Source organism: Actinoplanes sp. NPDC089786 (assembly GCF_040684855.1).
Classification (GTDB): Bacteria; Actinomycetota; Actinomycetes; order Mycobacteriales; family Micromonosporaceae; genus Actinoplanes.
In genome coordinates this window covers 509961-565483 of record NZ_JBFBGU010000002.1, presented here as the reverse complement: position 1 = coordinate 565483, position 55523 = coordinate 509961, and the positions used below count along the sequence as shown (strand labels likewise).

56 protein-coding genes (2 of these 56 cut by a window edge) are annotated in these 55523 nt (G+C 71.6%); 30 read left to right on the top strand and 26 right to left on the bottom strand.

Features of this window, described 5'->3' with window-relative positions:
* The 3 genes from AB0O15_RS13410 to AB0O15_RS13400 form a co-directional block, all read left to right on the top strand.
* A protein-coding gene (locus tag AB0O15_RS13410; protein WP_364317987.1) for an ROK family protein crosses the window boundary here: on the top strand, positions 1 to 451 show its 3' portion. The gene continues 695 nt to the left of window position 1, outside the view; only the last 451 of its 1146 coding nucleotides appear in the window; its start codon lies beyond the left edge, outside the window; the stop codon is at positions 449 to 451.
* Between the two features lie 11 nt (positions 452 to 462).
* Positions 463 to 1878 carry a M81 family metallopeptidase gene (locus AB0O15_RS13405; RefSeq protein ID WP_364317986.1) on the top strand — a complete coding sequence of 472 codons (1416 nt, stop codon included), beginning with the start codon at positions 463 to 465 and terminating at the stop codon, positions 1876 to 1878.
* Positions 1879 to 1966: 88 nt separating this feature from the next.
* Entirely contained in the window at positions 1967 to 2173 is a 207-nt protein-coding gene (locus AB0O15_RS13400) for a hypothetical protein (RefSeq protein ID WP_364317985.1), read from the top strand.
* A 28-nt stretch (positions 2174 to 2201) separates the two neighbouring features.
* Here the strand turns inward: AB0O15_RS13400 and AB0O15_RS13395 are convergent, their stop codons facing one another.
* A complete protein-coding gene (locus AB0O15_RS13395; RefSeq protein ID WP_364317984.1) occupies positions 2202 to 2729 on the bottom strand; it encodes a hypothetical protein in 528 nt (175 codons plus the stop codon).
* 94 nt (positions 2730 to 2823) lie between these two features.
* Positions 2824 to 3681, bottom strand: a complete 858-nt coding sequence (locus AB0O15_RS13390) for an aldo/keto reductase (protein WP_364317983.1) — start codon at positions 3679 to 3681, stop codon at positions 2824 to 2826.
* Positions 3682 to 3752: 71 nt separating this feature from the next.
* Here AB0O15_RS13390 and AB0O15_RS13385 point away from each other — a divergent pair, with 71 nt between their 5' ends.
* Positions 3753 to 5270 (top strand): alpha/beta hydrolase, encoded by a 1518-nt coding sequence (locus AB0O15_RS13385; protein WP_364317982.1) that lies wholly within the window; start codon positions 3753 to 3755, stop codon positions 5268 to 5270.
* Positions 5271 to 5337: 67 nt separating this feature from the next.
* The gene (locus AB0O15_RS13380; protein ID WP_364318145.1) at positions 5338 to 6273 is read left to right on the top strand and encodes a cyclase family protein; all 936 of its coding nucleotides are present in this window, start codon (positions 5338 to 5340) and stop codon (positions 6271 to 6273) included.
* Between the two features lie 6 nt (positions 6274 to 6279).
* Here AB0O15_RS13380 and AB0O15_RS13375 read toward each other — a convergent pair whose 3' ends face one another.
* The 4 genes from AB0O15_RS13375 to AB0O15_RS13360 all read right to left on the bottom strand — a co-directional run bounded on the left by AB0O15_RS13375 (position 6280) and on the right by AB0O15_RS13360 (position 9688).
* Positions 6280 to 6732: a hypothetical protein gene (locus AB0O15_RS13375; protein WP_364317981.1), complete on the bottom strand. Its 453-nt coding sequence runs from the start codon at positions 6730 to 6732 to the stop codon at positions 6280 to 6282.
* Positions 6732 to 7265 (bottom strand): hypothetical protein, encoded by a 534-nt coding sequence (locus AB0O15_RS13370; RefSeq protein WP_364317980.1) that lies wholly within the window; start codon positions 7263 to 7265, stop codon positions 6732 to 6734. The genes AB0O15_RS13375 and AB0O15_RS13370 overlap by 1 nt, the downstream gene beginning before the upstream one ends.
* Before the next feature lie 132 nt (positions 7266 to 7397).
* The gene (locus AB0O15_RS13365) at positions 7398 to 8276 is read right to left on the bottom strand and encodes a hypothetical protein (RefSeq protein WP_364317979.1); all 879 of its coding nucleotides are present in this window, start codon (positions 8274 to 8276) and stop codon (positions 7398 to 7400) included.
* A gap of 32 nt (positions 8277 to 8308) precedes the next feature.
* Positions 8309 to 9688 carry a phthalyl amidase gene (locus tag AB0O15_RS13360; RefSeq protein ID WP_364317978.1) on the bottom strand — a complete coding sequence of 460 codons (1380 nt, stop codon included), beginning with the start codon at positions 9686 to 9688 and terminating at the stop codon, positions 8309 to 8311.
* A 76-nt stretch (positions 9689 to 9764) separates the two neighbouring features.
* Between AB0O15_RS13360 and AB0O15_RS13355 the strand changes: the two genes are divergently transcribed.
* The 8 genes from AB0O15_RS13355 to AB0O15_RS13320 all read left to right on the top strand — a co-directional run bounded on the left by AB0O15_RS13355 (position 9765) and on the right by AB0O15_RS13320 (position 15014).
* A complete protein-coding gene (locus AB0O15_RS13355) occupies positions 9765 to 10568 on the top strand; it encodes a caspase family protein (protein ID WP_364317977.1) in 804 nt (267 codons plus the stop codon).
* 85 nt (positions 10569 to 10653) lie between these two features.
* Complete coding sequence (locus tag AB0O15_RS13350) at positions 10654 to 10818, top strand: hypothetical protein (RefSeq protein WP_364317976.1); 165 nt, start codon at positions 10654 to 10656, stop codon at positions 10816 to 10818.
* A gap of 71 nt (positions 10819 to 10889) precedes the next feature.
* Entirely contained in the window at positions 10890 to 11231 is a 342-nt protein-coding gene (locus AB0O15_RS13345) for a YbaB/EbfC family nucleoid-associated protein (protein ID WP_364317975.1), read from the top strand.
* A complete protein-coding gene (locus AB0O15_RS13340; protein WP_364317974.1) occupies positions 11228 to 11554 on the top strand; it encodes a hypothetical protein in 327 nt (108 codons plus the stop codon). Before AB0O15_RS13345 ends, AB0O15_RS13340 begins: the two co-directional genes overlap by 4 nt.
* Before the next feature lie 23 nt (positions 11555 to 11577).
* Entirely contained in the window at positions 11578 to 12141 is a 564-nt protein-coding gene (locus tag AB0O15_RS13335; RefSeq protein ID WP_364317973.1) for a type VII secretion system-associated protein, read from the top strand.
* A gap of 52 nt (positions 12142 to 12193) precedes the next feature.
* Entirely contained in the window at positions 12194 to 13450 is a 1257-nt protein-coding gene (locus AB0O15_RS13330) for a hypothetical protein (RefSeq protein ID WP_364317972.1), read from the top strand.
* Positions 13451 to 13534: 84 nt separating this feature from the next.
* Positions 13535 to 14761 (top strand): prolyl oligopeptidase family serine peptidase, encoded by a 1227-nt coding sequence (locus tag AB0O15_RS13325; protein ID WP_364317970.1) that lies wholly within the window; start codon positions 13535 to 13537, stop codon positions 14759 to 14761.
* A 13-nt stretch (positions 14762 to 14774) separates the two neighbouring features.
* The gene (locus AB0O15_RS13320) at positions 14775 to 15014 is read left to right on the top strand and encodes a GNAT family N-acetyltransferase (RefSeq protein ID WP_364317969.1); all 240 of its coding nucleotides are present in this window, start codon (positions 14775 to 14777) and stop codon (positions 15012 to 15014) included.
* A 2-nt stretch (positions 15015 to 15016) separates the two neighbouring features.
* On the opposite strand, the gene AB0O15_RS13315 is transcribed toward AB0O15_RS13320, so the two are convergent.
* The 3 genes from AB0O15_RS13315 to AB0O15_RS13305 all read right to left on the bottom strand — a co-directional run bounded on the left by AB0O15_RS13315 (position 15017) and on the right by AB0O15_RS13305 (position 17423).
* On the bottom strand, positions 15017 to 15316 hold the full coding sequence (locus AB0O15_RS13315; protein WP_364317967.1) for a hypothetical protein: 300 nt from the start codon (positions 15314 to 15316) through the stop codon (positions 15017 to 15019).
* 110 nt (positions 15317 to 15426) lie between these two features.
* A complete protein-coding gene (locus AB0O15_RS13310; RefSeq protein ID WP_364317965.1) occupies positions 15427 to 16365 on the bottom strand; it encodes a TIGR03557 family F420-dependent LLM class oxidoreductase in 939 nt (312 codons plus the stop codon).
* 44 nt (positions 16366 to 16409) lie between these two features.
* Positions 16410 to 17423 (bottom strand): LacI family DNA-binding transcriptional regulator, encoded by a 1014-nt coding sequence (locus AB0O15_RS13305; RefSeq protein WP_364317963.1) that lies wholly within the window; start codon positions 17421 to 17423, stop codon positions 16410 to 16412.
* A gap of 142 nt (positions 17424 to 17565) precedes the next feature.
* Here AB0O15_RS13305 and AB0O15_RS13300 point away from each other — a divergent pair, with 142 nt between their 5' ends.
* Genes AB0O15_RS13300 through AB0O15_RS13290 form a run of 3 tightly spaced genes read left to right on the top strand, consistent with a single transcriptional unit; the run spans position 17566 to position 20680 of the window.
* The gene (locus AB0O15_RS13300) at positions 17566 to 18930 is read left to right on the top strand and encodes an extracellular solute-binding protein (RefSeq protein ID WP_364317962.1); all 1365 of its coding nucleotides are present in this window, start codon (positions 17566 to 17568) and stop codon (positions 18928 to 18930) included.
* Positions 18927 to 19796, top strand: a complete 870-nt coding sequence (locus AB0O15_RS13295) for a sugar ABC transporter permease (protein WP_364317960.1) — start codon at positions 18927 to 18929, stop codon at positions 19794 to 19796. The genes AB0O15_RS13300 and AB0O15_RS13295 overlap by 4 nt, the downstream gene beginning before the upstream one ends.
* Positions 19793 to 20680, top strand: coding sequence for a carbohydrate ABC transporter permease (locus tag AB0O15_RS13290; RefSeq protein WP_364317958.1), 888 nt, complete (start codon positions 19793 to 19795; stop codon positions 20678 to 20680). The genes AB0O15_RS13295 and AB0O15_RS13290 overlap by 4 nt, the downstream gene beginning before the upstream one ends.
* A gap of 224 nt (positions 20681 to 20904) precedes the next feature.
* On the opposite strand, the gene AB0O15_RS13285 is transcribed toward AB0O15_RS13290, so the two are convergent.
* On the bottom strand, positions 20905 to 21897 hold the full coding sequence (locus tag AB0O15_RS13285; protein ID WP_364317957.1) for a helix-turn-helix domain-containing protein: 993 nt from the start codon (positions 21895 to 21897) through the stop codon (positions 20905 to 20907).
* A gap of 71 nt (positions 21898 to 21968) precedes the next feature.
* Here AB0O15_RS13285 and AB0O15_RS13280 point away from each other — a divergent pair, with 71 nt between their 5' ends.
* Complete coding sequence (locus tag AB0O15_RS13280; protein WP_364317956.1) at positions 21969 to 23024, top strand: saccharopine dehydrogenase NADP-binding domain-containing protein; 1056 nt, start codon at positions 21969 to 21971, stop codon at positions 23022 to 23024.
* Here AB0O15_RS13280 and AB0O15_RS13275 read toward each other — a convergent pair.
* Genes AB0O15_RS13275 through AB0O15_RS13265 form a run of 3 tightly spaced genes read right to left on the bottom strand, consistent with a single transcriptional unit; the run spans position 22942 to position 24697 of the window.
* Positions 22942 to 23322 carry a PPOX class F420-dependent oxidoreductase gene (locus tag AB0O15_RS13275; RefSeq protein WP_364317954.1) on the bottom strand — a complete coding sequence of 127 codons (381 nt, stop codon included), beginning with the start codon at positions 23320 to 23322 and terminating at the stop codon, positions 22942 to 22944. The two genes, AB0O15_RS13280 and AB0O15_RS13275, sit on opposite strands and share 83 nt — an antisense overlap.
* Before the next feature lie 33 nt (positions 23323 to 23355).
* Entirely contained in the window at positions 23356 to 24207 is an 852-nt protein-coding gene (locus AB0O15_RS13270; protein ID WP_364317952.1) for a hypothetical protein, read from the bottom strand.
* Positions 24200 to 24697 carry a SigE family RNA polymerase sigma factor gene (locus AB0O15_RS13265; RefSeq protein ID WP_364317951.1) on the bottom strand — a complete coding sequence of 166 codons (498 nt, stop codon included), beginning with the start codon at positions 24695 to 24697 and terminating at the stop codon, positions 24200 to 24202. The genes AB0O15_RS13270 and AB0O15_RS13265 overlap by 8 nt, the downstream gene beginning before the upstream one ends.
* Positions 24698 to 24800: 103 nt before the next feature.
* On the opposite strand from AB0O15_RS13265, the gene AB0O15_RS13260 reads away from it, so the two are divergent.
* Positions 24801 to 26843 carry a maltotransferase domain-containing protein gene (locus tag AB0O15_RS13260; protein ID WP_364317949.1) on the top strand — a complete coding sequence of 681 codons (2043 nt, stop codon included), beginning with the start codon at positions 24801 to 24803 and terminating at the stop codon, positions 26841 to 26843.
* 95 nt (positions 26844 to 26938) lie between these two features.
* On the top strand, positions 26939 to 27754 hold the full coding sequence (locus tag AB0O15_RS13255) for a CAP domain-containing protein (RefSeq protein ID WP_364317947.1): 816 nt from the start codon (positions 26939 to 26941) through the stop codon (positions 27752 to 27754).
* Positions 27755 to 27841: 87 nt separating this feature from the next.
* Here AB0O15_RS13255 and AB0O15_RS13250 read toward each other — a convergent pair whose 3' ends face one another.
* Complete coding sequence (locus AB0O15_RS13250; RefSeq protein WP_364317945.1) at positions 27842 to 28762, bottom strand: CPBP family intramembrane glutamic endopeptidase; 921 nt, start codon at positions 28760 to 28762, stop codon at positions 27842 to 27844.
* Between the two features lie 102 nt (positions 28763 to 28864).
* Here AB0O15_RS13250 and AB0O15_RS13245 point away from each other — a divergent pair, with 102 nt between their 5' ends.
* Complete coding sequence (locus AB0O15_RS13245; RefSeq protein ID WP_364317943.1) at positions 28865 to 29455, top strand: DinB family protein; 591 nt, start codon at positions 28865 to 28867, stop codon at positions 29453 to 29455.
* Positions 29456 to 29532: 77 nt separating this feature from the next.
* Here AB0O15_RS13245 and AB0O15_RS13240 read toward each other — a convergent pair whose 3' ends face one another.
* On the bottom strand, positions 29533 to 32310 hold the full coding sequence (locus tag AB0O15_RS13240; RefSeq protein WP_364317941.1) for a M36 family metallopeptidase: 2778 nt from the start codon (positions 32308 to 32310) through the stop codon (positions 29533 to 29535).
* Positions 32311 to 32525: 215 nt separating this feature from the next.
* Here AB0O15_RS13240 and AB0O15_RS13235 point away from each other — a divergent pair, with 215 nt between their 5' ends.
* From AB0O15_RS13235 to AB0O15_RS13215, 5 genes are read left to right on the top strand one after another with little or no spacing between them, the layout of a single operon-like run.
* Positions 32526 to 33251 carry a hypothetical protein gene (locus AB0O15_RS13235; protein WP_364317939.1) on the top strand — a complete coding sequence of 242 codons (726 nt, stop codon included), beginning with the start codon at positions 32526 to 32528 and terminating at the stop codon, positions 33249 to 33251.
* Positions 33252 to 33280: 29 nt separating this feature from the next.
* Positions 33281 to 34552 (top strand): primary-amine oxidase, encoded by a 1272-nt coding sequence (locus AB0O15_RS13230; protein WP_364317938.1) that lies wholly within the window; start codon positions 33281 to 33283, stop codon positions 34550 to 34552.
* 55 nt (positions 34553 to 34607) lie between these two features.
* A complete protein-coding gene (locus AB0O15_RS13225; protein WP_364317936.1) occupies positions 34608 to 35207 on the top strand; it encodes a DUF305 domain-containing protein in 600 nt (199 codons plus the stop codon).
* A 46-nt stretch (positions 35208 to 35253) separates the two neighbouring features.
* Entirely contained in the window at positions 35254 to 36162 is a 909-nt protein-coding gene (locus tag AB0O15_RS13220) for an NAD(P)-dependent oxidoreductase (protein WP_364317934.1), read from the top strand.
* Positions 36163 to 36175: 13 nt separating this feature from the next.
* Positions 36176 to 36724, top strand: coding sequence for a pentapeptide repeat-containing protein (locus AB0O15_RS13215; protein WP_364317932.1), 549 nt, complete (start codon positions 36176 to 36178; stop codon positions 36722 to 36724).
* A gap of 2 nt (positions 36725 to 36726) precedes the next feature.
* Here AB0O15_RS13215 and AB0O15_RS13210 read toward each other — a convergent pair whose 3' ends face one another.
* From AB0O15_RS13210 to AB0O15_RS13185, 6 genes are all read right to left on the bottom strand, one after another.
* A complete protein-coding gene (locus AB0O15_RS13210; protein WP_364318144.1) occupies positions 36727 to 38805 on the bottom strand; it encodes a S8 family serine peptidase in 2079 nt (692 codons plus the stop codon).
* Between the two features lie 117 nt (positions 38806 to 38922).
* Positions 38923 to 39525, bottom strand: coding sequence for a C25 family cysteine peptidase (locus tag AB0O15_RS13205; RefSeq protein WP_364317931.1), 603 nt, complete (start codon positions 39523 to 39525; stop codon positions 38923 to 38925).
* Positions 39522 to 40982 (bottom strand): hypothetical protein, encoded by a 1461-nt coding sequence (locus AB0O15_RS13200; protein ID WP_364317929.1) that lies wholly within the window; start codon positions 40980 to 40982, stop codon positions 39522 to 39524. Before AB0O15_RS13200 ends, AB0O15_RS13205 begins: the two co-directional genes overlap by 4 nt.
* 3 nt (positions 40983 to 40985) lie before the next feature.
* On the bottom strand, positions 40986 to 43238 hold the full coding sequence (locus AB0O15_RS13195) for a hypothetical protein (protein WP_364317927.1): 2253 nt from the start codon (positions 43236 to 43238) through the stop codon (positions 40986 to 40988).
* A gap of 198 nt (positions 43239 to 43436) precedes the next feature.
* Positions 43437 to 44390, bottom strand: coding sequence for a hypothetical protein (locus AB0O15_RS13190; protein ID WP_364317926.1), 954 nt, complete (start codon positions 44388 to 44390; stop codon positions 43437 to 43439).
* Positions 44391 to 44516: 126 nt separating this feature from the next.
* On the bottom strand, positions 44517 to 44822 hold the full coding sequence (locus AB0O15_RS13185; RefSeq protein WP_364317924.1) for a hypothetical protein: 306 nt from the start codon (positions 44820 to 44822) through the stop codon (positions 44517 to 44519).
* Positions 44823 to 45011: 189 nt separating this feature from the next.
* Between AB0O15_RS13185 and AB0O15_RS13180 the strand changes: the two genes are divergently transcribed.
* On the top strand, positions 45012 to 47288 hold the full coding sequence (locus tag AB0O15_RS13180) for a caspase family protein (RefSeq protein WP_364317922.1): 2277 nt from the start codon (positions 45012 to 45014) through the stop codon (positions 47286 to 47288).
* Here AB0O15_RS13180 and AB0O15_RS13175 read toward each other — a convergent pair.
* Positions 47270 to 47977, bottom strand: coding sequence for a class I SAM-dependent methyltransferase (locus AB0O15_RS13175; RefSeq protein WP_364317921.1), 708 nt, complete (start codon positions 47975 to 47977; stop codon positions 47270 to 47272). The genes AB0O15_RS13180 and AB0O15_RS13175 overlap by 19 nt on opposite strands.
* Positions 47974 to 49092: an alpha/beta hydrolase gene (locus AB0O15_RS13170; RefSeq protein WP_364317919.1), complete on the bottom strand. Its 1119-nt coding sequence runs from the start codon at positions 49090 to 49092 to the stop codon at positions 47974 to 47976. The genes AB0O15_RS13175 and AB0O15_RS13170 overlap by 4 nt, the downstream gene beginning before the upstream one ends.
* A gap of 232 nt (positions 49093 to 49324) precedes the next feature.
* Between AB0O15_RS13170 and AB0O15_RS13165 the strand changes: the two genes are divergently transcribed.
* Positions 49325 to 50566: a sensor domain-containing protein gene (locus AB0O15_RS13165; RefSeq protein ID WP_364317918.1), complete on the top strand. Its 1242-nt coding sequence runs from the start codon at positions 49325 to 49327 to the stop codon at positions 50564 to 50566.
* A gap of 2 nt (positions 50567 to 50568) precedes the next feature.
* Entirely contained in the window at positions 50569 to 51213 is a 645-nt protein-coding gene (locus AB0O15_RS13160) for a response regulator transcription factor (RefSeq protein WP_364317916.1), read from the top strand.
* Between the two features lie 3 nt (positions 51214 to 51216).
* Here AB0O15_RS13160 and AB0O15_RS13155 read toward each other — a convergent pair whose 3' ends face one another.
* Entirely contained in the window at positions 51217 to 51873 is a 657-nt protein-coding gene (locus AB0O15_RS13155; RefSeq protein ID WP_364317914.1) for an HD domain-containing protein, read from the bottom strand.
* 69 nt (positions 51874 to 51942) lie between these two features.
* On the opposite strand from AB0O15_RS13155, the gene AB0O15_RS13150 reads away from it, so the two are divergent.
* Both AB0O15_RS13150 and AB0O15_RS13145 read left to right on the top strand, forming a co-directional pair.
* Positions 51943 to 52857: a LysR family transcriptional regulator gene (locus tag AB0O15_RS13150; protein ID WP_364317912.1), complete on the top strand. Its 915-nt coding sequence runs from the start codon at positions 51943 to 51945 to the stop codon at positions 52855 to 52857.
* A gap of 108 nt (positions 52858 to 52965) precedes the next feature.
* A complete protein-coding gene (locus AB0O15_RS13145; protein WP_364317910.1) occupies positions 52966 to 54660 on the top strand; it encodes a DEAD/DEAH box helicase in 1695 nt (564 codons plus the stop codon).
* 18 nt (positions 54661 to 54678) lie between these two features.
* On the opposite strand, the gene AB0O15_RS13140 is transcribed toward AB0O15_RS13145, so the two are convergent.
* Positions 54679 to 55215 carry a hypothetical protein gene (locus tag AB0O15_RS13140; protein WP_364317909.1) on the bottom strand — a complete coding sequence of 179 codons (537 nt, stop codon included), beginning with the start codon at positions 55213 to 55215 and terminating at the stop codon, positions 54679 to 54681.
* Position 55216: 1 nt separating this feature from the next.
* Positions 55217 to 55523: the 3' portion of a lytic polysaccharide monooxygenase gene (locus tag AB0O15_RS13135; RefSeq protein WP_364317907.1), read on the bottom strand. The gene runs 332 nt beyond the window's last position; only the last 307 of its 639 coding nucleotides appear in the window; its start codon lies beyond the right edge, outside the window — the gene reads right to left on this strand; it ends in the stop codon at positions 55217 to 55219.

The following is a 55523-nucleotide window of genomic DNA, read 5'->3' as shown; positions in this document are numbered from 1 at the left end:
CGTGCGGGTCGCCGACAGCGGCGAACGGCAGTGCTCCTGCGGCAGCCGCGGTTGCCTGGAGACCGTGGCCAGCGGCGCCGCCCTGACCCGCCAGCTCGGCTCGGCCAGCGTCGGCTCGCCCGGCCTTGGCTCGCCAGGACTCGGCGAGCTCATCGTGGCCGTCCACGACGGCGATCCGGCCGTCGTCGCCGCTGTGCGCGAGGCCGGCCGCCTGCTCGGGGTGGCCCTCAGCGGCCTGGTCAACTTCCTCAACCCCGACGCCGTCGTCATCGGCGGCGCGCTGTCCAGCCTGGGCGTCTACGTGGCCGCCGCCAAGGGCGTGCTCTACGAGCGCTGCCTGCCGTCGCTGACCGGGTCGCTGACCATCGAGGCCAGCACCGCCGGCCCCGACGCGGCCCTGACCGGCCTCGGGCATCTGCTGCGGTCGAGCGCCGACGTGCGCCCGTCCTGAGGAGCCCGCGTATGCGCATCGCCGTCGGCGGCATCCACATCGAGTCCAGCACATTCTCACCCCACCTCAGCACCGCCGCCGACTTCGAGGTCACCCGGGGTTCCGAGCTGCTGGCCCGCTACGACTGGCTGACCGCGCCCTGGGCGTCCGGCGTCGAGTGGGTGCCGCTGGTGCACGCCCGGGCGCTTCCCGGCGGAGCGGTCGAGGCGTCGGCCTACCACGCCTGGAAGGAGGAGATCGCCGCCGCCGGCCCGGTGGACGGCTTCCTGCTCGACTTCCACGGCGCGATGAGCGTTCCCGGGCTCGACGACGCCGAGGGCGACCTGGTCACCGCGATCCGGACGGCGATCGGCCCGGAGCCGCTGATCTCCACGGCGATGGACCTGCACGGCAACGTCTCCCGGGTGCTCTTCGACGCCTGCGACCTGCTCACCTGCTATCGCACCGCCCCGCACGTGGACGTGTGGGAGACCCGCGAGCGCGCCGCCCGCAACCTGGTCGAGGCGCTGCGCCGCGGGTCACGCCCGCACAAGGCCCTCGTCCACGTGCCGATCCTGCTGCCGGGCGAGCAGACCAGCACCCGCGACGAGCCGGCCCGGGGGCTCTACGCCCGGATCCCGGCGCTCACCGCGCGTCCCGAGATCATCGACGCGGCCGTCTGGATCGGATTCGCCTGGGCCGACCAGCCCCGCTGCCGGGGCGCCGTCGTGGTCACCGGCCACGACCCGGCCGCGGTCGCCGGCGCCGCCCGGGAGCTGGGGGAGCGGTTCTGGGCGGCGCGGGACGAGTTCGCGTTCGTCGCGCCCACCGGCACGATGGACGAGTGCCTCGACGCCGCCCTGGCCCCGGATGCCCGGCGACCGTTCTTCATCAGCGACTCCGGCGACAACCCCGGCGCGGGCGGGGCCGACGACGTCACCTACGCGCTGTCGCGGATGCTGGCCCGCGACTCGTCACGGCGGGCGGTCTTCGCGTCGCTGGCCGACCCGGCCGCGGTCGCGTCACTCGACGGTGTGGCGATCGGCTCGCCGGTGCGGGTGCTGGCCGGTGGGCGGATCGACGGCCGCGACCCCGGCCCGGTCCAGCTCGACGGCATACTGGAGGCCGCCGCCGACGACCCGGACGGCGGGCGCTGCGTCAGCGTACGCATCGCCGGGTTGAGTGTCTTTCTCACCTCACGGCGCATGCAGTACCGCCTGCTGGCCTCCTACCAGCGGCTCGGCGTCGACGTGCGGTCGGCCGACCTGGTCACCGTGAAGATCGGCTACCTGGAGCCGGAGCTGTTCGAGGCGGCGGGGGACTGGATGCTCGCGCTCACGCCGGGCGGCGTCGACCAGCATCTGGCCCGGCTGGCGTACCGGAATGTTCTTCGCCCGGTCTTTCCCCTGGACCGCGACTTCACCGCCGACCTCACCGTGATCACCTGAGCGTGCACGCTACCGTCTGCTTATCGCGCGACCATGCTTCACGGTCCGCAGCGAGCAGTCCGGTCCGGAACAGCACGAGGAGACACTGATGACCGACGCCACCAGCGACGCCGAACCCACCGCCGACGCCGAGGCGGAATCCGAGGAGCTGCCGCAGCCCTTCGAGAACCGGGCGGCGCGGCGGTCCAAGGGCAAGGGCACCCCCACCCACGCCGGGGGTACGAAGGGCCACGGCGTCGGGCGATCCGGCACCGTGCAGAGCCCTCGCCAGTACGGCAACCGTCGTAGCGGCTGATCTTCTTCAACCGGGGCGCGGTCCATGCTCAGCTGGTGAAGGCCAGCACGATCAGGGCCGCGCCCAGCGGCAGGTCGAGGACCATGCAGAACTCGGCCATCGAGCGGGGCACCACGGTGTTGCGGCGGTAGTGGATCACGTCCCAGCCGCTGTGTGCGGCCAGGGCCAGGCCGGCCAGGATCATCCCGGCCCGCGGATCGAGGTAGAGGGCGGTGACGGCCAGCGCGCCGAAGCCGAGCAGGGCGCCGGTCTGCGCGGTCAGGGCCGGCCGCGGCACGCCGGTGACCAGGCCGATCACGGCCAGCCCGGCGGCGACCAGGCCGACCGCGACCCACCAGGTGAGGCCGGCGAGCTCGCCCGCGACGACGATCACGCTGCCGCCGGCGATCGTGGCCCAGGCGATCCAGGGCCGGTTGAAGGCGGCGGCGGCCAGGTAACACAGCGTCGCCACGACCACGGTGATGGCGACCGATTCGCGGTTGGCGCCGGTGACGATCTGGAATCCGGCGGCCAGCAGCCCGAGCGCGGCGGGCCAGCGGTGCAGTGTGGATCTCACGTGACGGCTTCCTCGGCTTTCCCTCGCTGGAATACCCTCCTGGGGTATCAGGAAAGTACCGCTGGGGGGTATCCGAGACAAGGTCGTACATCCGTCACACGAACAGCGGCTCCACCTCACGCCGCGCCACCAGGTCGCCCATCGCCGCGTCGGACGGGCGCTGCTGGTACCGCTCGGCCGCGTCGAGCAGCCGCGGCAGGATTTCCACGTCGCCGGTGGTCAGCAGGAACGCCTCCGGGCGGCCGAGCACCCAGTGCACAGCCAGGTCGATGTCGGCCTGATCACGCAGCGGCTCGTACCAGGTGGACGCCGACTTGGGCCGGCCCTCCCAGCGACGCAACGCCAGACTCTTGATCGTCTGCAGCGCGACCTGCCGCTCGGCACACACCGCGGCCAGCGCCTCGAACGTCTCCGCGTACCGCGGGTCGCCCATCTGGGCGAAGTTGTAGGGCGCGAGCACGGAGTCGAACGGGAACCGCTCCAGGCTGCGGCGGTGCATCTCGGGCACCGACAACCCGTGCCCGGTCACGCCGATGAAGCGCACCAGACCCTCCTCGCGCGCCTCGATCGCCGCCTCGAGAGCGCCGTTCGGCCCCAGCGCGGTCTCCCACTCGATGACGTCGACGAGATTGTGCAGCTGGATCGAGTCGATCCGGTCGACCCCGAGGCGGTCCAGCGACCGGCGGATCTCCTCCCGCGCGCCGCGGTAGGTCCGCTCGCCGGTCTTGGTCGCCAGGAAGAACTCGCCCGGATGACGGCGCAGCCAGGTCGCCACCCGCAGCTCGGCGTCGCCGTAGCCGGCGGCGACGTCGATGTGGTTGATGTGGTGCCGCAGCAGCAGGTCGAGCGTGCGGTCGGCGTCGGCCTTGGTGACGCTGCCCAGGGCCGCGGCGCCGAAGATCACCCGGCTCGACTCGTGCCCGGTCGCGCCGAATGGCATTCGATCAATCATGCCGGGAGCCTAACGCCAGCTCGGGTCCGGTGGCGGCGATGCGACACCATCGCAGAGATGGAGGTATCTCGATGAAACGGATGCTCGCTCTGTTCGTCACCGCCACCGTCCTCGTACCGCTCGCTCCCGCCACGGCGGCACAGGCCGCCCCCGGCCCGAGCTGGGCGCCGTGCGCCGGCGCGCCCGGCACCGGTCTGGAGTGCGCCGACCTGCGCGTGCCGCTCGACTACCGGGCCCCGCGCGGCCGGTCGATCACCGTCGCCGTCTCCCGGCTCAAGGCGGCCGACCCGGCCAAACGCCGCGGGATCATGCTGCTCAACCCGGGCGGTCCCGGCGGCAGCGGCCTGGACATGCCGCTGTTCCTCGCCGAGACCCTGCCCGCCGACGTCCTCGACCGCTACGACCTGATCGGGTTCGACCCGCGCGGCGTGGGTCAGAGTACGCCGATCAGCTGCGACCTGCCCGACACCACCACGTTCGACCTGGTCCTGCCCTATCCGGCGCCGGACGGCTCGATCAACCGCAACATCGCCTTCGCCCGCGACACCGCGCGCCGGTGTGCCGCCACCGCCGGCGACCTGCTGCCGCACATCACCACCGCCAACACCGCCCGCGACATGGACAGCATCCGCGCCGCGCTCGGCGAGCCGAAGCTCTCGTACCTCGGGTACTCCTACGGCACGTACCTGGGCGCGGTCTACGTCTCGCTGTTCCCGCAGCGCACCGACCGGATCGTGCTGGACAGCGCGGTCGACCCGGCCCGGGTGTGGTACGGCGTCTGGAGCAGCTGGGGTGAGGCGGTGGCGCTGCGGCTGCCCGACTTCACCAAGTGGGCCGCGGCCCGCGACGACGTCTACCACCTCGGCGCCACGCCGCGGGAGGTCGAACGCACCTACTACCGGATCGCCCGGCGGCTGGACCACTCGCCGGTCGAACTGCCCGGGATCACCATCACCGGCAACATCTTCCGCGAGCAGACCCGCGGTGGCCTCTACGACGACCGGTCCTTCGGTGATCTCGCGCGGTTCTGGCAGGAGTTCTCGGATCCGGCGAGCCCGCCCACGGCCGGGGCCGCCCTCGCCGAGCCGGCCTGGGACAACTCGCTCGCCGTGCTGTACGGGATCGTCTGCGGCGACGTGAGCTGGCCGCGTGACACCAACGTGTACGCCCGCGCCTCCGCCGCCAGCCGCCGCGCCTACCCGGCCACGGCCGGCATGCCCGCCAACATCTGGCCCTGCGCGTTCTGGGCCCACCGGCCGGTCGAGCCGCCCGTCAAGGTGACCGACCGGGGACCGCGCAACGTCCTGATCCTGCAGAACCTGCGCGACCCGGCAACCTCCTACCGCAACGGGTACGGCCTGCGCCGGGCCCTCGGCCACCGGGCCGCGTTCGTCACCGTCAACGCCGGCGGTCACGGCATCTACGGCATCCGGTCCGGCCCGTGCACCGACGCCATCGCCACCGGGTTCCTGGTCAGCGGCCAGCTCCCGGCCCGCGACCGGTTCTGTCAGGGCCCGTCGCCCGAGGATGTGCCCGCCGCCGGAACCCGGTCCGCCACCACCGGCTGGCGCCCCGGCCCCTGGCTGTGACGCTCCGCCGCTGTGCTCCGGGCGTGTCCGGGGCGCAGCGGCCTACTCGCGTTAACCTACCCACGTGATGCCCACCCAGGACGACGTGCTCGGGTACTTCGACACCCTGTCGAACTGGGGACGGTGGGGCGACGACGACGAGCTCGGCACCGTGAACCTGATCACCGACGACGTCCGGCTGGCCGCGGCCCGGGCCGTCCGCCACGGCCGGAGCGTGTCCTGTGCCTGGGAGGTCGGCGTGCCGGACGACATGGAGCGGTCGACCACGACGTGCCCGTGCGCCGCCGACATGCCGGGCGCCGAGAACATGCCGCCCGCCTTCCACGCCGACCGGCGCTGGGGCTTCTCGAACGAGCGGCTCGGCCTCATGTTCCACGGCAACACGCTCACCCACCTCGACTCGCCGTGCCACCTCTTCTGGGACGGCGCGATGTACAACGGCCGGCCACACTCCCTGGTCGACGCCACAACCGGATCGGCGTGGGCGGCCGTCACGGCGGCGGCGAACGGAATCGTCACGCGCGGGGTCCTGCTGGACGTGGCCAAGGTCCGCGACGTGCCGTGGCTGGAACCCGGCGAGGGCGTGCACCCCGAGGATCTCGAGGAGGCCGAACGCCGCCAGGGCGTGCGCGTCCGATCCGGCGACGCGGTGCTCCTGCGAACCGGCTACGGCCGGGCCCGGCACGAGAACGGCCCGGCCGGCGGTATCACCCAGGCCGGCTGGCACGCGTCCTGCCTGCCCTGGTTCCGCGACCGGGAGGTCGCCCTGATCGGCGCCGACACCCCGCAGGACGTTCAACCATCCGGGTACGACGACGTCCTGATGCCGGTCCACGCCGTCAGCCTCGTCGCGATGGGCCTGTGGCTGCTCGACAACTGCGACCTGGAGGCCTGCGCGACAACGGCGGCCGACCTCGCCCAGTGGGACTTCCACCTCGCCGTCGCCCCGGTCCGCCTCGCCGGCACCTCCGGTAGCCCCGTCAACCCGATCGCCACCTTCTGATCGCGGTCAGTTCGGCCTCTTCGAGCGGCGCAGATACACCGCTACCGGCACGGTGGCCAGCACGACGAAGGTGAGCTGGAACAGGTGTTTCCGGCCCTCGGAGTCGAACCACGGGGAGGCGAGAGCAGCGGTCGCCCCGGACACGGCCAGAGCGAGACCGACGTTCAGCGGGACCGATTCGGCCAGCCCGCGCAGGAATTGACGCGGCCCGGACGGGATGGCCACCGTGCCGAGCGACCGCGCCCAGCGCAGGAATGGCTCGTGCCGGCGCGCCGACGTCCGGCCACCGACCACCTCCGCCACCGTGTAGGCGACTCCCCACGCGCAACCGGCGATGGCCGCGGCCACGACGGCGTCGGCCACGCTCGGCGTCACCCAGTCGTCCGGCAGCGTGTCGTACGCCCAGCTCACCAGTGCCCAGGCGAGAAGCGCCGAGGCCAGGGCGGTGCTGATCGCCATCAGCGCGAGCGTGGCCCACCAGCCCGGCCGGCGGACCACGGGTATGGCCGGACCGTCGTCGGCTTGCCACGGGCGCGGAGGCAGAACGGCCGGCGGTGCCGCGGCCGGAGGGACCGCCGCGGTCGAACGGCCGAGCGGGCGAGCACGATCCGGCCCTGCACGTCGAACTCCCACTTGCGCGGGCTCTGCCGCTGTGGCTGGCCGGCCAGCCGGTGCCGCACGTACTCGTGCGCGTCGTCGACCGAGACGAGGCCGTCGCCGTCGATGTCGGCGTCGCCCGTGTCCAGCCCGGCGATCAGGCTGGTCAGCACCCCGCCCGACGCGGCCAGCGCGATGATCAGGGAGTCCACACCGGCCGGGTCGGCGGCCTTGGCGCCGTCCGGCACGGGCCCGGCCGCCGGATCGGCGACGAGGTCGAACTCCTGCTCGGCCACCTCGGCGCGCAGCCGCCGCACGAGCTCGTCCCGCTCCTGCGCGTCGGCGTCCGGGTCGGGCACCACGACGACGCGCGCGAGCCGCGTCGCCGCCGTCATGACTCCACCATCGCACCAGTCTTCCGTCCGGCAGCTGCTTTGGCCACCGCGCACCCCAACTTCGCCGAGCGGATCGCCGCGTCAACGCCTCGCTTCCCCGATCCCGCCCCGGACGAGGAACTGCTGTTCACCTCAGGCTCGGAGGCCGATGAGTCCTGAGGGCCAGGCGGGCAAGTGCTCCCGGGCCAGGGCGTTCCACTGTGGGGTGCCGCCGCGCAGTGGCCAAGCGCGGGTGGTGCCGTAGCGGGATTCGATGGTTTGCAGGGTGTCGGCGAGCCGGCGGTCGACGGCGACGAGGGCGGCCTCGGCGCCCGGGCTGCCGGCGGTGATCTGGCGGTCCAGGCCTTGCGTGGTTGTCGTGTAGCGGCTCAGCGCGTCCTCGGTGTCGCGGGCGACCTGATCGGTGTCGACCGAGGAGAGGGAGAGCAGCGGCGGTTCGCGGTCTTCGGCGAGGGCCGCGACGAGCCGGTCGTGGCCGTCCAACACGACGTAGCAGTCGAGCCCGCTGACCCACCACAGCAGGACGGGCGGCAGGATTCCGTCCCTGGCCTGCTTCCGGTACGCCTTGACCCGACCGGCGTCCACGCTCGCCAGCGGATGAAGCGGCAGGATCTGCCAGGCTCCGTTGTCCATGAACCAGTCGATCTCACCCTGGGGCTGGGGCAGCAGTAGTTCGGCCCATCTCTCGGTCGGGCGCAGGCGGGGGACCTCGACACTGATCGCCCAGCGGCCGGTGTGCAACGGGCCGCCGGTCAAGGAGGCGGCGAAGTGGTACGCCCACCGGGCCGGCGATGCGGTGCCGACAGCCGCCGCGTGTGCGGCCCGGATGGGTGGGACCGGCGAGCGGTAGTGACCGGTCATCGCGTACTCGACGCCGTAGTGGTTGTCGTCGACCCGGGCCATCAGGGCGACCGTGTCGTCGTGACGCAGCACCAGCAGCCCGCGCCCGGCGACCTCCAGCCTCAGCGCCGGTCGGGACGGCTGTTCGACGTCGAGGACGAGGTTGGCCATACGGCCATTATCGATCAGCCGGGCGCGGATGGTCAGCAGGCGGGCGCCACGAAGGCGGGTCGGGTGCCGACGGTGTAGCGGCAGCCGAAGCGGGGGCCGGCGACCACCCGGCGGTCGAGGATCGCGTCGCCGCCGGGGCGGTGGCCCGTGCGTACCCAGGTCACCAGGTCGTCGAAGCCTTTCTGCAGTTCGGGCTGGGTGAAGTCGCAGTGGCCGACGCCGCGGACGGCGCGGGACACGAACAGGCGGGAGCGGCCGTTCGCGGCGGCGCGCTGGGCGTAGACCTGCTCCATCGAGAACGGGACGAACAGGTCGCCGATGTCGTGCATCGACAGCACCGGCACGGGCGGCTTGCCGTTGACGCGGGGGACGCCGCTGAGCCCGGGGTCGGCCGAGTCGGTCCGCCGCACCCGCAGCACCTCGGCGTTGAGCCGCCACTCGGCCGGGGTCGGCCAGAGCCGGTCGGTGCTGCGGTAGACCGTCGACCGGTTGTCGGTGACGTTGCCGTCGGCGATGTTCGAGGTGCCGCCGGTGAGCCCGGGATAGAGGCCGAAGAGGAACGGCAGGTCGCTGAGCGGCGCGAGGGAGGGCACGGCGTTCCAGTACGCGAATGAGCCGTCGAAGCCCGGCCGCACCCCGCCGGAGCGCCGTTCCACCACCTCCGACCAGGTGCGACCGGCGGCGGTCAGGGCCGGCGGCCGTCCGGTGCTGACGCCCAGGGCGGGCAGGACGCGGTTCACCTGGGCGCGCCACTGATCCGGGTAGTCGGCCGGTGGCCGGAGCGGGAAGTCGATGGGGACGCCGGCCAGCGCGGCGGCGGTGACGTTCGCGTCGAGGAAGTAGTCGAACAGCCGGGTGTCGCCGAGCACGCCGCAGTAGGGCATCGCCCCGGCGAACGCCGACGGGTGCTTCTCGATGGCCACGGCCGTGACGTGACCACCCATGGACGCCCCGGTCATGTAGACGGCCTTCGCCCGCCGCCCGGTGACCTGCCGGAACACGTCGATCAGCGCCGAGGCGTCGCGAACACCCTGGCCCACGTCGTAGCCGTTGGTCGCGTAGCTCGAGGCCGCCCAGGCGAACCCGCGGGCGATGTAGTGGGCCCGCAACGCCGGATTGTCGACGTAGACCACGGCGCCGGTGCCGCGATAGCCGTGGGCATAGTCGACCAGCTGGCCGTTCCAGCGCCGCGGCACCTCGATCCGGTAGGCCGCGCCCCGGTGGATGCCGGTGTGCACGGTCGCGCCGTCGAGCGCGACGAACGGCGTGCCGTCGAGGTCGCACCGCGGATCGGCCACCAGGTATCCCGGCTGGGTGGCGCTCGGGGTCGGCGCCGCGCACGCGGCCTCGGGGGCACCCCCGCCGGCCAGCGGAACCGCCAGAACCAGGGCCGTGACGAACGCGGTGATCATGATGTTACCTCCAGGTAACATCCAACGATCGACCAGTGACGTCTGTCAATAGCCGAGCCGTTCGTCAGACAGGAAGGTGAATGACTCGGAGCAGCGACGATATGTCATCACCTTGGGGACGGGCCGGTTCCGCGAGCCGGGGGCAGCGCCACTCCCCGGCGTTGACCACGACCTGGAGGCGGTGGCTCGTGTGTTCGCGGACTTCGGATACCGCCAGGCGCTGCGTGGCCTCGGCGAGTACGAGTCCGCCGACTCCATCCGGCAACGGCTGAGATTCTGGTGCCGCGACGAGTCCATCGGCGACGATCTTCTGGTGGTCTACTTCGCCGGCCACGGTGTCGTCGACGACCGGCACTACCTGATGTGCTGGGACACCGATCCCGACGACCCCGCCGGGACGGTACTGCCCACCGAGGAACTGGTGCGCGTCCTGGTCAACGGGGGAGTACGCCATCTCCTGCTGATCATCGACACCTGTTACGGCGGCGTGGGCGCGGCCGAGGCCGTGCAGATCGCTCTGCGGCGGGTGGCGAAGGCCCTGTCCGGCGATCAGTGGACGAACCTCTGGTTCCTGACGTCCGCGCGGTCGCAGGAGCCGGCGTACGACAAGGCCTTCGCCAAGGCGCTGCCGGCGGCGCTCACCGCCGTCACCGGGCGGAGCGGGCAACGGCAGGAATTCCTCGACGTGCACGACCTGGTCGGCGAGATCAGCTCCATCTTCGGCCGCCGAAAGCTGGACCAGCGGGCCGAGCTGGTGCTGGCCCGAAGCTTCGGCGTGGCGCCCTTCCTGCCCAACGGCCGATATCGCGCCGAGCTGCCGCCGCTCGGCACCGACCTGGAGACCCAGCACCGGGCCGCGGCCCGCGGTCCGGACCGGTGAGCCGGTCACGGTCCCGTTCACGAGGCATCCCCTGTACATCAACGACCTCCTGGCGTGCAGCCTGGCCGGCCGAGACCTGCTCTGCGTGGCCAGTGAAGACGGCGCGGTGCGGATCTGGGATCTGACCAGCGAGCGCCTGATGACCGAACTCAACCTGGAGGCGTCGATCACGGAACTGGCGCTCGCCCCGGGCGGTCTGCTGTGTGTGGGAACTGATTCCGGTCTGGTCGCAGTAGTTCTGGAGCCCTGACACCGAGACGTCGGTGACCGCAACCGGCCAACGCCGGTGACCCGCGCCCGGGGATCTCCACACTCGACGGCATGGAGGAGTCGAGGATTCGGCGGCTCGCCGACTCGGTGCGGGCCGTGCAGCAGGGCATGGCGGGAATCAGTGCCCGCGCCGAGTCGCCGGACGGGCTGATCATGGTGGTGGTCGGTGCGCGTGGTGAGTTGCGGGAGTTGCGGCTCGATCCGCGCATCTACCGGCAACCCGACTCGCGGGCCCTGGCCCGGGGAATCACCGCCACGCTCGAGGCGGCCACCGCGGATGCTCAGCGGCAGGTGTTCGAGCTGGTGCGTGACCTGCTGCCGGCCGGCGCCACGGCACGCGAGGCCGACCTGGACTTCGATCCGTTCCTGCACCAGGTCAAGGCGTTCCGATGACCAGCCCGGACGGCCTGGATCGGTACACCGCCGATCGGTCGGCGATGGACCGGATCGACGGGCACGGGCGGGAGTTCGGCACCGCCTGGGGGGCCCAGCACACGATGATCACGACCGGCGAGGGCGGCATCCGCACGGGTACCCTGGCCGACATCTTCCAGCGGCAGTACGAGGCCGCGGAGGCGATGAAACAGTCGGCCGCCGGGGTGCCGGGCACCTGCGCCGACATGGCCGGCCTCGGTCACGTCTGCGCCGACCTGTACGACCAGGGCGAGGACAATGCGGCGCGGGGCTTCCTACGCGTACGGCCGGTGGACCCCTGAGACGAGAGAGGAAACCTGGGCGAGTGGATCCCGAACCCGACCTTCCGGCCGAGCTGAGCGGGCCGCCGGAGATCACCGACGAGCTGCGTGAACGGGCCCGCCGGCAGCCCGGCGCGTGGCTGTACGTGCTCGATCCCGCGGTCGACCCGGACGGGCGGGTGCCGGGCTGGGCGGTCCGGGGCGGCTTCCACGTGGACGCCGCCGGTGAGCTGGGCGAGTACCGCGCCAACCCGAACTACCGTCCGTCGCCGCAGGCGCTCCGTCTGCCCGTACCCGGGAATGCTCTGGAGGCCGCCCTGCAGCGAGCCGCCACCAACACGGGGCCGGAGGAGTCGTTGCTGGACGCGGTCCTGGACGGGGAGTTGTTCCTGTTCGCGCGGGAGCCCGGCGGCACCGACCTCTACGTGCGGGACGGGACGGTGCAGGCGTACACCTCGGAGCAGGCGCTGCCGCCGGCCTGGACGCAGTGGCAGCGGCGCACCGGCCGGGAGATCGCCGCCGCGCTGGCCGGCAAGTCCTTGCAGCTCAACCCGGGTGGGCCGGTCAGTGTGACGATCCCGGGCGCCGACCTGGCCGCGCGCGCCTGACCGCAACCGGCCACCGGCCGGGGCGAGGGCCGGAAATCTCCACAATCGAGGGATGGGGATCGCACGTCCGGCGGACGGGTTCGGCTTGTGGACCGCGGTCGAGGGCATGGTCGAGTGGCCGGAGACCGATGAGGATGTGGTCGCGCAGCTGGCCACGGGGTGGGCGGGCGCGCGGGACGCGTTGACGACGGCCGCGACCGGGGTCGAGGACGCCGGCCGGATGTCGCTGGCGAGCTGGCCCGACCAGGTGGGGCAGGACTATTCGGCGAAGGTGCAGGACACCGGCCGGTTGCACGCGCTGGCTTCGGGGATGGGTACGGCCGCGGCCCGCGCCTCGAGGTTCGAGCAGGCCGTCCGCGGCACGAAGACGGAGTACGTGAACAACATCGCGGCCAACGCGCCCCTGTACGGGTTGATGAGCCTGCTCCCCGAGCCGCTGCGGACGACCTTCCAGAACGACTTCGCCGCCGGTGTGGCCACCAATCTCAACGGGGTGCTCGCCGCCAACGCCGACGCGATGTCCGGGGGACCCGGGGACGACGACGAAGACGGCTTCTTCGAGAGCGTGGCCAAGGGCGCCAACAACGTCGGTGAGGGCCTGTACGAAGCGGGCGAGGCCGCCGAGGACTGGCTCCGGGACACCGCGAACGAGGGCTGGAACACCCTCGACGAGGCGGGCCTCACGCCGGGCTGGCTCGACGACCTGCAGGACGGCGTCAACGCGTTCGGCGAGAAGATCGACGAGTTCGGTGACGGGATCTTCGGGCCCGGGAACCCCGTCGACGAGGCGTTCGAGGAGGCCGGCCGCCAGCTCGACGGCGTGGTCGCCCCGCCGCCGGACCCGCGGCTCGCGGTGGCCGTCAACGACAGCGTCGCGGTGGACGACATCCAGCCGACGCCAGTCTGGCGGGACTCGGCCGAGCCGCTCTACCGCGTGGACGCGCGCAACCCGGAGGACATCTTCAAGCAGGGGTTCGGCCCCCGGGACGCGACCAACGTGGACCTCGGCCGGTATGTGTTCGAACCGCCCGCGCACAACCGCTCCGCGTTCGTCGGCACCACGCGCAACCCGGAGCTGCAGAGGGACTGGCCGAAGCCGACCTACCGCTACACCCTGATCGTGCCGGGTGGCATCGACGTCGAGGCGACCCTGGCGAACATCGGCCTCACACCGCCCAAACCCAACGAGAACGAGATCGCCTTCCCGGGCGGCGTCAAGTTGCGCTACATCGCCGGGGCCTATCCGGTCGACGCCAACGGGAAGTTGGGCGACTGGATCCAGAACCCGAAGTTCGACCCCGTCGGCTGACTCTTCCGGTGCTCAGTGGATCTGTGATAGACCGATCTCGATGCAACACGCTGGAAACACAATGATCACGACGAGGAGTCTTCTGTGGCCGTCAGTCGTCGTTCCGTTCTGGCCGTGGGCGCGGGTGCCGTCGCCGGCCTCGCCCTGCCCGGCGCCGCTCTCGCCCAGGCGGCGCCGTCCATCAGCCGGAAGCTCCGGTTCCGCCTCGACGCCGAGGTGCTCGACGGCGGCGAGCAGGTCGTCTCGATCACGCTCGCCGCGGCCAAGCTCGGCCCGATCGACCGGTCCAGCCTCACCACCGGCAGCTTCACCGTGCACGCCAAGGCCAGCAGCCCGCTCGCGGCCGGCGACACCGTGCTGGGCACGTACGACCTCGACCGCGCGGTGACCGCCGTCAAGGTCGACAACGCCGGCGACATCGTGCTGGAGCTGAGCTACGCCGAGGGCCAGACCGGCGGCGCCACGCTCGGCTGGGCCGCGGCCCGGGGCCGCAACGTGCGCTTCGACCTGACCTACACGATCACCCAGAACGCGCCGATCCGGCTGCGTGACGGCCGCTCGGTCACGGTCAGCGAGTTCGTGCAGGGCCGGCTGGTCAATCCCGAGGTCGACTCGTTCAGCTACCGCACCTCCCGCTCGGGCATGAAGTATCGGCTCTACTCGCCGGTGCGCCACGCCGGCAAGCGCCCGCTGATCGTCTGGCTGCACGGCGGGGGAGAGGGCGGGTCGCTGCCCGCCTACTACGACAACGAGACGCAGCTGCGCGCCAACCGTGGCGCCCTGGGCTTCGTCACCCCCGAGGCGCAGCGGATCTTCGGCGACGCGTACGTGGTCGCCCCCCAGAGTCAGTCGTTCTGGCTGGAGGACGGCGACCGCTACGCGCCGCAGATCCTCGAGATCATCAAGGCTGTGGTACGCACGCAGCAGATCGACACCGACCGCATCCACGTGGTCGGCTGCAGCAACGGCGGCTTCATGAGCCTGAAGATGACCACCGAGTACCCGGACACGTTCGCGTCCTCGGTGCCGATCTGCGCCGTCGTCCAGGAGCGCTTCACCGACGCCGAACTGGCCGCCATCGACACCCCGACCTGGCTGGTCGCCTCCCGCGACGACACCACGGTCCCGCCCAACCCGAACACCGTCCACGCCCACGACGTGATCCCCGGCTCGATCATGAGCCTCTACGACACGGTCACCTGGAACGGCTACCGCTTCCCCGGCCACTGGTCCTGGATCTACGTGGCCCGCAACGACCCCAGCCACAACGGCCAGCACGTCTGGCAGTGGATGGCCCGCAAACACCTCTAGCGTTGGCCTCGTCGTGCACGACAGCACCTCGGCGCTCGATCCGGTCTGCCTCATGCAGGATCTCTTCGTCGACCCGGACGCCCGGGCCGGCGGTGTCGGCGCCGCCCTCATCGACTGGCTGCGCGCCGAGACCGCGGCGCGCGGCTGGTCGGCGCTCTACTGGCACACCCGTGAGACGAACTACCGGGCCCGCGCGCTGGACGACAAATACACGCCTCACAGCGGCTTCCTGCGCTACACCCTGCGCGAATGACCTCAGGCCACCCGTGGCGTCCGGCTCACATCGCCCGTCTGGTCCGGCGGCGGCGACGTCTCCACGACGTCGTCGGGCACCGACGGGGTGGCGGCCGACCGCTCGACGTGGGACAACAACGCGACCAGCCGGCTCACGTCCGGGACGCCGAGCTGGAAGGTGCCCTTGCACACGGTGTCGGCCCACAGCGACACCACGACCGCGCCGCGGTCCTCGTGGTAGCTGACCCGCATCCTTCGGTCGCCGCCGCGCATGTCGGTGAAGAGATCACCCACGGCCGGCATCGGAAAGACCTCGCCCATCTCCGCAGTCTCGCCGATCGGCGACGCCCAGTAAAGATCAGTCGCGCGGTCCTGCTCCCAGCCCTCCCGGCGCTCGGCGTCGGTCTGCTCCCACCAGGGGGTCGGAGGGCCTACAGGAACTCGCGCCGGTACAGGTCGATCAGCTCGGTGTAGTGCGAACCCATGTTGGCGATGTACACCTCGTCGAAGCCGGCCTTCTCGTACGCCTGGAGCTGGGCGGCGTGCCCGGCCGGGTCGGGCCCGCACACGATCGCGTCACGCACCATGTCCTCGGTGACCAGCTGGGACGCCTGCTCGAAGTGCCGTGGTGACGGCAGCACCTGGGACAGCTCGCCGGGCACGCCGCTGTTGGGCCACAGGCGGTGCGCCTCGCGTACCCCCTCGGCCTCGGTCGGAGCCCAGCAGCCCTTGAACCCGCCCTGTACGGGCTTGTCCCCACCGCCCAATTCGCGGAACTTACGAACCAGGTCGCCGTCGGGCATCGTGGAGACGTAGCCGTCGCCGACCCGGGCGGCCAGCTCGATCGCCTTGGGCCCGAAGGCCGACACGTACACGGCCGGCGGCTCGGCCGGCCGCGTGTAGATGCGCGCCTGGTCGACCTGGTAGTGCCGGCCACGGTGGGTGACGAAATCACCCTTCCACAGCTCGCGCATCACCTCGATCGCCTCCTCGAGCATCTCCAGCCGCTCGTCGGCGAAGGGCCACCGGTCGCCGTTGATGTGCTCGTTGAGCGCCTCGCCGGTGCCCACCCCGAGCACGAACCGGCCGTCGTGCATGACCGCGCTGGTGGCCGCGGCCTGGGCCGTGATGGTCGGGTGGATCCGCATGATCGGGCAGGTCACGGCCGTGGTGATCGGGATGTTGACGACCTGGCTGAGCGCGCCGATGATCGACCACACGAATGGGCTCTGGCCCTGTTCGTCGTTCCACGGGTGGAAGTGGTCGGAGATCCACAGGCTCTGGAAGCCGGCCTCCTCGGCGGCCTTGGCCTGCTCGATGAGCTGGGCGGGGGTGTATTCCTCACATGACAGGAAGTAGCCGATACGCATGGCGGGGGAATACCCCGCGCGACGCCGGACATGCCGGTCAGTTGTCAGGCCGGGGCGCCGCCGCGGATGAGCAGGGTGGTGCGGTGCACCGAGCGCCGGGGCGGGCCGTGTGCGCCGCCCATCCGCGCGAACAGCAGCTCGGCGGCGTGCGCGCCGAAGGCGGTGGCGTCGTAGGTGACCAGCGCGACCGGGTGAGGGAGCAGGTCGGCCAGCTCGACGTCGTCGAAGGCGGCCACGGCGATCGTCTCGGCCGGCTGGATCTCGTGCAGGGCGTGCAGCAGGCCCACGCACATGCGGTTGTTGTCGGCGAAGATCGCGTCGATGCCTTGCGTCGCGGTCGAGCAGAGCAGTTCGGTCGCGGCGTCGTGGGCGTCGCGGACGGTGTGGGCGTTGAGCCGGACGACGGCCCGGTCGTAGGGGAGGCCCGCCCGTTTGAGCGCCTCCCGGTAGCCGGCCAGCCGATGCTTCCCGGTGGTCACGTTGGGGTCGCCGCCGATGTAGGCGATCCGCCGGCAGCCCTGGGCGATCAGGCTCTCCACCGCGCCCCGGGTGCCGCCCCGGTTGTCGAGCACGACGGCGTCGGCGGGCACCCCGGACGGCGTCCGGTCGAGGAACACCATCGGCGCCCAGCGCCCCAGCTCGGTGTGCAGCTCGTGCTGGGTGTGCGCGGCCGGCACCACGAGCAGGCCGTCGACCCGGCGGCGGAGCACCAGGTCGCGCAGCAGGTCGCGTTCGCGCTCGTAGCTCTTCCGGGTGCTGGCCACCACGAGCATGTGCTGGTGGCGGCGGGCGATCTCTTCGGCGCCGTCGGTGACCGCCGACCAGAACGGGTTGGCCGCGTCGTCGATGACCAGGGCGATGGTGTCGGTGTTCTGCCCGGGGCGCAGCGACCTCGCGGCCTCGTTGCGTTGAAAGCCCAGGTCGGCGATGGCGCGCTCGACCGCGGCGCGGGTCTCCTCGCGGATGTAGCGTTCGTTGTTGACCACCCGGGACACGGTCGCGGGGCTCACCCCTGCTGCCCGCGCGACGTCGTGCATCGTGGGCCGGCGCTGTGCCACGCCTCCTCCGAAAGATCATTCGTCACAGCTGTTGCGCTGGTCACGCTATCTGATTACGTTTTCAGAGAACGTTAACAGAGACGATACTCAATTGATCTTGAACCGGTAACCACCTGATCGGGTCGACATGTGAGGGGTCCTGATGCGGCTCAAACTCGTCCTTGCCGCGCTGTCGGCAACGGTTCTCGCCGCCTCGGCCGCCGGCTGCGGCGGCGGTGACGACGGCGGCGGCGCCGACGGCAAGACGATCACCATCGCGTACCAGAAGTTCGGGTCCTTCATCCAGCTGGACAAGCAGCTGCAGGACGTCAAGAAGGAGTACGAGGCCGCACACCCCGGCTACACCGCGAAGCTGGTGCCGATCGAGGCGTCGGAGAACGACTACTACACCAAGCTCTCCCTGATGAATCGGTCGCCCAAGACGGCGCCGGACGTCATGTACGAGGACACGTTCCTGATCAACACCGACATCCAGGCCGGCTTCCTGGCCCCGATCGACGAGTACCTGAGCGGCTGGCCCGACTGGGCCCAGTTCACCGACGCCGCGAAGGCCGCCGGCAAGGCGCAGGACGGCAAGACGTACGGCGTACCCATGGGCACCGACACCCGCGCCCTCTGGTACGACAAGGGCATCTTCCAGAAGGCCGGTCTGACCGTGCCGTGGGAGCCCAAGAACTGGAACGACATCCTCACCGCGGCGCGCGCCATCAAGCAGAAGGTGCCCGGCGTGACCCCGCTGAACGTCTACTCCGGCAAGGGCGCCGGCGAGGGCGCGACCATGCAGGGCTTCGAGATGCTGCTGTACGGCACGAAGCACACCCTCTACGACGACGCCCAGAAGAAGTGGATCGTGCAGAGCCCCGGCTTCAACGACTCGCTGGGCTTCATCAAGACGATCTTCGACGAGAAGCTCGCGCCGGCGCCGCAGGACGCCCTCGACCCGAACTGGGGCACCAAGGTCAACACCGAGCTGTTCCCGACCGGCAAGCTCGGCATCAGCCTCGACGGCTCCTGGGTCAGCAGCACCTGGCTCGAGAGCGGCAGCAAGCCGTGGCCCGAGTGGAACGACAAGCTCGGCTACACCGCGATGCCCACCCAGAACGGCGACGCCCCCGGCAAGATCAGCATGTCCGGCGGCTGGCTGCTCTCGGTCGGCGCCAACTCCAAGGACAAGAAGGCCTCGTTCGACTTCGTGGCCACGATGCTGAACAAGGAGAACACCAAGAAGTACGACATCGCGGCCGGCCAGATCGCCGAACGCAAGGACGTGGCGGCCGACCCTGAGTACCTGAAGTCGAACCCGTCGCTCAAGTTCTTCACCGACCTGGTCGAGGTCACCAAGTTCCGCCCGGCGTACCCGGACTATCCGAACGTCTCCAACGGCATCCAGGTCGCCATGGAGTCGGTGATGACCGGCCAGCAGTCGGTCGACGAGGCCGCGAAGACGTTCGCCGAGTCGACCACCTCGGCGGTCGGCGGACCGGACAAGGTGACCAACGCGCAATGACGACCTCCACCGCCCCGCGGGCAGCCAGGATCGGGGCGTTCGCCCCGGCCCTGCTGCTGCTCGCGGTGTTCTTCGCCGGCCCGCTGATCTGGGCCGTGTACAGCGCGTTCACCGACGTCGCCCTGACCGGCTCGGCCGAGGTCAACTTCATCGGGGTGGACAACTTCACCACGATGTGGCGTGACGCGCAGTTCTGGAACTCGCTCTGGCTGACGCTGATCTTCGTGGTCGGCTCGGCCGTGATCGGGCAGAACACCCTCGGGCTGCTCATCGCCCTGCTGCTGCGCGGCCGTAGTCAGGCCGCCCGCGGGCTGGTCAGCGGCCTGGTCATCGCCGCCTGGACGGTGCCCGAGGTGGTGGCCGGCTTCTGCTGGTACTCCTACCTGCACCGCGACGGCACGCTGAACGGCATCCTGGGCTGGGTCGGCCTCGACCAGAACTGGCTCTACACGACGCCGATGCTGGCGGTCATCCTGGCCAACGTCTGGCGCGGCACGGCGTTCTCGATGCTCGTCTACCAGGCCGCGCTCAACGACGTGCCGCCCGAGCTGCACGAGGCGGCCGCGGTCGACGGCGCCTCGGCCTGGCAGCGCCTGCGAAGCGTGACCCTGCCGCTGATCCGCCGCTCGATCGTCAGCAACCTGATGCTCATCACCCTGCAGACCCTGGCCGCGTTCGGCCTGATCTACGTGATGACCAAGGGCGGCCCCGGCAACAAGAGCTCGACCACGCCGATCTACATGTACCAGGAGAGTTTCCAGTTCTACAAGCTCGGCTACGGCACGGCGATGGCGTTGGTGCTGCTGGTGATCGGGGCGATCTTCTCGCTCATCTACGTACGCCTGATCAAGGTGGACAACCTGTGACGACAACCCTTGCCCCGCCGCCCGTGAAGGCGAAGACCAGGCCCACGGCCGACCTGACCATGCCGGGCCGCGGCCCGCTGCGGTTCGCCGTCTACCTGGTCCTGCTGATCGTCGCGATCGCCTTCTTCCTGCCGTTCCTGTGGCTCGTGGTGGCGTCGGTCCAGCCCGGCGCTGCCCTGTCGGCCGACATCACCTGGGAGTTCTCGTTCAAGAACTTCGCGGACGTGCTCAACGTCGAGACCATCTTCCGCCCGGTGCTCAACTCGCTGATCATCTCCGGCGGCACGGCGCTGATCACGGTGTTCGCGGCCACGCTGGCGGCCTACCCGCTGTCGCGTTACCGCAGCCGCTTCGGACGGATGTTCCTCTACGGCATCCTGTTCTCCACCGGCCTGCCGATCACCGCGGTCATGGTGCCGGTCTACACCATGTACAGCCAGTTCGAGCTGACCGACTCGGTGCCCGCGCTGATCCTGTTCATGGCCGCGTCGAGCCTGCCGTTCGCCATCTGGATGATGAAGAACTTCATGGACTCGGTGCCGGTCGAACTCGAGGAGGCGGCGTGGACGGACGGCGCCGGCTGGTTCCAGTCGCTGCGCCGGATCATCCTGCCGCTGATGATCCCCGGCCTGACGGTGGTCTTCGTCTTCACCTTCGTCACCCAGTGGGGCAACTTCTTCGTACCGTTCATCCTGTTGCAGAGCCCCGAGAGCCAGCCCGCCTCGGTGACCATCTACACGTTCTTCTCCACCTACGGCCAGGTCGCGTACGGCCAGCTCGCCGCCTTCGCGATCCTCTACACCCTGCCCGTGGTGCTGCTCTACACGGCCATGTCCCGCGTCTTCGGCGGCGCGTTCAGCATGACCGGAGCGGTCAAAGGATAGTTTCTAGGCGTTGCCGGAAGGGCCAACAGCAAGATCAAGATCAGGCTTGAGTACGCCTGAACAAGCACCCAACCGCAACGGCCGAGTCCCGCCATCCTCCGGATCCAGGTGGTGGGTCCCGGCCGTTGCCGCGTTCCGGCCGACCAGCGCGAGAAGGCCTCGTACTCCGCCACCCGAGGCGTCCCGTCCGAGCCGAGAATCACGAACGTGACCTGTGTCGTGAGCTACTTCTGGCCCCCGGGCGGCCGTGACCCGGACTGCCCCGAGTGCGGAGGGCGGAACGTGCGGCGGTAGGTGTCCGGGGGTACGCCGATCGTGCGCTGGAAGTGGCGGCGCAGGGTGGTTGCCGTACCCATGCCGGCGGCCGCGGCGATGGTGTCGACGCTGTCGTCGGTGGTCTCCAACATCTCCTGCGCGCGGCGGATCCGCTGGGTGAGCAGCCACCGCAGCGGGGTGGTGCCGGTGACCGCGTGGAAGTGGCGGGTCAGGTGGCGTGCGCTCAGGTTGGCCTGGCGGGCCAGGTCGTCCACGGACAGCGGCTGGTCGAGCCGCCGCATCGCCCAGGGCAGCAGGCCGGCCAGGGCGTGGCCGTCCTGGGCCGGCACCGGCGTGGTGACGAACTGGGCCTGGCCACCGGCCCGATGGGGCGGCACGACGAGGAGGCGGGCGACCACGTTGGCGATCGCCGAGCCGTGGTCGCGGCGGACCAGATGCAGGCACAGGTCCATCGCCGCCGCCTTGCCGGCGGACGTGAGCACCCGGCCGTTGTCGACATAGAGCACGTCCGGGTCGACCGCGATCCGCGGATAGCGGGCGGCGAGCAGCTCGGTGTGGGCCCAGTGGGTGGTGGCCCGCAGCCCGTCCAGCAGCCCGGCGGCGGCGAGCACGAACGCGCCGGTGCACAGCGACACCACCCGCGCGCCGGCCTCGTGGGCCGCGCGGACCGCCTCGACCAGGTCGGCCGGCGGCTCATCGTCCACGTCGGCCAGGGCCGGGACGATGACCGTGCCGGCCCGGGCCAGCCGGTCGAGGCCGCAGTCGGGCTCGACCAGGAAACGACCGGCCCGCACGGCCCGATCACCGCAGATCGTCACGTCGTACCAGGGGACCCGCACCGCGTCCGGCGCGGAGCCGAAGACCTCGTAGGCCATGGCCAGCTCGAAGTGCAGCATCCCGTCGGTGGCGGCGACGGCGACGGTACGCGGACCGGAACTCATGTCCGGAACTGTACGGGTCGTGTCGTTCCGGACACTAGTCGCCGGACGGCGGGGCGGTCACGCTGACAGCCATGGAGAAAAGCGTTGCCGTGTACGGCGCTTCCGGGCACACCGGGCGGTTCGTGGTCGCCGAGTTGAGTGGGCGCGGCTACGTCCCGCTGCTTCTCGGCCGTGACCGGGACAAGCTCGCGGAATCTGAGGTGCGGCCGGGGCTCGAGGTGCGGCCGGCGGCGGTCGACGATCCGGCCGCGCTCGACCGGGCGCTGCGCGACGCGGCCGCCGTGATCAACTGCGCCGGCCCGTTCGCCACGACCGCCGCCCCGCTGATCGAGGCCGCGCTGCGGGCCGGGATCCCGTACGTCGACGTGGCAGCCGAGATCGAGGCCAACCGGGACACGTTCCAGCACTTCGCCGACCGGGCCCGTGCCGCGGGCACCCTGGTGGTCCCGGCCATGGCCTTCTTCGGTGGCCTCGGCGATCTGCTGGTCACCACCGCGATGGGCGACTGGACGGCCGCGGACGAGGCGCACATCGCGTACGGCCTGAGCAGCTGGCGCCCCACCCCGGGCACGCTTGTCGCGGGCGCGGTCTCAGGCCGGCGACGCAACGGCCGCCGGGTCCGCTACACCGGCGGACGGCTGCGCTACCACGACGACGCCCTGCCCACCGTGACCTGGCCCTTCCCCGCCCCGCTGGGCCCCCAGCCGGTCATCGCCGAGTTCACCATGGCCGACGTCGTCACCGTCCCCAGCCACCTGGCCGTCCCGGAGATCCGCACCTACATGACCGCCAACGCGGCCGCGGACCTGTCCGGTCCGGAGCGGGTCCGCGAGGCCGAGACCTTCGTCGTCGACGTCCTGGTCCGCTCGGGCGCCGAGGAGCGCCGGGTGGTCGCTTCCGGCCGGGACATCTACGCCGTCACCGCCCCGCTCGCGGTGGAGGCGGTCGACCGCATCCTGACCGGCCGGACCGGAACCACCGGCGTCGCCTCGGCCGGCGCCGCCTTCGACGCCCCGGATTTTCTCGGCGCCCTGGCCCCGAGAATCAGAACGACACCACGATGCCGATCATCGGCGGCCGGCGAAGTCGCAGCAGGCGGGCGAACCAGTTACCCGCCCGCGACATGACGTATCGGCCGGCCAGCAGCTTCCGGGCCTTGGCCGTCCCGTCGTCGTCCAGCACCCGGGCCGTTCCGGTGGCGCTCGGCGCATCCGGCGCCACCACCCCGCGCAGCGAGCACGGCACGACGGTGACCTGCGGGTTGTTGCGGATCCGCTTGACCTTGAACGAGGCCGCCTCGGTCACGATCCACAGTTCACCGTCGTGCGGCACGTGCCAGACCGGCGTACTCACCGGTGTGCCGTCCTTGCGATAGGTCGTCAGGCTGACGTGCTTGCTGCGGAGGATCTCGTCGGCCAAGGTCATCCGGTCAGCCTACCGAGCCGAAGCGTGATTCGGTCAGCATGGCGGGTCGGAGGCGCCGCACAGGCGGGTGCCGGCCTGGGCGGCGATCTTCCGCAGCTCGGGGAGGGGCTGGTCGCGGGGGACGATACGGGTGACGAGGTCGCCCACCCGGACGTAGGCCACCAGCTCGCTGCCGCCCCCGTCGAGCGGGCGGCCGGTGCTCGCGTCGACCGCGCTGACGTCGTGCCGCACCACCACCGAGTCGTCGCCCGCGAAGTTCTCGGCGGCGATCGACCAGGTGTGCGTCACCCGCGCCGCGACCTTGGCGCCGCCGGCTGCGGTCACCTCGCCGGTCACGGTCCGGATGCCGCAGGCGGCGACCACCGACCGCAGGTCGCGCAGGACCGCGACCGCGTCCGGGCCGGCGTACCGGTGGATCTGCTGAGCCAGCACGAATGGGCGCTCCGGGCGGCTCGCCTCGGTGCCGAGCAGGAGGGTGACGCCGACCGAGAAGCGCGGCACCTGGGGCAGCTTCAGCCCGCTGCTGTTGGTGGTGAGGCAGAGGGTGAGCTCATCGGGCTGGAGCGGGCGGAACGCGTCGGGGCCGTCGATCTGGCTGTCCGGACCCGCGCCGACGTCGGCGGGGGACAGCAGCATCGACCGCGGGATCTCCACCGGGACCGGGGCGGCGCTGACCGGCGGCGCGGCCGGCATCGGCGACGGTGGCCCGCCGGCGGTGGCCAGGCCGGTCGCGCCGGCCGTCACCACGATCACGGCGCCGGCCACGGCCACCAGGTTGCGGCGGCGCCGGCGGCGCACCCGGCCGCGCAGCTCGTCGGCCGACGGCCACCGGACGGCGGCCAGGTCGGTGGTGACATCGCTCATCAGGTCTCGCAGGTCAGACATCAGCCGGCTCCGAGGGGTCGAGGGTGAGAAGGGTGGCCAGCGCGGCGCGGCCACGGTGCAGGCGGGCCTTGACGGTGCCGACCGGCGCGCCGGTCTCCCGCGCGACGTCCGCCACCGGCATCCCGAGCAGGTAGTGCATGGCGATCGCGGTCCGCTGCTCGGCCGGCAGCCGGCGCAGCGCCTCCACCACGGCGACGGTGTTGACGCTGGGCTCCGGCTCGGGGTCGGCCGGTCCGTGCCGCAGATAGGCGCGGGCCCGGTTGCGCAGCCGCCGCCACCGCGACACCGCGATCCGCTGGGCCACCATCCGCAGCCACGCCTCGGGGTCCTCGTACCGGTCGATCGAGGACCAGTGCTGCCAGGCCCTCATGTACGCCTCCTGCACCACGTCCTGAGCCTCGGCCAGGTCGTGGGTGTGCAGATACACGTACCCGAGCAGCCGTTGCCGGCTCCCCTGATAGAACTCGTCGAACCCGCCCGCGTCCGGCACCCGTACCTCCCGTGGTCATCGCACAGCAGAACACGCCCGGGGCGGGAGCAAGGTTGCGTCGTCCGTCGAGCGACCCGGCGGTGATCGGGATACGCTCCGCGACATGGACGCTGAACGGTCCGGACGGCGGGCGCCCGTCGTCCCGGCCGACGCGCCGACCGCGCCGGCCCGCCCGGTCGGACGGATCCCGGTGCAGGACGTGACGCCGCTGGTGGACGGGGGCAACCGGCCGGCCAAGTCCGTGGTGGACGAGTCGTTCGAGGTCACCGCCACCGTCTTCCGCGAGGGGCACGACGCGGTCAACGCCACGGTCGTGCTGACCGATCCGGGCGGCGCCGAGCAGTGCCTGCCGATGACCTGTGTCAACGCGGGACTCGACCGGTGGTCGGTGACGATCAGCGCGGACCGCGCCGGGCGCTGGTCGTACCGGGTCGAGGGCTGGTCCGACCCCTACGGCACCTGGCACCACGACGCCGTGATCAAGGTCGGCGCGGGCGTCGACGTCGAGTTGATGCTGGAGGAGGGGGCGCGGGTCCTGGAACGGGCGGTGGCCGCGACCGCGCGCGGCGACGACGGGGTCCGGCTGCTGACCCGGGCCGCGGCGGCCCTGCGGGACGGCACGCTGCCGGTGGCGGAACGGCTCGCCGCCGGCCTCACCCCGGCGGTGCGCGCCGAGCTGGCGGCGCGACCGTTGCGGGAGTACGTCTCACCCGGTCCCGACCATCCCTGGCTGGTGGAGCGCGAACGGGCCCTCTACGGCGCCTGGTACGAGATGTTCCCCCGGTCCGAGGGGGCGACGCGGGACCCGGACACCGGGCGGTGGACCAGCGGCACCTTCGCGACCGCGACCGACCGGCTGCCGGCCGTCGCGGCGATGGGCTTCGACGTCGTCTACCTGACCCCGATCCACCCGATCGGCGGGACCAACCGCAAGGGCCGCAACAACAGCCTGCGGGCCGAGCCCGGGGACCCCGGGTCGCCGTACGGCATCGGCTCCGCGGCCGGCGGCCACGAGACCGTCCACCCCGAGCTGGGCGACCTCGACGCGTTCGACGCCTTCGTCGCGACGGCCGCCGAGCTGGGGCTGGAGGTCGCCCTCGACCTGGCGCTCAACGCCTCACCCGACCACCCCTGGCTGACCACCCACCCGGAGTTCTTCACCACCCGCGCCGACGGCACCATCGCCCCGGCCGAGAACCCGCCGAAGAAGTACCAGGACATCTACCCGCTGAACTTCGACAACGACCCGGCGGGGATCTACGCCGAGATGCGCCGCGTGGTGCAGGTGTGGATCGATCACGGCGTCCGGATCTTCCGGGTCGACAACCCGCACACCAAGCCGGTCGAGTTCTGGGAGTGGCTGATCGGCGACGTCGGCCGCGACCATCCCGACGTCATCTGGCTGGCCGAGGCGTTCACCCGGCCGGCGATGATGCACACGCTGGCCAAGGTCGGCTTCCAGCAGTCGTACACCTACTACGCGTGGCGGCACACCCGGGCCGAGCTGGTCGAGTACCTGACCGAGCTGACCGGGCCGGCGGCGGCGTACATGCGGCCCAGCTTCTGGCCGACCACGCACGACATCCTCACGCCGTTCATGCAGCACGGCGGCCCGACGGCGTGGAAGTTGCGCGCCGCCCTGGCGGCCGCCCTGGTGCCCACCTACGGCATCTACGCCGGGTACGAGCTGGTCGAGGACCGCGCGCGGCCGGGCGCCGAGGAGCAGATCGACAACGAGAAGTACGAGTACAAGGACCGGCGCTGGGCCGACCACGAGCGCGACGGGTCATCCCTGGCGCCGTACCTCACCCTGATCAACGACATCCGGCGGGCCCACCCCGCGCTGCACCGCCTACGGAACCTCCGCTTCCACACCGCGGACGACGACAACATCCTGGTCTTCTCCAAGGCGCGGACGCTGTACGACCGCCAGGACGTGATCCTGGTCGTGGCCAACCTCGACCCGCACCACACCCGCGACACCTGGATCCACCTGGACCTGGCCGCCCTCGGCCTGACCTGGCCGGACGTCTTCGTGGCGCACGACCTGATCACCGGGCAGCGCTTCACCTGGGGCGAACACAACTTCGTCCGGCTCGGCCCCGGCACCGAGCCGGTCCACGTCATCGGCGTCCAGCGTCCCTGAGGCCGGATCTTTAAGTTTTGTTCAATAAGCGTGCGTGAGAAGTCGGCGCAGGTCAGAGTCGGTCGGGCTCTCCCCATCGATCGACAAGGATCACCATGCGCTCGCGTCACCGTCGGCCCTCCCGGACCCGTCTTCTCGTGCTCGCCACCTGCGCCCTGGGTGTGCTCGGGGCGGGCGCCGCCGGCATCGCCTCGGCCCAGTCCTCCGGGCACCGCCCCCACCCGGCCGCCCGGCCCGCCGCCGCCCAGCTCGGCCCGGCCACCAAGGCGACGTCGTCCCGCGAGCGGCGCCCGCACCGGCCGCGCCCGACCAGGCCGACCACCGCGCCGCCGACCACCACCGCGCCGCCGTCCGACCCCACCACCCCGCCGAGCGACCCGACCACGCCGCCGACGGATCCGACCACCCCGCCCACCACGCCGCCCACCACGCCGCCCAGCGAGCCGGCCACCCCGCCGACGAGCCCGCCGGTGACGACGCCGCCCGCCGACGACGCGGTCATCACCCAGGTGCTGGCCCACATCAACGCCGCGCGTACGGCGGAAGGTCTGTCGACCCTGACGCTGAGCCCGCAGCTGACCGGCGCCTCGGAGGCGCACAACGCCCTGATGGCCGGCGGCTGCGGCCTGTCGCACCAGTGCCCGGGTGAGGCCGGCCTGGGCGCGCGCTTCACCGCCGCGGGCGTCACCTGGCGCTCGGCCGGTGAGAACATCGGCCAGAGCAATGCCGCCAACAACCAGGCCGCCATCGTCGGCGCGGCCAACGGGCTGACCGACCTGATGCTGGCCGAGGTGGCGCCCAACGACGGTCACCGCCGGAACCTGCTCAACCCCGGCTTCACCCGGGTCGGCCTGGCCGTGACCCGCGGCGCCGACGGCCGCGTCTGGTTCACCCAGGACTTCGTCAACTAGTACCTCAACGGCCCGGATCGGCATCCGTGCTGATCTGATGGGCCCGGAGCAGCACGTCGAGCTGAGCGCGGTTGTAGAGCGCTCAGCTCAGCGATCTCGCGAGTGCTCCAGGCCATGCTCTCCGCTCCTCCCGCCCGCCACCGTACGGGTGGCCCGGATCCTTCGCTCACGCAGCCAGACCAGCACGAGCATGGCAATGTTGACCGCGCCGAGGATCAGCACGGCCGCGTCGCCGGTGTCGGTGGAGCGGTCGATGGCGAAGGGCGCACCGTCCGACATCAGCGTGTTGACCGTGGTGAACAGGACGTTGTTGGCGACGTGGAACGCGACCGGCGCCTCGATGCCGTTGCTCACGATCGCCATCAGTCCGGTCGCGGCGCTGAGGAAGGCGTAGTAGCCGAACAGCCACGGGTCCGAGGACCCGTGCAGCACCGCGAAGGCCAGGCTGGAGACGACGAGGCCGAGGATCAGGGCCGGGCGGACGGCGCGCAGCCAGGACGCGGCGGCGGGCAGCGCGGCACTCCGGAACATCAGCTCCTCGCCGATCGCCTGGAGCGGCGTGGTCAGCAGGATCACGACGAGCATGACGATCGTCGTACCGGACACGCCGAAGGCGATCCACCCCGGTGAGTCGGGGGCCACGACGGCCACCACGCCGATCCCGGCGGCCACCAGCAGTGCCGCGCTCAGCAGGTAACGCCGCAGACGGCGGGCGTCGAACGGCCGGGGCGAGCTGATCAGGCTGCGCCAGGGCACCCGGGCCAGCCGGGCCAGGAGCAGGATCGCCAGGACGCCGGTGGCGATGGTCGCGAGGTTCACGGCCAGGAACTTCAGCGGGGTCATGGTCGGCGCCAACGGGTTGTCGCTGCCCTCCAGGACGCCGGTCAGCTGGTAGCCCAGGATCTGCAGGACCAGCAGCACCAGCGGCGGTACGAGGACCACCACCAGGGGTTTCCACCAGCCCATGCGCAGGTGTGCGCCGAACGGTCGAGAGTCATCGACGTCCATCAGGGTTCCCTTCGGCATCGCATCGGTGGGTGCGATCACGAGTGGAAACCGTGTCGTGGGGGCAGGGTCAAGTCCCGCGACGAAGATGCGATGCTGCTCGGCATGAGCGGATCGGACACCAAGGCGGATCTTCATCACTACCTGCGGACCGCCCGCGAAGCGCTGCTGTGGAAACTCGACGGGCTCGACGAGTACGACCTGCGCCGGCCGCTGACCCCGACCGGCACCAACCTGCTGGGCCTGGTGAAACACGTGGCACTGACCGAGGCGGGCTATCTCGGCGCCGTCTTCGGTCGCCCGCTCGACGACCCCCTGCCCGGCCTCGAGGACGACGCCGAGCCCAACGCCGACATGTGGGCCACCCTCGACGAGTCCCGTGACCGCGTCGAGGCGTTCTACCGGCGCGTCTGGCAGCACTCCGACGCGACGATCGAGGCGCTCGACCTGGACGCGATCGGCCGCGTGCCCTGGTGGCCGGCGGAGCATCGAGAGGTGACGTTGCGCCTTGTCCTGACGCACATGATCGCCGAGGCCCACCGGCACGCCGGGCACGCCGACATCGTGCGGGAGCTGATCGACGGGGCGGCGGGGCTGCGGGCGGACAACAACAACCTGGCGCCCGGCGACGCGACCTGGTGGCAGGACTACCGGGCCCGGCTCCAGCAGGTCGCGGAGGCCGCCCGCGACGCCTGACCTCGCGCGCCGTGGTACGGCGGCAGGCCCGGCCGCACGAGGAGTGCTGACCGGGCCTGCCTGTGGAGCGCGATGGATCAGTGTGCGGCGCCGTACACGCCGACCTCGACCGTGTCGACGTAGAAGCACCCGGCGTAGCCGTCGGGGCAGGTGATGCCCTCTTCGGCGATCTGCGTGCCGAGCATCGAGTACCGCAGGTAGCGCACCTCGGACGTGCTGCCCGAGGCGAGCGGCACCGCGTTCATCTTGTCGCGGTTGGCCACCCCGAAGTGGCCCTCGGCGGCGACCGTCCAGGTCTGGCCGTCGGCCGACGTCTCGACGCGGTAGTCACCGGTCGAGGCGCTGGCGTCGTCACCGCAGTTGCCGGTCGGGTTGATCTCGATGGCCGACACGTCGACCGCCGCCGGCAGTTGCACGACCAGGAAGCGCGGGTCGATCTTGCCGTCGGCGCCGTACGTGGCGTCGGTGCTCCAGCCGGTCTGCTGCAGCGCGTCGACCGCGGCGTCGGGACCACACCCGATGAAGCCGTAGTCGTCGCCGTTGGAGTCGGTCACCTGGCTGCCGCCGGTGGTCGCGGCCCAGTCCCGGCGCAGCGCCCAGTCCACCTTGTTGGCGCCCTGGTGCACCCGCAGGTCCTTCACGACCGGCTCGTAGCCGGGCGCGCTGGCGCTCACCGAGGGGTACGTGCCACCGGGCAGCACGTTGGCGATCGTGTACTTGCCCTGGGCGTCGCTGACGGCCTGGTACGAGTCGGCGAAGCCGGAGGCGTGCCCGGCGAAGGTGATCGTGGCCCCGGCCAGCGGCGCGCCGGTGGTCACGTCGGTGACGGTGCCGGTGACCGAGGTGCGCGAGGCGTCCCGGGTCGGCGGGGTGGAGAAGTCCTCGATCGGGGTGACGTCGTTGCCGCCCAGGTCGGCGGCGAACCAGCCCATGCCGCGGCCGGCGAAGACCTTCCAGATCTTCTTGGCGTCCCGGCCGTCGCGGGTGACCTTGTCGGCCATCAGGATCGAGTTGCGCATGTCGAGGAACGACGGGTTGGCCGGTGACAGCTCCATCGCCCGGGTGACCAGGGACTCGGCGAGCTTCGAGCCGACCGACGTACGCAGGTCCCAGAGCGTCTCGCCCCAGATCTCACCGTCCGCGTGGACCTCCGGACCGCCGATGATCTTGCCCATGTCGCCGTAGGTGTAGCCGCCCGATCCGGCGCCCTCGGTGCCGGGGCAGGCCGTCGCGTCGGCGCCGACGGTGCAGTCCAGCGGCTGGGTGCGGATCAGGTTCTGGTCGTTGCTGACGTACCGCCCGACCAGCACTTCTCCCGGCTTGGCGGTGTCGGTCTGGAAGCCGTCGGCGACCAGCTTGTCGAACGCGTACCAGTCGGACCAGGCCTCGCCCATCGAGCCGCCCTGGAAGCCGGTCAGCGTCGAGTTGCCCGACGCGTCGACCACCAGGCGGTTGGACATGCCGTGGGTGTACTCGTGGTAGACCACGTCGGCCTCGTCGCCCGAGTTGGCCGCGATGAAGGGGTCCTCGGGCCAGGTCGGGTCCCGGAACAGGTACATCTGCATCCGGCCGGGCACGCCGTCCGGGGTGGGCAGCATGTTGGCGTTGTCGGTGTGGCCGGAATCCGGCCCGCCCTCGCCGGTCGCGGCGCCGTCGATCGCGTTGACCTCGATCGGGTCGCCGTCGGCGGTCTCGTAGTTGCCGGCCGCCCGGGTGAAGCCGATCGGCGACTTCTCCAGGTGGTCGTGGAAGCTGCTCACGTAGTAGAAGAGCTGGGCCGCGTTCTGCTTGGCGTTGTCCTTCCACGAGTCGGCGGTCTTCGGGTCCCACGAGCACTGCTTGTCGGCGGCGCAGGGCGGGCCGACCTGGCCGGTGAAGTCCTTGAACGGGAACCGCCAGTCGCCGGGCTTGTTCGGCGCAACCTCTTCGCCCTCGTTGGCCACGTCGTCGTCGTTCACGTCGAGGAACACGTGGGTGGAATCGCCGTTGAGCGTGGTGGCGTCGGGCGCGATCCAGTTCTTCAGCGGCCGTTGCTGCTGCACACCGCCGAGCGGGGCGCCCGGGTAGTTCTGCCACACCGTGGCGGCCGGGGCGTTGTCGTTGAGCAGCAGGTCCTGCCGGTAGAGGACCCGGCCGGTGGCCGCGTCGACCACATGCAGGTAGCCGGTCTTGGTGGAGAGGATCTGCCAGGCCGGGCGAGCGCCGCCCCTGGTGGCGAAGGCGACCAGCTTGGTCGGGTCGCCGGCTCGGGCGGTGGCCGGTGACCCGGCGTCCTTGGCGGCGGTGTCCCGGGCCTGGGCGGCGGTCAGGCGGGCGGCGCCCAGCGAGGCCGGCAGCGACGCGGCCGGGGAGCCGGTGACCTGGATGAGCTCGCCGTTCTTGGTGACGTCGGCCTTGACGCCGTTGCCGAACACCGGCACGTTGCCCACGACCTGCTCGTAGCTCAGGTGGTGGGTGCCGTCGACGTCGACGTAGTCCTTGCGGAGCCGCAGGGCGGCGGTGTCGCCGAAGACGCCGGGATTGGCGGCGAGGTAGGCGGCGACGATCTCCTTGGCCGGCTTGGCGCTGGCGGTGGTCAGGAACCCGTCGAGGCGGGCGACGCGCCGGGCCGTCCCGGTGGCCGGGTCGATGTCGACCAGGCCCTGCGTGCCGAGGCCCTCGTGCAGCTTGGTGACGGCGGCCGGCTTCTTCGCGGTGCGGAGCGCGGTGAGCGTACGCGCGTCCGGGGTGCGGGCGTCGAAGTTGGCCCGTCGCTTCTGGTTGTGGTGGGCCGCGGCAGCGCCGGGGACCGGGTCGGGGGCCGCGGACGCCGATGCGGGGACGGCGCCGATGCCCAGGACCGTCGCGGCGAGCACCGCGACGGACCTGCGTGAACGTGTGGATGAGATCAACGTGGCTCCTTAACGGAATCCAATTTGGATCAGCCGTTGGCGAGCCTACAACTTCCCATTGAGCAAGATAAATAGTTTTGCCTGTTTAGACGGTGATCTCGGCGGATCTCACCGCCACCACACTTACCGATTGGCATTCTTCCGTGTCGATACCGCAGTTCAGGGAGAGGCAACCGGCAGTGGGTAGTTTCAGAAAATGGGCGTGGGGCCTGGGCATCGCGTCGGCCACCGCCGTCACGGCGTTCAGTGTCGCGTCCTGGCAGGCCAACGCGGCGCCGGACCCGGGTAAGCCCGGCGTTACCGCAGATCAGCCCAAGGTCTCCGACCCGCAGGCGGGTCCGGAACCGGCGGCCGGGGTGGGCGCCGACGCCCTCACCGGCGACGAGGTGAGCCGGGCCCGGACCATCGCGCTGACCGCCGAGCTCAAGGCGGGCGCCACCGACGTCACCGGAAAGGGCGGCCCGGAATACCTCACCGCGCAGATCGCCGAGGACGGCGACCGCCGCGCCGACGTCTATTTCTACGACTACCGAAATGACAGGCTGGTCAAGCAGGTGGTTGACCTGAAATCGGGGAAGTTGGCCGCGTCCTACGCCGCCGCGGGCATGCAGATGCCGGCCTCGGAGCAGGAATTGTCGACCGCCTTCGACCTGCTGCTGGCCGACCCGGCCGCGGCCGAGTTCAAGAGCGCCTACCGCAAGGCCACCGGCAAGGACTTCGCCGGCAAGGGCACGGTGAAGGTGACCGCGCACGTCTTCAAGGCCCGGCACGCCGACGCGGGCGCCGCCCAGTGCGGCAAGCACCGGTGCCTGCAGCTCGTGGTGGAGAGCTCGGACAACACATTCATCGACATCAACCAGTTCATCGTCGACCTGTCCGGGCGCAAGATCGCCCGGCTGAGCTGAACCCGGGGCAGAACAGCATGACGTACCGCATGAGGGCGGCCTTTGTCACCGCCTTGATCACCGCCGCCGGGCTGGGGGTCTCCGCCGCGCCCGCTTCGGCCAAAGCTCCGGCGGCGCCCTGCGCCCCCGAGTCGACGGTCCACGAGACGCTGCCCAACGGCACCGTCTGGGACCTGTGCTGGCGCATGGACGAACGCGCCGGACTGATCCTCGAGAACGTCTCCGTCGCGTACGCCACCAACCCGGAAGCCGTCCAGGTGCTCCAGTCCATCCGGCTGGCGCAGCTCAACGTGCCCTACGACTCCGGCGACACCGAGTACAACGACCTCACCGACTACGGCTTCGGCGGCGGTGACCTGGAGACCCTCAAGAGCGAGGACTGCAAGGGCGGCTCGGCCCGGACCGGCTCCGACGGCTCGGCCGAGCCGCGGCGGCGCAAGGTCCTCTGCGTCAGCGCCGAACGCTCCGGGCTGGCGTACCGCCTGCACAGTTACGACTTCCCCGAGGGGGCCGAGGAGCCGACCGAGACGATCTACTCCAAGCAGGGCCACGACCTGGTGCTGCGCGCGATCAGCAAGGTCGGCTGGTACGAGTACGTCACCGAGTACCGGCTCCAGGACGACGGCGCCATCTCGGCCCGCCTCGGCGCGACCGGCGACCTGTCGCCCGGCAACTACTACAACGCCGACCAGGGCTGGCCGATCGGCAAGGGCGCCCGCGACTTCTCCGCCATGCATTACCACAGCGCGTTCTGGCGGGTCGACTTCAACCTCGCCGGCAAGGGCAAGGAGATCGTCGAGCAGTACGACACCAAGACCGACGGCCAGGGCGAGATGGCGGCCAAGCTGACCACCTCGCACCAGACGATCGCCAAGGAGGGCAGCTTCACCAAGGCGAACCAGCGCTGGTGGCGGCTGGCCAGCCCGTCGAGCAAGAACGCCGACCGGCACCGGCGCTCGTACGAGCTGGTCACCGAGGGCGGCGACAAGTACGAGGGGCACCCGGAGACCCAGCCCGACGTCACGTTCACCAACGGCCACGCCTGCGAGATGTTCGCCACCGGCAACGCCGACCCGGAGTGCCCGCGCCGGCAGACGATCCTGGACTTCACCTCGAACAACGAGGACCTGAAGGACCCGATCATGTGGGTGCGGGTGGGCTTCCACCACGTGCCGCGCGACGAGGACCAGAGCCCGATGCCGCTGCACTGGCAGGGTTTCGACCTGCTGCCACGCGATTTCACCGCCCAGAACCCGCTGACCCCGGATGGTCGTAAGGACGTCAACGGCCAGCCGCGGTAACAGCGAGCGATGGCCGGGCCCCGCCAGGCCCGGCCATCGCGAGGGGAGTGCTCCATTGCGTTTTCACCGGTACGCCGCCCTGGCCGTGCTGATCGCCTCCGGCCTGCTGGCGACCATCCTGCACCAGAGTGACCCGCCGGCCGCCACGCCGGCGCCGGTCGGGCAGGTGGTCGCCCCGCCCACCGTCGCCGACCTGACCTTCGCCCGGATGATGGTCAGCCACCACGAGCAGGCCGTACGGATGAGCCGGGCGCTGATCGCCAAGCCCGGGGTGCCCGAGCGGGTCGGCGCGATCGCCGAGTTCATCGCCCACGACCAGCAGCGCGAGATCGACGAACTTACCAACTGGTTGGTAGCTTGGGACGCCGGCGGCGCACCGGCCGGCGGCCACGAGCACGGTGGCGCCGGCATGCTCACCGAGACCCAGCTGCGCGACCTCGACCGCGCCCCCGGCAACCGGGCCGCGCCGATCTTCCTGCGCCTGATGATCGAACATCACACCGGCGCCATCACGATGGCCCGCGACCTCCTGACCGGCGGCGGCCGCAACGTCTTCACCCACCGCATGGCCAAGCACGTCGTCAACGAGCAGAGCGACGAGAACACCGCGATGACGGCCCTGCTCCGGGACGACGCCGTCTGGCGCCGGGGCTGACCCGCTAGCGTTCTCCCGTCGGGGAAGCCGAGGACGAGGAGAACGCGTGCGGACGGTAGTCGTGGGTGGAAGCGGCCTGATCGGGTCGCGGGTGGCCACTGTGCTGCGTGAACGTGGCGGCGAGGTGACCACGCTGGCGCGGCGGGCCCGGGCGGGCGTCGACCTCGCGCGGCCGCTGGAGTCGGCGTCGCCGGCCGAGTTGCGGGCGGTGCTGGCCGGGCACGACGCCGTGGTGTTCGCCGCCCGCACCGACGAGCAGCGGCCGATGCGCAAGCCGTTGCACCCGGAGTTCCGCCGGGTGATGGTCGACCCGGTCGTGCGGCTGTTCGCCGCCGCCCGCGAGGAAGGCCTGACCCGGGGTGTGATCATGGGCTCGTACTACACCTACTTCGACCGGTTGCATCCGGAGTGGAGGCTGGCCGAGCGGCACACGTACGTCCGGTGCCGGCTGGAGCAGGCCGCCGAGGCGCGGGCGGCGGCCGGGCCGGGGCTGCCGATCGCCGTGCTGGAACTGCCCTTCATCTTCGGGCCGGGCACCAACTGGGCCGGGCCGCTCGACAACTGGGCGCGGTCGCGTGCGCCGCTGTTCGCCCCGACCGGCGGCACCGCGGCGGCGTCGGCGGCCAGTGTGGCCGAGGCGGCGGCCGACGCGCTCGACCGGGCCGACGGCTCCGACCTGCCGATCGCCGACGAGAACCTCACCTGGCGGGAGATGATCGGCCGGATCGCCGCCGCGGCCGGCCGGCCCCGCACGGTCGGGCGCCTGCCGTCCGCCGTGGCCCGGGCCGGCTCCCGGCTCGGCGGCGCGCTGCAGGCGTGGCAGGGCAAGGGGACCGGCCTCGACACCGGCCACCTGGCCGACCTGATGCTCCGCGACCTCTATGTCGAGCCGGTCACCGGCCGGTCCCTGGACGCCGCCGTCGCGGAGACCTTCACCCGGGAGCGGGAGCGATGAGCCGGGAGGCGTGATGGACGACGAGCCGTTCATGGGCTTCGACCTCGACCTGCGCGGGCAGATGCTCGACGGCGCCGTGTTCGTCGAGGCGTGGCTGAACGGAGCCCGCCTCGACGGGGCCTCCCTGCGCGGCGCCGACCTCTATCGCGCCCACCTCAACAGCGTCTCGCTGCGCGGGGTCGACCTGACCGGCGCCACGCTGGTCAAGGCGGTCCTCGACGACGCCGACGCCCAGCTGGCCGTGCTGGACGACGCCGACCTGACCCGGGCCGAGGCGATCGCCACCGACCTGCGTGGCGCGCGGCTGCGGCGGACCCGGTGGGCCGGCGCCCTGCTCCGCTGCCGGTTCGAGGACGCCGATCTCACCGGGGCCGTGTTCGACGAGACGCCGCTGGGCGGCAGCCGGCTGGCCGGGGCCGCGTTGACCGGCGCCCGGGGATCGGTGTTCGGGCCGGCGGACGTGGGCGGGTCCGCCGAGCTGGACGGCGACGCGCTGGCGGCGTGGTTCGCCGGGCGCGGCGCCGGCATCACCGTCCTGCGGCCGCGACGTCCACCGGCGTGAGGCTAGATCAGCACCGTCACCGTGACGGCGTTGGTGCGGTAGGACACCCGGAACACGTGGCCGCCGGCCAGCTGCAGCCCGCCCTCGGGCAGACCCCGGAACCGGCCGTGCAGCGAGCTGCCGCTGAGGACCGTCAACACGGTGCCCCGCTTGAGCTTGCCGCGCACGTCCAGGCTGAGCTTGCCGTCGAGCACCAGAGCACCGTCGGCGCGGGCGCTCGTGTAGTCGTCGTTGCCGCGAACGGTGATGGCGACCTCGGCGCCGCGGCCCAGGCGCACGTCGCCACCGGCGGTCAGCACCCGGCCGGCCGCGCCGGCCCGCCCGGCCTCGGTGGCGGTCAGGCCCGGCTGCACCGTTCCGCCGGTGACCTCGATGTCGCCGGCGGTGCGGCCGCTGCCGCCGAGTGCTCCGCCGCGTACCCGGATCGAACTCGCCTGCGAGCCGACCACCGAGAGTTTCCCGCCCAGGACCGTGCTGTCGCCCTGCCAGGTGTTGTCGCCGGTGAGGATCAGGGTGCCGGCGCCGCGCTTGGTGAGGCTCCCGACGTGGGCGCGGGTCCGGCGGGCCTGCTCGCGCCGGGTGCCGGTGGCGTACTCGAACCGGTCGGCCTCGCTCGCGCCGGCCGGCAGCCCCCGGGTCCAGCCCTTCGCGACCTTCGTGGCCTGCCAGGCGGCCGCCTCGTCGGCGTCCTCCTGCTGCCGCGCCCGGATGGCGACGTCGGAGATGTCGTTCGACCACACGTCGGTGACACCGTGCGTGTCGATGTCGAAGCGGCCCAGCAGCTGACCCGGACCGTTCATGGCCTCCCGCAGGCTCGGCGTGTGCCAGCCGTTCCGCGCGTCCGGGACCGCGACGATCCGGCCGGCCGACGGGTTCGGGACCGGCAGGCCCGCCGCGTCGCTGATCGTGCTGTTCTGCCGGCCGGTGGTGTACATCGTGTAGAGCGCCTGCTCGTTCGTCAGGTAGGGGAACCGCTGCATGACCAGCGCCAGCGCGCCGGCCGAGTGCGGGGCCGACATCGAGGTGCCCGAGTAGTTGGCGTAACCGGCCTGCGGCGTGCCGTCGGGGCCGACCGTCACCACGGTGCTGTTGATCAGGGTGCCCGGGGCGGTCACGCAGGACCACTTGGCCACGCCGCACTGGTTGAACCGCTGCTGCCCCGGCGCCAGCACCGACCCGTCCGGGTTGAAGGTGCGGCCCACGTCGGAACGGAGGCCCGAGGTGGTGAACCATCGACCCTCCAGGGCGGGCAGGAAGTACGGCGCGGTGCCGCGTGGCGTCGGGTTGGCCACACCGGCGTTGCCCGAGCTGAAGCCGATGACCGTGCCGTTCCGCGCGACGTCGAAGGCCCCGTTGATCCAGTGTTGCCTGGTGCCGTTCGAGTCGGGCACACCCTCGGGCAGGGCCAGGTTGCGCCAGGCCGAGACCAGCCCCTCGTAGGTGTTGTAGTTCTCCTGCGCCGGGGCGCTGCCCCAGCTGCTGCTGACGATCCGGACCGGCTTGCGGTTGGCCGTCCGGGCGCCGGCCACGGCCCGGTAGACGTTGGCGAGGTAGGCGTTGTCGGGGATCTGCGCCTCGGTCGCGCCCGGCGGGATCTGCCCGTACAGCACCGCGTCGGTCTTGTGGGTGTTGCCCAGGTAGACGTTGCCGTTGAACGCGACACCGTGCATGTTGACCGGGTCGGCCACCCCGTCGCGGGTCGCGCCGACGGTGCCGCTGACGTGCGTACCGTGGCTGTCGTTGAACGCCGGGTTCCACAGCCCCGAAGTCGGCTCGGTGCGGCCGCCGCGGGCCACCACCGGGACGAAACGGTTGCCGTGCTCGCGCTGATGTCCGCCGTAGAAGCCGGAGTCGACCAGGCCGATGTTCATCCCGCCGCCGGCGAACCCGGCCGCGTAGGCGTACTCGGCCCCGATCGACACCAGGCCGTTGTCGGACAGGAACTCGGGGGTGCGCCAGCCGGCCGGGTCGCCGAGCCGGCCCGGGTCACCCTCGTACGAGGTGATCGGCGGCCTGGGCGACGGCTGCGCCAGCGCGGGCGACGCCGCGACGCCGAGCACCACAACCGGCGCCAGCCCCACGATCAACGCTGACTTCCTGAGGTTCCGTTGCGACATCCGAGTCCCCCGCCCTGGCCGAACCTGCATCGACGCCCATCGTTGCACGTTTCGCGTTGCCGGGGGGTTTCTTTGATCAATTCAGGGACGTAGCCGCAGGTCAGCGAGCGCGTAGAGGGTGTAGGCCAGCCCGAGCGGGTTCCCCTTGGCGAGCAGCTCCAGCCTGGTCTCGCGCAGGGCTTGGCCGGCCGGCAGGCCCGGTGATCCGGCGAAGCGCCGCAGGAAGCCCCGGCCGACCTCGGTCGCCAGCTGCTCCCACACATCGATCTCGGTCCCGATCAGACCGCCGGCGCCGCGGTCGGTCACCAGGGTGGTGATGAACGACGACAGCGTCTTCGTGCTGAAACCCACCGTCCGGCAGCCGTTGACGAACACCAGCGGACGCCGCCGGAACGGCGTTCCGGCCAGGTCCGCGGCGGCGAGCAGGCCCTCCGGCTGCTCAGGCGCGCGGACGCGGAGCACCTCATCGATGTCGTCCGGACCGGCATGGCAGTAGAGGTAGAGCAGGTCCAGGTTCAGGTCTCGCAGGAGGCGGCCCCGGAGCTGATCCCGGTCGCCCTCGCGCCAGGCGAGCCCGCCTCCGGCGAACACCGTGGCGGCGATGTCGTCCAGGTGGCGTTCGGCCTGGATGAGGTCGCTGTGCAGGCCCGCACCCACCAGCGTGGATGTCCCGTCGCCGATCACCGTCGCGGCGGAACCGGCGGGCGGGATCTCGATGACGTGCCGGAAGCCCCAGAAGTGGCGGGCGCAGGCGACCGTTTCGGGCTCCTCACCGTCACCGGACGACGGGGACGCAGGCCGCCACCGTGCTGGGGCACGGCGACGGCGGTTCCGTCGGCGTCGTCCTGGAAGAGCCGTGGTGTGACGTACCGGGCCCCGCCCTGGACCGGCCCGACCGGGGTCATCGCGGGCACGCGCAGAGAATCGCGCAGGTCGCGCACCACGAGTTCCATGGGAAGCACACCATCTTGCTCGTGGAGGTCGAAGGAGGCGCTGTCCCATCGGGCGACGAGGCCGGTTGCCGCCGCCCGCCAGGCGGTCAGGGTGCGGTCGAAGGACTGACCCGAGTGCCTCTCGGCGAAGATGGTCAGGCGGGTCGCGTCGGCCGGCCCGATCTCGGCCCGGTCGGTGAGCCGGCGCGCGAGGTCGACGGCCGGGCGGAACGTCCGGGACACCCGAAGGTCGTCCACCCGGCCCTGGCCCGCGGCGAGAGCGAACGGGAGTCGTCCGTCTCCGCCGGGCTCCCAGGTCCGGCCGGGTCCGACCATCCAGTCCAGGGGACGGTCATGGACGATGTACGAGTAGACGATCGGCAGCCATGCGGTGGCCGGGGGCTCGATGACCAGCAGCGCGGGACCGCCCCGATCGGTCAGACGCCGGCCGAGGGCCCGGGCGGTGTCCGCCGCGGCCGGCGTCCCCGGGGCCAGCACCACCAGCCGTACCCGGTGGTCGTGGCAGAGCCGCTCGAGCCAACCGAGCGTCCAGGGTTCCCGCGGATCGGCGGTGCTGACGGCCCGGCACGGATCGGCCCACTCCGGCGGACTGAGCTCGAGGATGTCGATCGACGGCCAGGCCGAGGATGTCCACCACCGGTCGACCGTCTCCGCCGTGCAGGAGCCGGTGCGCAGAATCAGGTCCTGGCTTCGCCGGCTCCAGCCGATCCGCTGCCGGAGCGGACCCGGCAGATCCGGTGGATCGTCGCCCACCTGCAGGATGCGCAACGGCAGCACCAGCGGCCAGTTCGCCGCGCGGGACGGCGCCTCGCTGGTCCGGACCCACGCGGCCGACGTCAGCCAGGACGTGGTCCGGGCGAGCGGCCGCAGCAGCTCCTCCCAGGGTGCGGAGGCACGCTCGGGGCTCACCACCAGCTCGATGACCGGCAGGAACTCCTCGTAACGGCTGGAGAACCGCCACCGCCGGCTCTCCCCGGCCACACGGTCCTGCTCGGCCCACCACTCCCGGACCGACGGGTTGCCGAAGACCGGGTTGGTGTCGCTCGACCACCACTCAGGATCACGGTTCTCCTCCGCTCCGGGATCCAGCCGGACCCACCGGTTGCCGAACCGGAGCGTGGTCCCGCCGTTCCTCGTCGCGCCGATGTGGATCCGGAAGCCGTGCCGCCGGTAGGTCAGCTCGGGCATGGGTCAGGCCTCCGCGATCTTCTTGCGCAGCCCCTCGATCCCGTCGGACGCGGCCCCGCCGACCTGGTAGAGCCCCATTCCCCAGAGGAAGGCGGTGATCTGGTCCATCGGCGTGCCCCAGATCGGGTTGTTCAGATAGAGCGCGACCAGTCCCAGGGTCACGGCGATCGCGGTCAGCACGGCGAACGCCAGGCCGTCCCCGGCCGTGAGCCATCGCCGGTTGTTCGAGTGGACCTGGGTGGCGGCGGCGAAGGTCGCGGGATCGGGGGTGGAGGTCAGCGTGATCGGCTCGACACCGGTCTGCTGGGCCGACATCTTCTGTCCGGCGGGCGTCGGAACCAGGTTCAGGTAGTCGGCGACGAGGTCGTCGTAGGCCTGGTGCGCCACGCGGAGCCGGAAGGCCGCGGCCATCTCGATGATCGGGCCGGCCCGATCGGCCAGGCCTTTCAGCTTGTCCTTCTCCTCCTGGGTGGGCGCCGCGTTGGCCAGGCTGACGGCCTTGTCGCGCACCTGGCGGGCCATGTCCTGAAGCGCCTCGGCGTAGATGTCGTCGATCACCATCTGCCGCGGCGATCCGGTTCCCGCCGTCGCCAACCGACGTTTGGTCGCGTTCTGCCAGGCCGCCCAGGCCTGAGCCTGGTAGCCGAGAGGGGGTTGATTCCTGGCCAGCAGGGCGTCGACCTGCTCCGCGCGATGCCGCGCCACTCCGGCGTCCAGCAGGTCGCGGGCGTCGTTCAGGTGGGTCGCGGCCTGGTCCTCGGCCGCGGTGTCCAGCCGGGCCGGTTGGAGGATGACGGCCTTCGCCGCGTCGAGCTTCTCCGCCGCCGCCGCGCTGCCGCTCCGGTCCGCCGTCAAGGCCACGTCCAGCCATTGGTCGAGCAGGCGGAGCCGGGTCCGCAGGTCGGTCACCGCCGCCTCGAGATCGGCCGGGTCGCCCGGCCCGTCAGCCCGATTCCGGAGGTTGCCGATCATGGAGCGCACGCGGTCGACGACCGGGCGGCGGGCGTCCGGAAGGTCGCCGCGGGCGTCCAGGACGCGCTGGAGCTGTTTGTCGAGAGCCTCGGCGCCGGCCCGCACGGCGATGCGGCGCCGCCCGCCCTTCAGCCACCAGCGCAGCACCCAGGAGACGAGGGTGCCGAGCAGGATGAACAGGGCCGCCTGCAGCCATGAGTTCCGGACCAGAACCTTGACCGTCGCGTCGACCGGGGCGGTGCCCGGGGAAGTCCCGCGCAGGCGGACCTCGTACTTTCCCGCCTGCCGCAAGCCGCCCAGCGAGGTGGTCACGACCGCGGTGCCTCGTGGGCCGGTCTCGAGCGCGGTGACCGGCTCGTCCTTGCCCGCCAGCCGCAGGGCCGGCTCGTCGTACGTCGATTGCAGGGTGGTGCCGTTGTCGTCGAACACCACCTCGCGCACCTGCACCGGGTCGAGGCGGCCGCGCTCGCCCGCGGTTTCGCGGAAGGTCACCGTGAAGACGGCCCGGGCCGGGCAATGCCAGAACTCGAGGCACGGGTGGCGGACCGCGCGCACGGCCTCGGCCGGTTCCACGACGACGGTCTGGGCGCCCGCCGTCCGGGTGATCGTGATCGTGGTGTCGAGCCCGCTCGCCCGATCGGTCCCGTACGCGAAGCTCATCGTCGCGGTGTACGACCCGGCCCGCGCCAGCGTCGCCCTCAAGGTCAGCGTGCGCCGCTGGCGGGCGCCGAGCGTGACCGCCGAGCCGTTGCCGATGGGAGCGCCGTCGATCGACAACTCCAGCGGCACCTGTGCCGACGTCCCGTCCTGCAGCGGCGTGACCGTGAGGACGGACTCGACCGGGGTGGCCGAATCCGAACGCAGGAGCACGTCGCGGCTGAAGGCCTCCCGATCCTGGTCGAACGTCAACCCTCCGCCGGCCGCGCCGACCACGGTCAGAGCCTGCGCGTCGGCGCGGACGATCCGCAAGGTCGTGAGCGGGTGCGTCGTCCCGTCGGCCTCGGTCAGATAGACCGGGACCCGCACGTCGCGTGGCTCGGTCAAGCCGGTCACGTCGGCGTGCAGCAGCGCGGCGCCGCCGGCCGGCGGCACGGTGACATCGGTGCCGCCGGTGGCGTTGGTGACGGCGACGGCCAGGTCGCCGGCGGTCGCCACGATCGAGACGTCATCGAGGGCGGCCGGGCCGGCCTGCCGGACGAAGAAGTCGAGCCGGCCCTTCTCGGCGCCGGCCTTCACCCGGAGTTCGAGTTCGGCCGTGCCGGGGCCGTCCGGCGTCGTCGACACGGTCGGGTTCTCCGGTTCCGCCGCGGACGCGATAGGGGCCGGAAAAGCGCCGATCATCAATATCAGGCAGACGGCGAGAATGGCGAGACGCTGGCATCGCCCCGGAGCATCAGCCGACATGGGAATCCCCGACCTCTGCGGCCCATTGGTGGGCTCAGTATGCACCACCAGGAAGGCCCGGATGCCCCTTTTCGATGGTTAGCCCTGGGGCACGGCCTGGCGGGCCGGCCAGCGCCTGACACGGTCGTTGATCCGGTATTCGAGGATGTAGGCGTCGGGGAGGAACGGGATGCGGAAGCCCTGGTCGGCCGTGTACTTGACGTAGGCGTCCTCGTTCATCCACCTGGTCAGCCAGTAGGACCGTTGCGGGCCGGCCGAGAAGGCGGTCTCCATCGTCACCGGGTTGATCAACGAGAACTCAAGTTCCAGGCCGAGGTCGGGGGCCGGCCACCACACGCTCCGGTCGTCCAGGGTGGCCAGGCCGGTGGCGTAGAACGCGTTCAGCTGGGGCGGCAGGAACGGCAGGGACGACGGGAGGACGCGGCCGGGGTCGCGGCGGTAGATGCCGACCTCGGCGCCGATGCCGCCGGGGAACAGGGGGTTGCCGAGGAACTTCTGGCACCACCCGCGCCAGAGCTGGATGACGATCGGGGTGCCGTCGACCACGTCCTCGATGACCGCGGTCGAGTAGCCGGGCCATTGCAGCGCCGTGAAGCAGGGGAGGCCCTGGCAGAGCAGTTTCCAGCGCTCCGAGGTCTCCACGTAGGAATAGCCGTGGCCGTCCTCGGTGCGCAGGGTCGGCACGTTGAAGTTCCGCACCGTGCTCGTCGCCCAGAGCGCCTTGCCGGCCCGGTCGTAGATCACCAGGTTGCCGTCGTCCTGCAGGACGACCTCGGCGCCCGGGCGCCCGTTCGTGCCGCTCGCCCACAGCGGCTGTCCGGCGGCGCTGATCGCCACCAGGTTGCCGTCACCCTGCATCACGAGCCGGGTCACCGGCCGGCCCTGGGTGTTGCTCGACCACAGCGGCCCGCCGGTCTGAACCCGGTAGAGAACGACGTTACCGTCGCTCTGCACGACCAGCTCGAGCCACCCGCTCGCCGAGAGCAGCCGCTCACCCGTACGCAATTCCTGACCCGATGTCAGACGATTCATTTCCGTCCTCCGGTAATTCCTGGTGCAGTCGTGGAATTAGAGCCGGAAACGGTCGTGAGAAATGCGCGTCTGTCCGTGATCCGATATTTGAATCTCGCAAGGAAAGGTCGGCCGAAAAGATGAGAATTACTCGCCGGCAAAGATCCTCAACAGAGCATTGCCGCCGAGCAGGACGACCAGGCCCACGGCCACCAGCCCCCAGGCGATCCCGGTTCGCCGCGCCGACAGCTCGGGGCTCGGCGCGACCATCGCGCGCACGGCGAAGACGATCGCGACCACGTTCACCGGGATACCCACGGCCAGCAGGCCGATCACCGGCCGCGGGGCGCTGCCCTGCGCGACAAGCAGCGCGAGCATCAGCGCCGGCCCGATCGCGAACACGATCGCGGCGAGGCCGCCGACGAACCGCAGCCTCCGGGCCGGATCATCCATGGGCACATGCTACGGGTGAAGAAAGGGGTCACACCGAGCGCGGTTGTCGACGCCGGCGAGCATGTGCGCCGGGTCGGTGTCGTCCGGCCACACCGGCTGAGTCGGCATGCTGACGCAGGCATCGGCCGGTGCGATGGTTGGTCGCTAGGCTGAGGATGACGTCAATCCAACGCTCCGTGACGAGGTCCCATGCGCGAGCAGCCGGCGACCCAATTCGTGCTGAGCCTTGCCGCCTCCGACGACGACGCCTTCGATGACGCCCCGGCCGACGCCTCCGATGCCGCCTCGGCCGACGCTCGGGACGGTGCGGAGGTCATCGAGGCGATCGCCCTGGAGCTGCGGGCCGAGTTGGCCGACGCCGGCGCCCTGCGGGTGGACCGGATGCCGGTCGCCGGGGCGCCGGACAACACGCGCGGGCTCGAGATTCTCGCGATCTGCGCGTTCATCGTCACGGTGGTGGAGGCCGGCGAGGCGCTGGGCCGGGTGGTTGCCGCCCTCCGCCGGGTGGTCGACCGCCACACCCGGCGCAGACAGCGGGTACGGGTCACGATCGCCGGCGTCGAGGTCGATCTGTCGGCCGCCGACGACCAGGTCACCGCGCAGATCGCGCGGGCGCTGCGGTCGCTTCCGGCTCAGACCCCGACCGGCGTACGCGAAGCGCTGGTCATCGCCAACTCCCGTTACGACGATGCCGAGTTGGCGCAACTGCGGTCACCCGGTCACGACGCCGAGGCGCTGGCCGGCGTCCTGGGTGATCCCGCGATCGGCGGATTCACCGTGGAACTGCTGATGGACGCGGACGAGCGGACCATCCGCCGGCGCATCGCCGCCTTTTTCGCCGACCGCGACCGCGACGACTTGTTGCTGCTGCACTTCTCCTGTCACGGCATCAAGGACGTCCGGGGCCGGCTGCACCTCGCGGCCCGTGACACCGAGCTGTCCGTGCTCGGCGCCAGCAGCGTGCCCGCGAGCTTCGTGCACGACGCGCTGGAGGAGACCCGGTCGCGGCGCGTGGTGTTGATCCTCGACTGTTGCTACAGCGGTGCCTTCGCCCGCGGAGCGTCGGTGCGTTCCGGCAAGGACGTGCACATCGCCGACGAGTTCGGGGCCGGCAGCGGCCGGGTCGTGCTCACCGCGTCGAGCGCCACCGAGTACGCGTTCGAGGGCGGCGAGCTGACCCAGGCGCAGGGCCGGCCCTCGGTGTTCACCGCCGCGCTGGTCGACGGCCTGCGGAGCGGCTCGGCGGACCAGGACGCCGACGGTGAGATCAGCATCGACGAGCTGTACGACTACACGTACCGCCACGTGCGTGACCGCACGCCGGGCCAGACGCCGATGAAGTGGAGCTTCGGCGTCGAGGGCCGGCTGGTGGTGGCGCGGAGCGTCCGCCCCGCCGCGTTGCCCGAGTCCGTGCTGGGCGACCTGGCCAGCGACCGCGTGGTCCTGAGGCTGGAAGCGGTCCGCGTGCTGGCGCGGTTGACGGCCACCGGCCAGCCGGGGCTGCGCGCCGTCGCCTCGGAGACGCTGGCCCGCGTACGCGACGGCGACGACAGCATCCAGGTCCGCCGGGCCGCCATCGCCGGTCTGGCCGGGAACGTTGTCTCCGAGGCGCCGGCCGCCGACAGCGAGGACGCCCCCGCTGCCGCGCCGATCGCTCCCGCCCGGCGAACCGCTGCGCCGGAGCCCGATCGGCCCGAACCTGGCCCGCCGGCCCCGGGGCGTTCCGACGGCCTTCTCCTCGCCGCCGGCCTGCTGCTCCCGATCAGCGTCCTGCTGCACGCGGTCGGCAGCTACGGGCTCAAGGACGCGGCGTACGTGGACGGCTGGTACTACGACCTGATCTGGGTCGTGCAGCTCGGCGGCGCCGGTCTGCTGCTGGCCACCCGGAACGCCCGCTGGACCTGGTTCCTCATCGGGGTGCTGGCGTGGTCCTGGGTGGACCTCGCCCCGACGCTGCACAGCAGCTCCCAGTCGTACTTCGGGGACGCCTGGGGATTCGTGGTCACCGGCGACTTCCTCGCCATGGCCGTGCAGCTGTGCCTGGTCGTCGCGGTGGTCCGGGACCGCGCCCTGGGGATCCGTCCTGATCGGCGCGCGGTGGCCACCGCGGTGACGCTCGCCGCGCCTGCCCTGACCACGAGCCTGCTCCTCGCAAAGCTGATCTATCAGGCGTGGGACCTGGGCACCGACCAGGGCGGCGCGCTGCGAACCGTCGCCGGAATCGTCTGCGCCGCCGCGATACCGGCGGCCGCGTGCGCCGTGCGCTCGGAACGCGCTGCCATGTTCCTGCCGATCGGGTGGCTCGTGGGCGGCGCCGAGCTCGCCCTCACGGTGTTGATAAATGTGTCTCGCGACGGGTTCTCCGACACCGGCCCGAACCGGGTGATCATGTTGTGGGTCCTGCTGGTCGCCACCGGCGCCGCGGCCGTCGTGGCGCGAACCCACCGTCAGCGCGTGGTGAAGTAGATCATCGGGTTCGGAGCCGCCCGGTGCAGGACGTCGTCGAGTCCGAGCGAGCGCTTCACGGCCGAGATCTCCTCGAACACCGACGGCGCCGCGGTGGCCGATGCGGTGAAGTGGCCGTTACCCCGGCGTACGAGCCAGTCGAGGACGACGCGGCCTTCGCCGAAACGACCGCTGTGCCGGTGGTGGTAGACGTCGTGGACGCTCACCGGGACACCCGCGTTCACCTTCTCGAGCAGATCGGCCACGTACCACCGGGCGAACCGCGCGGTGTGCGCCGCGTCGATGAACAGATGGTCGATGGTGGACGGCTGGAGATCACCTCCGGTGCGGGCGTCGCCGTGGTGGAACGTCCAGCGGTCATCGGACAGATCACCGGGAATGGTGCCGAGCACGTGGTCGACGAGGTCGTAGGAGTGCAGGTGACCCGTTCCGTTGTCGGCCAGCGCGCGCAACAGCCAGGACGTCGACCAGCCGTGGAAGGTCCCGATCTCGACGATCCGGGCGGGCCGGTTGTCCCGCACCAGGAGATAGGTGATCTCAGCCTCGATGTCGTCGAGCTTCGGACGCATCCCGCGCTTCGCGGAGAGCAAGGAGCGTTGCGCGTCGCGGGCCACGCCCAGGTCTTCCGCGTACGCGCGGTAGAGGTTCAGGACGGCCTCCAGGTCGATGATGGAACGGGTGCTGGTCAAAGCGGTCTCCTTCGAGGTTGCCGAGCGGATGGGTACGAAAGATGCGTGTCGCCGAGGGCGATGCGGGCCATCGCTCGCAGCGCCGAGTTGCCCGGCACGAAGTAGCCGTCGTGGCCGTCGACGTCGGCGCACGGCAGCGGAAGGGCCCCGAACGCGGGATCGATGGGCAGGCGGCCGTGCCCCAGGCCGAGCACGCGCACACCGGGGACCCGGCGGATCCAGTCGTCCGGTGCGCTGCCGGCCCACACCCGGGCGGTGGTGCGGAGCGCCGATCGATCGGTCACACCCATGCCGGGACTGCCGATGGCCACGATGCCGGTGACCTGACGCGTCATCCGGGGCGCGGCGAGCCCCGCGACGGTCGAGCCGTAGCTGTGCCCGATGACCGTGATCGCCAGGTCCGGTCGGCCGAGCACGAGGCCGTCGAGGAAGCGGTTCAGGGCGATCGCTCCGGCCGCCGCGCGGTCCTCGCGCAGCGCGTCGCGCCGCACGCCTTCGGGTGGGTCATAGCCCAGCCAGGCCACCACCGAGAGGTGAGCGGCGGGATCGGTGTCCCGGATCTGGTCGTGCAACCGCCGCGCCTGCCAGGCGAGCGCACGCCGCTGGACGCCGCCGTGACCGGAGTCGAAGTTGGCCAGGTCGTCATCCACGCCCGGTACGAGGATCACCAGCCGGGTGGCGGCGCGCAGGTCGCCCAGGACCTCGACGACGCGGCCGTCGTCGCGGCCGTCGAAGGCGAGGATCTGGCGGCCCCGTCCCGGTGGGTACCGCTCGCGGTTGGCCGCATATCGCAGAACCGCCGGCGCGCCGTCGAGGTTGCCCACGATCTCCGGATATCGATGGCCGAGCGCGGTGGCGTCGCCGGCGCTGAGGCCGGCGAAGAACGTGGCCACCCGCGCCGGCGTCGCTGTGCGGGGATCCGGCGGAGCGAGGGGATCGGCGAGCCAGCCGGCCATCGTGGCTCCGGCGGCCACCGGAGTCGATCGCGCCGGACCGATCAGGTCGCCCGCCACGCCGAACCCCAGGGCGGTGACGGCCGACACCACGACCTTGAGCACCGACCTCATGACGCTCGCCGCCCGGGACGGGCCCGGGGACGTCTCCACTTCTCGCATGCCGTCGAGCCTGGACGGCGACCGGCGTGGGCACAGGCGGGCAGGCTCCCGCGGATCGTTACGGATGTCCGCACCCGGCGCCATCGTGCTGGCCACACCATCGACGGGGTGGTGCCACGAATGCGCCGGCTCACATCCGGGAGGACCGTGAGGTGGTCACGTTCGTAGCTCCCGGAACAGGATCGAGGAAGCCGGCATGAACGGTCGGTCGGCCAGGGTCGACAATGGCGGGATGCCAGCGAGGGTGTTGTCCATCGCCGGTCGGGCCGTGGTGGCCCGCCGGTCCTGGACGGGCCTGGCCTACCTGCTGCTGACCGTGCCGCTGGACGTGGCGGCGGCGATCGCGCTGCTCGTCGGTGGGTTGCTCAGCACGATCCTCCTGATCACCCCGCTCGGCCCGTGGCTGCTGGCGCTGCTGCTGCGGGCCGCGGCCGCCCTCGGTGGGGCGCGGCGAGGCCTGGCCGGCCGGTTGCTGGACGAGCGGGTGCCGGCGCCGCCCCGATCGATGAGGCCGGGCGGGCTCCTCGGCTGGCGCCGGGCCGCGCTCACCGATCCCGCGGCCTGGCGGGCTCTGGCGTACGCGCTGGCCAAGCTCCCGGTGGGTCTGGTGTCACTGGTCCTCGGCGGTGGGTGCTACCTGTACGGGCTGACGCTGCTCACGTACATCCCGTTGCAGGAGCACTCGCCCGAGCCGTGGGAGATCGTCGTCTGCCTGGTCGGCGGCGTGCTGTTGCTGCTTGTCGCCCCGTGGATGCTGCGGTCCGTCCTCGCCCTGGACCGGATGCTGATCCGGGGCCTGCTCGGGCCCAGCAGTGCCGCGCGGCGGATGACGGATCTCCGCGAGGTCCGTGACCGCGCGGTGGTCGACGCCGACGCGACCCTGCGCCGGATCGAACGAGACCTGCACGACGGCGCCCAAGCCCAGTTGATCGGGGTCGGCATGCACCTGACGATGATCGAGGAACTGGTGGCCGCCCAGGCGCCGCCCGAGCGGGTCCGGGCGGCCGTCGACACCGCCCAGGGCGCCCTCACCGCCGCGGTCACCGACCTGCGTGACCTGGTACGCGGAATTCATCCACCGATCCTCGACCGCGGATTGAGCGCCGCCCTGGCGACGGCGGCGGCCCGCAGCACGGTACCGGTGACGATCAGCGCTGATCTGCCCTGGCGACCGTCACCGGCCGTCGAGAGCATCGTCTACTTCTCCGCGTGCGAGCTGCTCACCAACGTCGGCCGGCACAGCGGGGCGAGCAATGCCACGGTCGACATCGCGATCTGTGACGATGTGCTGGTGCTCCGGGTGTGCGATGACGGGCGGGGCGGCGCCCACCCGCGAACCGGCGGCGGTCTGGCCGGGCTCATCGAGCGGGCCCGGATCGTCGACGGCCGGCTGGCGGTCGAGAGCCCGCCGGCCGGCCCCACCACGGTCACCGTCGAGATTCCCTGCCCGGCCGCGGGCCGAGAGACGGGATAGCGATGCACGTCGTCATCGCCGAGGACTCCGCGATCCTGCGCGAAGGCCTCGCCCAGCTCCTCACCATGCGCGGCCACGACGTGCGGGCCACCGTCACCGACGCCCCGGCCCTGCTCGAAGCCGTCACCCAGCACCGCCCCGACGTCGCGATCATCGACATCCGCCTGCCACCCGGCCACACCGACGAAGGGCTCCGGGCCGCCATCCAGCTGCGCCGCGACACACCGGGAGTCGGTGTGCTGATCTTCTCGCAGTACGTCGAGACGGCTTTTGTCGCCGAACTCCTCGCGGGCGGCTCCGAAGGGGTCGGGTACCTCCTCAAGGAGCGCATCGTCGGGCTCGACGACTTCGACGACGCGTTGCACCGGGTCGCGGCCGGCGGCACCGCCCTGGATCCGGAGGTGGTGACCCAGCTGTTCGGGGTGAGCCGGCACCGCGATCACCTCGCCGAACTCACCGCCCGGGAACGTCAGGTCCTGGCCCTGATGGCGCAGGGGCGCAGCAACGCGGCCATCGCGGCGCGGCTGCGGGTGACCGAACGGGCCGTGGAGAAGCACGTCACCAACATCTTCCTGAAGTTCGACCTCCCGCCCTCCGACGTCGACCACCGACGCGTCATCGCCGTGCTGCGCTACCTGCAAAGTTGACGGTCAGCCGGTCAGGATGGCCGTGAAACGCTCCCGGGCCAGGTCGAGCTGGCGGTGGATGTGGGTCTTCACGTCGGGGGCCAGGGGAGTGTCGGCGCGGTCGAGCAGGTCGCGCAGGATCGGGAGGGCGGCCTCGTACTTGCGGGCCGACCGCCGCACCAGGGGGCCGGTCGAGTGGATCAGGCCGACGCCGTTGTCGGTGAAGTCGGACAGCTTGATCACCCGGGCCCACGGTTCGCCGGCGAGAGGTCCGGCCAGGTGCGTGACGTAGTGGTCGACGCGGTCGGCGCCGGGCGGGCGCGGCGGGACGGTGACCGCGGCGACCAGGCGCGCCGCCCGCTCGTTGTGCCGCGACGCGATGTCGGCCACGGTCACCGGCTGGTCCTCGACGGCGTCGTGCAGCAGGCCGGCGACCAGGACGTCGGGGTCGGTCACGCGGTACCGGCTGAGCATGCGGATGGTCACCCTGAGCGGGTGGTTGAGGTACGGCTCCCGGGTACGCCGCTGATCCCGGTGGAGTTCGGCCGCCCACCGGGCCGCCGAGGCGACCGCCGCCCGGCCGGTCGGGGGCAGTTCCAGGTCGAGGCGGCGGCTCAGGCCCTCGGTGCCGTAGACCTCGGTGATGGCGTGCAACGGCATCACTCTCAAGATGGCTTCCATGAACCGATCCTGCTCGGATCGGTACTTCAGCGGAACTATTCAAGGCCGCCTCGGGTATAGCCTGCTTCTATGGCCACGACCCGGGTGTCATCGGATGCGCTGGCGGCGTTCGCGGTCTTCGCCGAGCACCTCAACCTCACCCGCGCCGCGAAGCTGCTGCACATCAGCCAGCCGTCGCTGCACTCGAAACTGGCCACGCTGGCCCGGGAACTGGGCCGCCCGCTGTACGAGCGGGCCGGCAACCGGCTCCAGCTGACGCCGGACGGCGAGCGGGTCGCCCGGTTCGCCCGCGACCACGAGGAACGCCTCGCGCTGTTCCTCGACGAGCTGCGCGGCGTCCCCTCGGCCCGCCCGCTGGTGGTGGCGGCCGGGCACACGGCGTACCTCTATCTGCTCGGCGACACCATCCGCGGCATGCTCGCCGAACGGCCCGGCAGCCTGCGCCCGCTGCACACCAGCCGTCAGCAGATGCGCGCGGCGGTGGTGACCGGCCGGGCCCACCTGGGCGTCTTCACCCTGCACGTGCGCCCCGACGACCTGGTCACGGTGCCGATCGCCACCTATCCGCAGGTGTTGCTCGTACCCCAGGACCACCGCCTGGCCCGCCGACGGAGCCTGCGCCTGACCGACCTGGCCGGCGCCGACCTGATCGTCCCGCCGCCGGCCCGCCCCCATCGCACCAACCTCGAGCGCGCCCTGTCCGAGGCCGGCGTCCCGTGGACCGCCGCCGTCGAGGCCGAGGGCCTGCCGATGACCCTCGACTTCGCCGCCCTGGGCGTCGGCCTGGCCGTGGTGGCCGGCTGCGTCCAGCCCGCGCCGGGCCTGGCCGCCCGCCGCATCACCGACCTGCCGCTGATCACCTTCTACGCGGTGCACCGCCCGGGCGCCCTCGACGACCCGCGGATCGCCGACCTGCTCACCCGCGTCCGCAGGGGCATCCCACCCGCCGCCCGCCGAGCCGCCACCCGGTCCGCCGCGGCGTGAAGCGGTGCGGCCACCCGGCCACCCGATCGGCCGCGGCGTGAAGTCGGGCGGGAGGGGCGCCGCCCGCCCAGCCGCCGGGACGTCGGGACGGCTCCGTATCCTGTAGGCATGGAAGAAGACCTGCTGGACAACTCTGCGGGCTTCGCCGCTCTGGGACTGCGCTCGGAATTGCTGAAAGCGCTGAGTGACCTCGGCTACGAAGAACCCACCCCGATCCAACGTGAGGCGATCCCTCCGTTGATCGCCGGTAAGGACCTCGTCGGCCAGGCCGCGACCGGCACCGGCAAGACCGCCGCCTTCGCGTTGCCGCTGCTCCAGGGGCTCGAGCCGCGAGAATCGGGCAGCCCGGCGGCCCTGATCCTGGTGCCGACCCGCGAGCTGGCCGAACAGGTGTCGCAGGCGACCCACCGCTACGGCCGTGACCTCGGCGTCCGGGTCCTGCCGGTGTACGGCGGACAGCCGATCAGCCGCCAGTTGCAGGTGCTGCGGCGTGGCGTGGACATCGTCGTCGGCACGCCGGGCCGGGTGCTCGACCACATCGAGCGGGGCACCCTGCAGCTCGGCGAGATCCGCGCGGTCGTGCTCGACGAGGCCGACGAGATGCTCGACATGGGCTTCGCCGAGGACATCGAGGCGATTCTGGCCGAGACCCCCGAGGTACGGCAGACGGTGCTGTTCTCGGCGACCATGCCGCCTCGGATCGACGCCATCGCCCGCCGCCACCTGCGCGAGCCGCTGCGGATCCGGATGGGCCGGGACACCGCCGCGGCGGACACCCTGCCCCGCGTACGCCAGAGCGCGTTCTTGATCGCCCGCGCCCACAAGACGGCCGCTCTCGGACGGGTGCTCGACGTCGAGGCGCCCCAGGCGGCGATCGTCTTCTGCCGGACGCGGGAGGAGGTCGACGAGGTCACCCAGAGCCTGAACGGCCGGGGTTACCGCGCCGAGGCGCTGCACGGCGGCATGAGCCAGGACCAGCGTGACCGGGTGATGAGCCGGCTGCGGGCCGGCACCACCGAGCTGCTGGTCGCCACCGACGTCGCCGCCCGCGGCCTGGACGTCGAGCAGCTCACCCACGTGATCAACTACAACGTGCCGTCGGCGCCCGAGGCGTACGTGCACCGCATCGGCCGGGTCGGCCGGGCCGGTCGTGAGGGCGCCGCGATCACCCTGGCCGAGCCGCGCGAGCAGCGGATGCTCAAGGCCATCGAGCGGCTCACCGGCCAGCGGATCACCGCCGAGAAGCTGCCCACCGTGACCGACCTGCGGGCCAAGCGCCTGGAGCTGCTCCGCACGACCGTGCACGAGGCGCTGGAGGACGACGACCTGGACCGGTTCCGGCCGATCCTGGAGCTGCTCGCCGACGACGCCGACATCGAGCTGATCGCCCTGGCCGGGCTGAAGCTGCTGCACGACGCGAACGGCGGCGACGTCGACGAGCCCGAGATCCCGACGGTGTCGCCGGGGCGGGAACGCGAGAGCCGGCCCCGGGACGCGTCCGGGGGCCGCTACGACGACGACCGTCGCGGTGGACCGGCGCGCCAGCGGTCGTCCGGCAACGACACGACCCGGCTGTTCGTCGGGCTCGGCCGCCGCTCGGGCCTGCGACCGCAGGACCTGGTCGGCGCCATCACCGGCGAGGCCGGCCTGCCCTCCCGTGATGTCGGCGCCATCCAGATCACCGATCGCTTCGCGCTGGTGGAGGTGCCCGAGTCGGCCGCCGAGCGGGTGATCCGGTCCTTGCAGCAGACCACCATCCGCGGGAAGCGGCCGACCGTGCGGCGGGAGCGGTTCGAACGTTAGATCTTCACAGCAGAGTTCTCACAGCCCGGCCGCGTCGTCGTAGCGGCGGCGCAGGTCGGTCATCTCGCTTTCGGTCAGGGCCTCCTTCTGGGCCTGCTCGGCGTACTTCGCCGGGAACATCTGCCGCAGCCGGTCGACGAATCGCACGTCGTCGGTCGCCTCGACGATTCGGATGCCCGGCGGCTCGGTGGACATGTCCAGGATCACCGGCCCGGCCAGCTTGACCGCCACGTCCCACGGGCGCCGCTGTTCGGCGACCCCGCAGAGGTGGAAGCCGTAGACCGTGCGGACCTCGGCGAGCGTGCCGGCCTCGGCCGGCTCGTAGCCGTAGACCCGGACCCCGCAGATCACCGCCGGTTCCTTCTCGTCCCCGCCGGTGAGCTGCTGGTGCCCGGCGTGGTGGTGCTGTCCCGGATCCGAGCGTTCAAGGGTGGCCCGCATCCGGGAGGTGATCTGCCCGGCGAGATCCTCCGGGCCGGCCGGATCGACCAGGGCGGCCGCGCCGGCCGACGTCGCCAGCAGGATCACGGCCGCCCACACGTGACGACTTCTCATGTCAGCTGAAGGTCACGTCGCTGCACCACATGTAGGCCTGATCGAGGTGCGAGGCCTGCCAGATGACGAACAGGATGTGGTGTCCGGTGTAGCCGGAGGTCGAGACGTCGAACGAGATGTTCTGCGCCGGGGCGTAGCGGCCGGTCTGCTTGATGTAGTCGAGGTTGCCCCAGCCGAGGCTCTGGGTGGCTGGGTTGAACCCCTGCTTGCTCACGTACACCTTGAAGTAGTCGGCGCCGTGACTGGCCTGGTCGTACAGCTGGACGGTGAAGTTGCGGGCCAGGGCGGTGGTCTTCCAGGCGCCGGGC

Excerpts from the sequence above, each read along its gene's own strand:
- AB0O15_RS13340 (WP_364317974.1), top strand. The coding sequence starts at position 11,228 with ATGACCAGCCCGGACGGCCTGGATCGGTACACCGCCGATCGGTCGGCG.
- AB0O15_RS13400 (WP_364317985.1), top strand. The coding sequence starts at position 1,967 with ATGACCGACGCCACCAGCGACGCCGAACCCACCGCCGACGCCGAGGCG.
- AB0O15_RS13285 (WP_364317957.1), bottom strand. The coding sequence starts at position 21,897 with ATGAGTTCCGGTCCGCGTACCGTCGCCGTCGCCGCCACCGACGGGATG.
- AB0O15_RS13185 (WP_364317924.1), bottom strand. The coding sequence starts at position 44,822 with ATGGATGATCCGGCCCGGAGGCTGCGGTTCGTCGGCGGCCTCGCCGCG.
- AB0O15_RS13255 (WP_364317947.1), top strand. The coding sequence starts at position 26,939 with ATGCGCTCGCGTCACCGTCGGCCCTCCCGGACCCGTCTTCTCGTGCTC.
- AB0O15_RS13295 (WP_364317960.1), top strand. The coding sequence starts at position 18,927 with ATGACGACCTCCACCGCCCCGCGGGCAGCCAGGATCGGGGCGTTCGCC.
- AB0O15_RS13150 (WP_364317912.1), top strand. The coding sequence starts at position 51,943 with ATGGCCACGACCCGGGTGTCATCGGATGCGCTGGCGGCGTTCGCGGTC.
- AB0O15_RS13250 (WP_364317945.1), bottom strand. The coding sequence starts at position 28,762 with ATGGACGTCGATGACTCTCGACCGTTCGGCGCACACCTGCGCATGGGC.
- AB0O15_RS13145 (WP_364317910.1), top strand. The coding sequence starts at position 52,966 with ATGGAAGAAGACCTGCTGGACAACTCTGCGGGCTTCGCCGCTCTGGGA.
- AB0O15_RS13300 (WP_364317962.1), top strand. The coding sequence starts at position 17,566 with ATGCGGCTCAAACTCGTCCTTGCCGCGCTGTCGGCAACGGTTCTCGCC.
- AB0O15_RS13140 (WP_364317909.1), bottom strand. The coding sequence starts at position 55,215 with ATGAGAAGTCGTCACGTGTGGGCGGCCGTGATCCTGCTGGCGACGTCG.
- AB0O15_RS13310 (WP_364317965.1), bottom strand. The coding sequence starts at position 16,365 with ATGCGTATCGGCTACTTCCTGTCATGTGAGGAATACACCCCCGCCCAG.
- AB0O15_RS13360 (WP_364317978.1), bottom strand. The coding sequence starts at position 9,688 with ATGATCACCGCGTTCGTCACGGCCCTGGTTCTGGCGGTTCCGCTGGCC.
- AB0O15_RS13370 (WP_364317980.1), bottom strand. The coding sequence starts at position 7,265 with ATGACGGCGGCGACGCGGCTCGCGCGCGTCGTCGTGGTGCCCGACCCG.
- AB0O15_RS13170 (WP_364317919.1), bottom strand. The coding sequence starts at position 49,092 with ATGCGAGAAGTGGAGACGTCCCCGGGCCCGTCCCGGGCGGCGAGCGTC.
- AB0O15_RS13230 (WP_364317938.1), top strand. The coding sequence starts at position 33,281 with ATGAGGGCGGCCTTTGTCACCGCCTTGATCACCGCCGCCGGGCTGGGG.
- AB0O15_RS13405 (WP_364317986.1), top strand. The coding sequence starts at position 463 with ATGCGCATCGCCGTCGGCGGCATCCACATCGAGTCCAGCACATTCTCA.
- AB0O15_RS13275 (WP_364317954.1), bottom strand. The coding sequence starts at position 23,322 with ATGACCTTGGCCGACGAGATCCTCCGCAGCAAGCACGTCAGCCTGACG.
- AB0O15_RS13315 (WP_364317967.1), bottom strand. The coding sequence starts at position 15,316 with ATGGGCGAGGTCTTTCCGATGCCGGCCGTGGGTGATCTCTTCACCGAC.
- AB0O15_RS13200 (WP_364317929.1), bottom strand. The coding sequence starts at position 40,982 with ATGCCCGAGCTGACCTACCGGCGGCACGGCTTCCGGATCCACATCGGC.
- AB0O15_RS13330 (WP_364317972.1), top strand. The coding sequence starts at position 12,194 with ATGGGGATCGCACGTCCGGCGGACGGGTTCGGCTTGTGGACCGCGGTC.
- AB0O15_RS13345 (WP_364317975.1), top strand. The coding sequence starts at position 10,890 with ATGGAGGAGTCGAGGATTCGGCGGCTCGCCGACTCGGTGCGGGCCGTG.
- AB0O15_RS13270 (WP_364317952.1), bottom strand. The coding sequence starts at position 24,207 with ATGTCTGACCTGCGAGACCTGATGAGCGATGTCACCACCGACCTGGCC.
- AB0O15_RS13365 (WP_364317979.1), bottom strand. The coding sequence starts at position 8,276 with ATGGCCAACCTCGTCCTCGACGTCGAACAGCCGTCCCGACCGGCGCTG.
- AB0O15_RS13180 (WP_364317922.1), top strand. The coding sequence starts at position 45,012 with ATGCGCGAGCAGCCGGCGACCCAATTCGTGCTGAGCCTTGCCGCCTCC.
- AB0O15_RS13390 (WP_364317983.1), bottom strand. The coding sequence starts at position 3,681 with ATGATTGATCGAATGCCATTCGGCGCGACCGGGCACGAGTCGAGCCGG.
- AB0O15_RS13380 (WP_364318145.1), top strand. The coding sequence starts at position 5,338 with ATGCCCACCCAGGACGACGTGCTCGGGTACTTCGACACCCTGTCGAAC.
- AB0O15_RS13385 (WP_364317982.1), top strand. The coding sequence starts at position 3,753 with ATGAAACGGATGCTCGCTCTGTTCGTCACCGCCACCGTCCTCGTACCG.
- AB0O15_RS13260 (WP_364317949.1), top strand. The coding sequence starts at position 24,801 with ATGGACGCTGAACGGTCCGGACGGCGGGCGCCCGTCGTCCCGGCCGAC.
- AB0O15_RS13165 (WP_364317918.1), top strand. The coding sequence starts at position 49,325 with ATGCCAGCGAGGGTGTTGTCCATCGCCGGTCGGGCCGTGGTGGCCCGC.
- AB0O15_RS13155 (WP_364317914.1), bottom strand. The coding sequence starts at position 51,873 with ATGGAAGCCATCTTGAGAGTGATGCCGTTGCACGCCATCACCGAGGTC.
- AB0O15_RS13190 (WP_364317926.1), bottom strand. The coding sequence starts at position 44,390 with ATGAATCGTCTGACATCGGGTCAGGAATTGCGTACGGGTGAGCGGCTG.
- AB0O15_RS13160 (WP_364317916.1), top strand. The coding sequence starts at position 50,569 with ATGCACGTCGTCATCGCCGAGGACTCCGCGATCCTGCGCGAAGGCCTC.
- AB0O15_RS13280 (WP_364317956.1), top strand. The coding sequence starts at position 21,969 with ATGGAGAAAAGCGTTGCCGTGTACGGCGCTTCCGGGCACACCGGGCGG.
- AB0O15_RS13375 (WP_364317981.1), bottom strand. The coding sequence starts at position 6,732 with ATGGCGATCAGCACCGCCCTGGCCTCGGCGCTTCTCGCCTGGGCACTG.
- AB0O15_RS13215 (WP_364317932.1), top strand. The coding sequence starts at position 36,176 with ATGGACGACGAGCCGTTCATGGGCTTCGACCTCGACCTGCGCGGGCAG.
- AB0O15_RS13245 (WP_364317943.1), top strand. The coding sequence starts at position 28,865 with ATGAGCGGATCGGACACCAAGGCGGATCTTCATCACTACCTGCGGACC.